The organism is Allochromatium warmingii, assembly GCF_900107145.1.
Lineage (GTDB): Bacteria > Pseudomonadota > Gammaproteobacteria > Chromatiales > Chromatiaceae > Thermochromatium > Thermochromatium warmingii.
On sequence record NZ_FNOW01000024.1, the window covers coordinates 1 to 45,146 of the forward strand.

Here is a 45,146-nt window from a genome sequence, read left to right on the forward strand (position 1 = left end):
GTGAGTCTCAAGTTTACTTAGCGTCTAGTCGATTGTTGCTTCGCCAAATTTGCAATAATCAAGTTCGCTATAAATTAGCCGCTGGCTAGAAAAAAACTGATTTGCCAGTTTCTAGACAGCCTCTTATTCGTTTGGTTCTCGAAATTGGGCGGCCAATTTTCTCTTCTGAGACATTTTCTGAACTGGAAACACGGCTTTTGAGACCTAAATTTGATCGCTATATCAGTTCTGAGCACCGTCAAAAAATTATCTGTGATTTAAGTGCTTTTGCTGAATGGGTTGAAATTCCGTCACACCTTGTAACTAAAACCTATTGCAGGGATCCCGATGACGATAAGTTCATTCAAACAGCTTTAGCAGCTCAGGTGCCGTGGCTTGTTTCCGGTGATCGTGATTTACTTGATGCACCTGCGTTACCCGAATTACGCATTTTGACGGCTATTGACGCCCTAGAATCTTTACGCATATCGACTTAAATGCTTAAGTATTTTGGAAATGAAATACTAATATGAAAATCGGCGATCTGGTTTGCTTTCATCAGGAGCATTTTTTTGAAGGCGCAGTGCAATTGCGCTGGATTCAAGATCGCCCCGAACAGGCGCAACATGCTGCTTGCGCTTATGTTTTTCATGGGCCGCGCTATCATGGCGCAGGTGAAGCCGAACAGGAAGGCATTAGCGTCAGTCATCGTCTTAAAGATAGCGCCAGCTTTGTTGGCGATTTACTCGACTCTATTCTTTCCGGTCTCGCTGGAGCTGAATGCAATCCCTATTTGCTTGCCGTCGCCGGCTATGGCGCGGGTAAATCGCATTTAGCCACTGCTATCGCTTCTCTGCTCAGTGCGCCCGATTCAGCCATTGCTGCGTCAATTATCGACCAGCTCACCCAAGCTGATGCCGCTATCGGGCAAACAGTCAGTAACAATCTCGCACAATTGGGCCGCCCAGTCTTGGTGCTTGCGCTCGATGGAATGGCGGGTTTTCATCTCGGCAATGCGCTCAGTCAAGCCGTATTTGCGCAATTAGAACGCTACGGCGTCGATGCCGAGGCGATTCGTGCGCTCTCACCGCGTTTTCAGACTGCTGAACAATTCGTCGAGCGGAATCTAACTATTCGCGCTGATGCCTTTGCGCGTCAATTACCCGATTGGACGGCTGAAGCAATTGTCACTGCACTGCGCCAGCAAGATGAAGCGGTTTATACGGCAGTCGATGCGATTTATCGTGATGCGAATGGCGCACCGATTCCGGTGATTGGTCAGGAATCAGCACAGGAATTATTAAATACACTGTGCGAGGTTTATTGCGGGCCGGATGGCGCATTTGCTAGTGTGCTGATTATATTTGATGAATTTGGGCGTTATCTTGAATATGCCGCCGAAAAACCGCAACTCGCGGGTGATTCAGCATTGCAGCAAATTTTTCAGGGTGTGCAGGATAATAGCGGCAAGGTGCGTTTTGTCGGTTTTATTCAATATGAATTAAAAACCTATCTCAAACGCTTTAGCAGCGCCGATCTGCGGCAATTACAACGCTATATCACGCGCTTTGATGCGGCGGATAAATCTTATCTTTCGACGAATCTGGAAACTATTGTTGCGCATTTACTCGGCAAGGATGAAGCGGCCTTAGACGCGCTCTGGCAGCGCACCGGCGCGGATGCTGCACAGACGACAAGTTGGCAGCGGTTGGCGGCGGCGGTGCCCGGATTTGCGAACCATCCGGTTTGGTATGAGCCGCACCGCTTTGCGCAGGTGATCGCTCGCGGCAGTTGGCCGCTGCATCCGCTGGCGACTTGGTTTTTGACGCGCCAGAGCGATGTTGTGCAGTCGCGTTCGGCGCTGACGATCATCAAAGATGTACTTGAGCAGTTTGCCAACCGCGCCGCCGAAGATCAGCGCGGATTGCGGCGCATCAGTGCTGCTGAATTGGTTTTGAACGGGCTGTTAGCGCAGATGATCGCTGCCGAGCGCGAAACCGGTGCCAGCGTGGCCGAGACGTTGCAACTGTTGCTGGAAAAGTTGCAAGCGCATCTCACGCCCGAACAACGCTTGGTGTTGGCTGGAGTCGCGGTGCTGGAAAAACTGCGCATTGCCAAACAGCAGCAATCGCGTATGGATGCGCTACTCGGCGAGGCGACGGCGCTCGACAGCGCGACGCTGCACGCGGCACTTGCGCCGCTGATGCAGGAATTTGGGGTGCTGGAATGGAATCCCGATCTCGGTCACTACGAACTGATCGCCGATGCCACGACGCGGGGTCAGTTTCAGCAGTGGTTGCGGCACCGTCAGGCGCAGTTGACGCCCGACGCGATCCGCAATCTGTTTGTACGCACTATCGCCAAAGCGGGTGGGCTGGGCGAAATTCAGACCGATTTCGGACGCTTGCACGAGGTTGCAACGAATGATTGGTTTTACACGCCGCATTATGCCCAGCGGCATACCATCGAACAGGCGATCAAGACCGCAGCGCAGGACTGGGCGCAGTCGCTGCATCCAAACACGGCCAAAGGCCACATTCTGTATCTGTATCTGTATCCCACAGACGATCTACCGACCAGCGAGGCGCAGATTCAGCAGGCGCTGGCTGCCGAATGCAAGCGCCTGAACCAGCCGCTGCTGCCGTTGTGGGTGGCAGGCATTGAGGATCGTGAGGGTGTGATTGCCGAACATCTCGGACGCCTGCATCTGTTTGACGAATCACTGTCTGCTGAAGAACAGGAACGCCTGCGCCGCTTTATTCCCGAAGCACGCACGCGCAGTCAGCAGGCGCTCAAGAATGCGATCACGACGGCGCTCAAAGAACGTCTGTACTGGATCGCCGGTTTTGACGGCATTCCAGATGGACGCATGAAAGCTGTCGGCGCGGCGATCTTTGCCCGCGTGTATCCGCAACTGCTGCCGTTTCCGTTCGACGGCTTTGCGACCGCCAGCGGTGGCGGAGCGGCGGATGCGGCACAACTGATGCGCAGTTTGATTGCGCGTCAGGTTGACGGCCTCTGGGTGCAGGCGCAACCGAAACGCTTACAGAATCGCGTTCAGGAGCTATTAGTCAAAAGTTGGCGCGTGCTGGCCAGCACTGGCAAGCTGATCGCACCGGAACATTCCGGCATTAACGCGGCGCTCGATGCCTTGCAACAGGTGCATCTGACCCAGCCGACGCACACGCTCTGGTCGTCCTATCAGATGTTGATTGCCCCACCCTATGGCTTGAATAGCGCCTCAGCGGGCGTGCTGCTCGCACTGTTGATCGGCGGTCAGCATCCGCCGCGCCGACTTGAACAGAACGGGGCGCTGATCGCTGCTGCTGATTGGCTCGGCTTGGCGTTTCCGACCCAAAAAGGCAAGCATTCTCTGGAACCAGCGGTGCTCGAACGCACCACATTGCGTTTTTTGTCTGAAGATGCCGAGGGACGATGGCGGGCGCTACTGGAGCGCTGGGAACACGAACAGCATTACGAACGCTTGGTCAAGCTTGCTCAGGACGCCGAGCGGATGCAGCGCGTCGATCCGATCCCGGAAGTGCTCGAAGGCACGTACAGCTATTTGCGCGACCGTTCCGAACAAGCGGCGGTCAAGCTACGCCAATTTAAAACGCAACTTGATGACTGGGAACAGCGCATTGAGCGTGCCGAGCGGCAAAATAACGTCGGTGAGCTGCTGCATTTCGCCAGTCAGCTTCACCAGAAACAGCACGATCTAAGCGATGCCGCCTATTGGCCTGAATCTGCCGTCGCCGCCTGTCAGCAACTGCTCAGTCCGGTGCGCGAGATGATCGCGGCGCGACTGGCCGATTGGATTCCGCGCCAAAGCTGCCACAACGCCATTGATGTCGGCAGCTTTCGGCGTCGGATCGAACAGGCCACCGCCAGCTTGACCGAGCTGGGTTTCACCACTGAAGCACAGGCGTTGGAAGAACAAGCGCGGCGGGCGATCTTTCAGGTCGAGACGCGCCAACATTTCGCCCTGACGCTGGCCGAAAGTGACGATTATCCGCGCCAGCCTGAGCCATCGGACTCGACGCTGGTGCGGGCGCTGCTCGATGACATCGAACAGGGCGAGCGGCTGATTGTCGCCGTCGAGCAGGCACGCGGCACCCTAGATGATGCAGAAATTCAGGCCCGCATCCACGCGATTCGCCAACGTCAACAGCGTCTCCGCACCCAGCTCGACCACCAGCGAGCACAACTCAGCGCCCTCTATGATGCGACCCTTGATTCTGAGGACGCCGTGCGCGATGCCCAAGCACGGGCGCTGCGCTTGCAGCCGTTGTTTATTGACACCCGCGATGCCAGCGAAGTCAGCGCCCTGAACGTGCAGTTAGAGCGCATCCTGAGCGATGTCGCCGCTTGGGATGTCGGTGATTGGGCGGTCGAACGGCTGGAAGATTTGCTTGGGCGTCAGGTCGCGCAGCAACTCGCCGAACTAGCCGCCGATCTCGCCGCCCGCGAGCTTGAACCAAGCTGGGATATGGTGGCGATCTATGCACGACTGCTGCAACAGCGCCTGACCCGCGCCCGTCAGCGTTCTATCGACTGGATCGCGCGGCGTTGGCTCGACGCCGCGCAGATTGCCGAACTAGACGCCGAGACCTGCGCCCGCATGATGCAGGAACTCAGCGCCGCGCCGACCTATCTGGCAGCGGCGGAGCGGGCGCGGCTTGAACCCTTATGCCAAGCGGTTGCAGCGCGGCAGGCTGAACTCGACGCACAGGCACGGCAAGCACGGATTCAGGCTTGGCTTCAGCCATTGCTGGCACTCGCTGGAATTAAGCAGTTCGATTTATCCACTACCGAGCACTGGCTAAAAACAGCACGTCAACCGCCGGATACTTTAGATGCCGAAGAATGCACACTGCTTGCGCCAATTATTGCGGCGCTGACAGCCCATCTTGATAGCATGAGCGTTGCTGACATCATGCAGCGCATTGCACAATTACCACTACTGCGACAACAAGAGCTATTCACAAAACTGACTGCACTGATAACAGCAACCGGATCAAATGATTAAAACATCAATCCATCAATTCATAGATTACATCACCGACTCGGCAGCATTCACCACGCCATCAAATCCCAGATACCCACATTTAAATCCAGCTAAACGCACCGCTCGTGCGACTGTTGTTGCTAGATCCAAACCGCGTAATTGACCATCAATCACTGCTGCATTCAAACAATCGCCCGCGCCCAGCGTATCCAATATCTGATCCGGCTGATACGCTGGCACTGCACCACATTCACCGGCTGCCGTCCAATAATAGGCACCTGCTGCTCCCCAACCGAGCACCAGCCAAGCGGCGGAAGTGCGGGCTGCTAAATTGCGCAAAAAGGCTTCCGGTTGTTTAAAACCCAGTGCCTGCGCATAAGCGCGACTGATTAACAATCCATCCGGCCCATCAAATAACAGCTCTAAATCAGGCCGCGGCTTTTCTAATTCGACTGAGATCTGTGCCGTCGGACATGCAGTGCGCACCCGTGCTAACATTTGCGCGGTTTCGCGTGGTTGTCGTCCCTCAAAATGCACCCAATCGAAATCAGCAAGCGCCACGCTATTAAATGCGGCAGCATCCAATTCAGGCAAATCACGATAATGCACAATTGTGCGACTGCCGCTTGCTTGACTCAAAACAATATAAGAAGTCGGTGTCGTCGTATTTGCACAGCGCGTATCCAGCATTATTGTGATTCCTTGACGCGCTAATTCAGCGCGAATCCAATCGCTTGACACATCATCAGCTAACGTCCCGCACCAGTGACAGTGATGCCCATATTGCGCCAGCATCGCCAAACTATTCGCCGCATTACCACCGCGAGCGCGATAATGCGCCACAGCTCGCACCTCAGCATCTTCCGGCGGATATTCTGCAAGCTGATTAATTATATCAAGCGTTGCAATTCCGACGCCTAATATCCGTTTTCGTGCTCTGGTCATACATTTCTCCGCAATTTATTTAATTAAATTTTAATTGAATTTTAATTAAGTTTAATGAAGCTGACATGCACATTCGCGCACACAAAACCGCGTTGACAGCGATCAAATACGCCAACAGGCGCGATCTGCATTGCTATCTGCGCTGATACAGGCCGATTACAACTAGAAAGACGGCCATCACAGTCGCTATACTGTACCGTTTCATCCGGCGGAAACCCCTTATGCTCGACATCAATCCAATTGCCCATCAAATCGCTGACCTCAAGGGACGTGTTGCCTCCCTTAGGGGGTATCTTTGACTACGCCGAACGCCAAGATCGGCTAACCGAAGTCCTGCGCGAGCTAGAAGACCCGACTATTTGGAACGATCCGAGCCGCGCTCAAGCACTCGGACGCGAACGCGCTACGCTAGAAGCCGTCGTGCTCACCATTGATGAGCTGACGGCGGCGCTGACTGATGCTGATGATTTGCTGGTATTAGCGGCGGAAGAATCCGACGCTGATACCCTGGCATCGCTGGCAGCGGATTTAGAAAAACACGAAGCGCGGGTCGCCGAATTAGAATTTCGGCGCATGTTCGCCGGTGAAATGGATAGCTGCAATGCTTTTGTCGATATTCAAGCCGGATCGGGCGGCACTGAAGCACAGGATTGGGCCGAAATGCTGCTGCGGATGTATTTACGCTGGGGCGAGCGACGCGGCTTTAAAACCGAATTGATGGAAGTCTCACCGGGCGAAGTGGCTGGGATTAAATCGGCGACCATCAAATTTGAAGGCGATTATGTTTTTGGCTGGTTGCGCACCGAAATTGGCGTGCATCGTTTAGTGCGTAAATCGCCCTTTGATTCCGGCAATCGGCGGCATACTTCTTTTGCGTCAGTTTTTGTCTCACCGGAAGTTGATGATTCAGTCGAAATTGAAATCAATCCAGCCGATTTACGAATTGATGTCTATCGCGCCAGCGGTGCCGGTGGTCAACACGTCAATCGTACTGAATCAGCAGTGCGGATCACCCATAATCCGACCAACATTGTTGTGCAATGCCAGAACGACCGTTCACAGCACAAAAATAAAGATCAGGCGATGAAGCAACTTAAATCCAAGCTCTATGAGCTGGAAATGCAAAAGCGTCGCGCCAGTCAACAAGCACTCGAAGAGACAAAATCCGACATCGGTTGGGGCAGTCAAATTCGCTCTTATGTGCTCGATCAATCGCGCATCAAAGATTTGCGCACTGGCGTCGAAATCGCCAACACTCAGAACGTGCTTGACGGCAATCTTGACCCCTTTATTGAGGCCAGCTTAAAAAGCGGGCTGTAATAGCTGGCTATACACGCGATTTTCCCAATCGCTCAGGCACAGCATCCGCGCCCACTCACGCAACTCAAGCGGGCGAGCGCAGATCGCATAGAATGATCGCTCGCCGCATGAACGCATTTCACCTAAAAACTTTGCGTTCTTTGCGTCTTAGCGGTTCAAACCCCCTGAGCGATTCCAAACATTTTAGCTTGTTTCAGGACATTTCATGGAAACCACCCCTAATTCAACCGCAACTGAGGCGCTTGACGAAAACAAGCTGATCGCTCAACGGCGCGAAAAGCTAACACGCTTACGCGAAAACGGCCATGCGTTCCCGAATGATTTTCGCCGTAATGCACTCGCAGCCGAATTATTCGCGCACTATGCTGAGTGCGATGCAGCGGAATTAGAAGCGCGTGCGGTGCGCGTCAAACTTGCTGGTCGCCTAATGACGCGGCGCGTGATGGGTAAAGCCAGTTTTGCGCATATTCAAGATATGTCAGCGCGTCTGCAAATCTTTGTACAGCGCGAGCAATTAGGTGAAGCACTCTATGAATTTTTTAAGCGCGAATTAGATCTCGGCGATATTATCGGCGTCGAAGGTCAGCTTTTTAAAACCAAAACTGGCGAATTATCCGTGCGCTGTGATGGGCTACGGTTATTAACTAAAGCATTGCGCCCGCTGCCAGAGAAATTTCACGGCCTAACCGATATGGAAAGTCGCTATCGGCAGCGGTATCTTGATCTCATTATGAACCCAAGCACACGCGAAACTTTTCGCGTGCGTACCACCATCGTGCAATTTATCCGCGATTATCTCAATCAGCGCGGCTATTTAGAAGTCGAAACACCGATGATGCAGGTGATTCCGGGCGGCGCAGTAGCACGACCCTTTATCACCCATCATAATGCGCTCGATATGCAGTTATTTTTACGCATTGCGCCAGAATTATTTCTCAAGCGCCTCGTCGTCGGTGGCTTGGAAAAAGTGTATGAAATCAATCGCAATTTCCGCAATGAAGGATTATCAACGCGACATAATCCAGAATTTACAATGCTGGAGTTTTATGAAGCCTATGCGGATTATCATGATCTGATGGATTTAACTGAAGATCTACTCCGGCGCATGGCAACGGATATTCTCGGCACCACGCAGATTCATTATCAAGGCGCGACCTATGATTTTGGCCAACCTTTTATGCGGCTGAGTGTACGTGACGCCCTGTTGCAATTTAATCCAAACCTGACAGCGACTGAAGTCGATGACGACGAACGCTTGCGCAGCGTATTAGAGCATCATGGTATCGTCGCAAAGCCGAGCTGGGGTTTAGGGAAACTGCAACTCGAATTGTTTGAACAAACAGTCGAAAGCCAATTACTCAATCCGACATTTATTACCCGCTATCCGACGGAAGTGTCGCCATTAGCGCGGCGCAATGACATCGATCCGAGTGTCACGGATCGCTTTGAATTATTTGTCGGCGGACGTGAAATCGCAAATGGTTTTTCTGAGTTAAATGATGCTGAAGATCAAGCTGAACGCTTTCGGGCGCAAGTCGCGGAAAAAGAAGCTGGCGATCATGAAGCAATGTATTATGATGCCGATTATATCCGCGCTTTAGAGCATGGATTGCCGCCAACGGCTGGCGAAGGAATTGGAATTGATCGTTTAGTGATGCTCTTTACTGACTCGCCTTCTATTCGTGATGTGCTGTTATTTCCGCACATGCGGCCTGAATCGTCAGTGTAAGGCCATAGCTTGAAGGGTTATGCTTAAAAAAACTGGGTGAATAATTCGCAAACAATGCCAATTATATCGCGTTTAGCGAATGACAATCACCCAGCATCACTTACACAACGCTGCTTATTACTTACTACTTACCCCACCCGCGTTACCGGCGACTCAATTCCATTGGCGTGATGACAATCCATTGCTGACATCGGGCCAATCAGTGTCGCCGCTAATTGCGTCCAAGCACTGGTTAGCGATACCAATACCGTCGCTAAATACGGAATTGCTTGCACCGCTAATACCGCTACCCAAATACGCACATCCAGCATAAACGCATCATTGCGTTGCAATACTGCAATGGCCGCACATAAAAACGCCACTGCTAATAACGCCTCTTCGCGAGCATCAGCCAGCGCCCGCAGAATTGCTGGTGCTTGCGCCAATTTTGGCGTGCGGAAAAAGCCAAGCTTTCCGGTTATTAACCCACCAAACATAGCCCGCGCAATGGTGTGCGACAGTGCTAATCCGGCTAATCCAGCAGCTAAACTTTGCCGAACCGTCGCAGTGACTCGCAGCCGATATAAAAACAGACTTTTAGATAATTTGAATAAAAACAATACCAATGGCACTAACGCTACCGTCATATAGGGTGGAGTCACTGTATCCGGCGCGACAATCATCGCTATTGACCAGACTAAGGCGGCAAAATTAAACAGCAAATTAAATCCATCAGCAAACCAGGGCAACCAACCCGCAACAAAATGATAGCGTTGCCCTAATGATAATGAGGTTCGATGCAATCCTAATAATTCGTGCCGATGATGTAATAAAATACGTACCGCACCATAGGCCCAGCGATAACGCTGCTTGCGAAAATCGGCAAACGTATCAGGCATCAATCCCTGACCATAGGTACAGGGAATATAGAGCGCCTTATACCCAGCTTCAAATAGCCGCAAACCTAATTCCGCATCCTCAGTAATACACCATTCAGCCCAACCGCCGACAGCATCCAGCGTCTGTCGCCGAATCATTGTCATGGTGCCATGCTGAATAATCGCATTGCGCTCATTGCGCGTGACCATACCGAGATGAAAAAAGCCGCGATATTCAGCCATACACATAGCTTTGAAAGCATTTTGACTAGCATCACGATAATCTTGCGGCGCTTGCACAATTGCAACTTCAGGATCACTAAATGCCGGAACCAAATGACGTAACCACTGTGGACGTACAATATAATCAGCATCAATAACCGCTACCACCTCAGCACGCGGGTCAGTCTGGCGCAAAGCAAAATTTAATGCTCCAGCTTTATATCCAGCTAATGGATCAACATGAAAAAAGCGGAAGCGATTACCTAATATCGCGCAATAATCGCGCACTGGCTCCCATACAGCGGGATCTTTGGTGTTATTGTCGATGACCAATACTTCAAAATACGGATAATCTAGTGCAGCTAAACCATCGAGTGTTTCTTTTAATAATTCAGGCGGTTCGTTATAGGCTGGAACATGCACCGACACAAAGGGCAATTGCGCATCTGGCACTGAGCGGAGCGGAAAGGGTCGCCGCCACCCTCTAAGCCAAACTGATTCCGCCCATTCATGCGCTTCAGCCATTAACAGCACAATAACGCCGACGCCGCCAATTAGTAAGAGCAGGCCGACAATTACCGTCGCTGGTGTCATATATTGCAGCGTATAATCATAAACAATCCACACAGCCGCTGTCGAAATAGCATAGGTAATCAGGGCTAAAAAGCTTTTACCACGTTTAGAAAGTGTCGAGCTATCCCGATAAAGCAGCGTCAGCAGTAATACGCCAATCACTACTGATAATCCAGCTAATTCACGCCAATGCGGAATACGCACAACGGGTTCAGTGAAATTAAACTTTGGTTGTCGGTCGGCATCAAATACCCCCCAATAGGTTCCGGTCGCGCCTTCGGTTTTTAGCTTCCAGGGCTGGTCGAATGCTTCCATGACATAATAAATATAGTGCTCGGATTCAGCGACATCGAGAAAACGGCGTAAAAATCGCGTCTGATTTGCAGGCGACGTTTCAGCACCGCGATTACGTCGTCCACCGCTTGGCCAACCAACCTCACCAATAACAATTGGTTTATCTGGATAAGCTGCTTTAATTTGATTGTAGCGACTGATAACATAGTCAATTGCTTGATCTAATGGCACGCCCTCCCAGTAAGGTAACAAATGAATCGTAATAAAATCGACGTGCTCAACTAATTGCGGATATTTAAGCCACACATGCCAGGGTTCTGCCGTACTGACCGGTAAATAGGTGAGTTGGCGCACGCGATCCAGCGTATCAATTAATTTAGTGACGGTAATATCTTCGCGTAATAAGGCCTCATTGCCGACCATCACCCGCACAACATTACGATAACCGGCAGCGAGAATTTCACGCAGTCGCATCAGTTCTATTTCATTCGCGGCTGCATTTGGGCCAATCCAAGCGCCGAGGGTTACATTTAAACCATGTTCAGCCGCTAGACGCGGAATTTCACTCAGCGTACTTTCAACAGTATAGGTACGCACGGCATGAGCGCGCCCTTCGAGCAAAGCTAAATCTGCTGCAATATCATCAATTGAAGGAAAGCGTTTTTGACTCGGATCATCATCAGCACGCATAGGCGAAAATGAAAAGCCTTGAATTTGCGTTGGCCACGCCGGCTCATCATTCGGGCGATTGAGAATCCACCAAGCAGCAATCGTCAAGGCGGCAATCAAAAACGGAATAATGATATTGACGGAGCGGTTCATAGATGCGCCTGCGAGTCAAAAAGCAATGAGCGAAGCTGGTATAACAGGTGATGAACGCAATTACACCTTATTCGGCGCGATTAGCTCCAGAATAGTTTGTGCAGCGCGATCTGCTGCTGAACAGCGTAAGGTCGAATGAATTCGCGCATATTCTGCCTGAATAGCAGCGACCCGCTCCGGATCATCAAAATAAGCCAGCAACGCAGCAGCCATCTGTTTCGGCTGTGCGGCGTTTTGTAAAAACTCTGGCGCTAATTGTTGCACGGCAAGCAAATTAGCCAATGCAACGGCTGGTGTTTTAACTAATTTCAGCCGTGTAAATAGCCAATACGTCAAGGGATGCAGCCGATAGGCAACAACCATTGGGCGTTTAAGTAGCAATGTTTCGAGTGTTGCTGTGCCGGAAGCAGTTAATACAACATCTGCCGCTGCAATAACAGTATGACTGCGGCCATCAATTAACGTAATCGGCCAATCAATCGCTTGTCGCTGCCATTCAGCTTCAAATAATGCGCGTAATCGCGCATTCACTAGCGGCACGACGAATTGTAACGCTGGTCGCGCCTGCCGACAGTAGTATGCTGTAGCAATAAAAGGTGCAGCGAGACGCTGCATTTCACTGACACGACTGCCGGGCAGTACAGCGATGGTGGGTGCGTTTGGGTCTAGCCCGAGTTCAATTCGTGCTGCCGCTTGATCAATATGCAGCGGAATTGCATCGGCGAGCGGATGGCCGACATAGGTAGCTGGTACTGCGTGCTGGCGTAAAAAGGTTTCTTCAAATGGAAAGAGACAGAGCAGCCGATCAACTGCACGGCGAAGTGTTTTGACGCGACCAGCACGCCACGCCCACACTGTTGGACTGACTACATGCACGGTTTTAATACCGTGCTTGCGTAATTGATGTTCGAGCGGGAGATTAAAATCCGGCGCATCAATACCGATAAAGACGGCTGGCGGGTGCGTAATAAAATAATCACGTAATTGCCGCCGCCGCCGAAATAATTCAGGTAAATGGGGTAAAACTTCAATCAAGCCCATCACGGATAAGCGTTCTTGATCGAACAATGTTTCACAACCAGCAGCCCGCATGTGCGGCCCAGCAACGCCAATAAAACGAACAGTTGGACAATGTGCGCGAATAGCCTGTGCGAGTGCTGCGCCGAGCAGATCGCCGGATGGTTCATTGGCGACTAGGCCAATCAAGAGCGGTTGATGATGCGGGGGGGAAGGAATAATGGTGGGTGCTTGAGTTGACATCTTAAAACATACGCAACTTTGTTAAATTTGCGCCGTTAGCTAAGATGATTTTTGAACGGATTACAAACAGTCAATTGATCTGCAATGCGTTGTTCATGTTGCAAATCCTCTGAATATAAAATTGCGCATCCTGCTTCTAACGCACTACTAATAATTAGCGAATCCCAGAGTGAAAAACAATATTGATTTTTTAGTGTATATGCTTGGCGAATAACAGGCAACGAAACTAAAGCCAACTCACAATTTTGAATCATTTTTTCAAGACTATTTTGAATCCAAGCATCGGTAACTTTATTTTTGAGCATAGCTGCATAATATTCGTTTAAGACTTGCGTGCTAATAACAAAACGCTGATCTGACTCAACAAGCTTACGTGCAATATCACCTTTTAAGTCACTTGGTGTTTTCAGATGCGCATAAATCCAGATATTCGTATCAATAAACGGATCAGTGCTCATATAAATCTTCTCGTTGAGACAGCAAACGTTCGCTCACTTCAAGCGTTTGATAGCGTGGATGAATTGAATTTGATGATTTTATGGTTTCTTCATCGAGCGGTAGCACAATGACCTCTAAACGACGATGCTGAAGCTCAGGCGGTAAGTCGATGTGTAATTGCGTTGTCGCTGTATCGAAAACTTGGCGAATTGCGTTCATTGTTTTTACCTAATTGCCATTTAACTGTCATTCAAAAAATTCAACGCACCAACCCACGTCCGTCAGCCTGAATAAATTCCAGCAATGGTTGTAATTCTGGCGTTTCCGCTGTCATGCTGGTAATTCGCGCCCGCGCTTCATCAAGTTTAAGTTGTCCGAGATAGAGCGTGCGGTAGGCGCGTTTAATGGCGCGAATCGCTTCCGGGGAAAAGCCCCGCCGCCGCAAGCCTTCGCTATTGATGCCATGCGGTTCGGCAGGATGACCACCAACTGTGACATAAGGCGGGACATCGCGTGTTAGCACTGATCCCATTGCACAAAAGGCATGGGCACCAATCCGACAAAACTGATGGACAATGGTAAAGCCGCCAAGAATTGCCCAATCCTGAATGACAACATGGCCGCCGAGTGATGCGGCATTGGCTAAAATCACCTGATTTCCAATCACGCAATCATGCGCAACATGGGTATAAGCCATGAATAAATTATCATGACCAATGCGCGTTATACCTTCCGCTTGTGCGGTACCGCGATGCAGGGTGACACTTTCGCGGATGTGATTGCGGTCGCCGATGTCTAATCGCGTTGGTTCGCCGCGATATTTTTTATCTTGCGGATCTTCGCCAACCGACGCGAATTGAAAGATGCGATTATCGCACCCGATGCGTAATGGCCCGCGCAAGACAGCGTGTGGGCCAATGCGCGTGCCAGCGTCAATTTGCACCTGTGCGCCGATTACAGCAAATGGGCCGACCTCGACCCGCGAGTCAAGTTCGGCACTCGGATCAATGATCGCGCTCGGATGAATCAAGCGTCGTAATCTCGCGCTGTACACATGATTTCAGCGGTCGCGACGACTTTATCATCGACTCGCGCTTCGCCATCAAATTTCCAAATACCGCGCCGCACTGGGCCAAGTCGCACTTCCATAATCAATTGATCGCCTGGCTCAACGGGGCGCTTAAAACGTGCTTTATCAATGCCGACGAAATAATAAAGCGATTTTTCACCGACCAAATCGGGACGCGAGGCCATCGCTAATAATCCCGTTGCCTGCGCCATGGCTTCGACAATTAATACGCCTGGCATGACTGGACGAACTGGAAAATGACCGGTGAAAAATGGCTCATTAAAGGTCACGTTCTTGAGCGCGATCAGAGACTCATTAACCGTGTAGTCGATGACTTTATCGACTAATAAAAAGGGATAGCGGTGCGGTAATAACCGCAACACCTGATGTATATCCATCGTGCTCACAACGTCCTCCGAACGCGCAGCACGCATCACGGTTCCATCCATTCGGATTCCTCCCGCTCGGGTGTGGCATTCATATTGGCAAGAAGAGTTTCGAGTTGTTTGACGCGGCGCGTCAGCGTATCGAGCTGTTTTAATCGCGCCACATTACGTCGCCAATCCGCGCTTGGCATGGCGGGGATGCCACTGCTGTAGACCCCAGGTTCCTTAAATGAACGGGTGACCATCGTCATACCGGTAAAGTGGACGTTATCACCGATCTCCAGATGCCCGACTACGCCGACGGCACCGGCTAGTGTACAGTAACGCCCGATCTGTGTTGAGCCGGAGATGCCAGTTTTCGCCGCCATCGCCGTATGCTCGCCGACAACCACGTTATGTCCAATCTGAATCAGATTATCGAGCTTGACGCCATGCCCAAGCACTGTGTCGCGCATGGCCCCGCGATCAACGGTCGTGTTCGCGCCGACCTCAACATCATCCCCAAGCACCGCCCGCCCCAACTGCGGAATGCGCACCCAGCGTTCGCCATCTTTGGCAAAGCCAAAACCCGCGCGCCCGATGACCGCGCCGGGATGAATCAGCGCCCGCTCACCGATCTGTGTTCCAGCACAGAGCGTGACGCGGGCCACCAACCGACTGTCGGCCCCAATGCTGACGCCTGCGCCCAGAATGCAGCTCGGCCCGACGAACACCCGTGGCCCGACGCTGGCACCCGCTTCCAGTACACTTAACGGGCCAATCCACGCACTTGGATCAACCTGCGCACTCGGATCGACGACGGCAGATGGATGAATGCCACCGACAACTTCCGGCTCGGGATGCAGTAACTGCGCCGCCTGCGCAAAGGTCAGATACGGGTTCTCGCTGAGAAGCAGCGGCACCGGTGCGCCCGCGGCATCGGACGGCTTGACGATGACGGCTGCCGCACGCGTTGTGGCCAAATAGGGACGATAGGCCGGATCGCCGAGAAAACTCAGGCTGCCGGATTCGGCTTGGTCAAGCTGCGCGACATGGGTCAGCGCAACCTCAGCAGCACCGCGCCAGGGCACCCCCAAGCGGGTGGCGAGTTCAGCAAGACTTATAGACACAACGAAAAATCTCCAAGCCGAATAGTGCGCGGCTATACCTAGCGGGAAGAGGTCGCATCCAAGCGCGGCGCAGTATTCGCAGCAAATTCCCGTTTAAGCCGCTCAATAACTTGCTCGGAAATATCAATGCGGGGATGCGCATAGACTAAACCCTCGCTGAGAATTAGGTCGATCTGTTGTTCTTTAGCTAATTCGACCACGACTTCTTGTACCTGACGGCTGAGGCGGGTGCGTAATTCATTTTGGCGCAAGGCAAAATCATCTTGAAATTCATCTCGCGCATATTTGACTTTGCGCGTGCGACTGCGAATATCATTCTGGAGCCGCTGTAATTCACTTTCGCTCATCAATGAGCCATCGCGTTCGAGTTGACGTTGCAATGCGGCAATTTGTTCCTGCTGTTCGCGTAAATTGCGCTCCCGTTCTTCAATTTCACGCTGGAGCGCATCCCGTGCTGCTTCATATTGCGGTGATTGCTCGACAACGCGATTCGGATCAACAACCGCAATGCGATAAGCTGGGGTTTCGGTTTCAGCCGCTGCAAGCGGCGTGACTGTGATTAGACCAACCAAACCACTGCAACCGCCAAGCAACAGCATCAGAGGTATAAAGCGAGCGTGTGTTTTCATGCTATGACGCAACGCTCCCGAATTTAAAACGTCTGACCGAAGCCGAATTGAAAGACTTGGGTATCATCGCCTTCTTCTTCATTCAGCGGTACCGCAAAACTCAATGACAGCGCACCGACCGGCGACAGCCATGTTAATGATAGACCTGTTGAATAGCGCAGATCGGCAAAGTCAACACCATCTAAATCTAAGCCTGTGACATCATCACTCGACCAGACGCTCCCGAAATCAAAAAAGGCACCGAGACGCAGCGTTTTTTCAAATTCGCCGCCGACTGGAGCTGGAGCAAATAATTCAATACTGCCAGCGAGCTTGAGATTGCCGCCGATGGGATCATCATTGCTGACATCACGCGGCCCTAAACTATTAGCACGCCAGCCGCGCACTGAATGCGGGCCACCGGCATAAAAATTCTCAAAAAATGGCAGATTTTGCGTGTCGCCATAGCCATCGCCATAGCCAAGATTAGCACTCAGCGAAAAGATAAAACGCGAGGTGAGCGGAATATAGAGTTGCTCGTTATAACTGAGCTTATAATATTCCAGATCGCTGCCCGGCAGAGCTAATTCCGCTTGAATGGTACGCAATGCGCCGCGTGTCGGAAACAGCGCCTTGTCGCGGGTATCGCTGGTATAGTTTGCGGTGAGCAGGAAATCATCGAAGGTGGTGCCGTTGTTTTCGATAAACCGCTTTGAAATATCGGATTCGCCCGCCGTAAACTCAGTATATTGATAGCTTAAACCTAATCCAGCGCGGCTGGTATCGGTCATCGGCAAGCCAAAATTCATACTGGCTAGACCAACATTAGTCGAATAATCTGCGCCGACTAGCTCATCGTAATCGGTTTCACGATAGGATAGATTGAAGCCGCGACTGATGCCGTCAACCGTATAATAGGGATTGGTATAGCCGAATTGATAGAGGGTGGTTGAGGAGCTGTTATTAAATGCTGCCGCGACGCGCTTACCACTGCCGAGAAAGTTATTTTGAGTGATGCTGGCATTAAATAAAATGCCGTCCGATTGTGAAAAGCCGATACCCGCAGCAAGATTGCCAGCAGGTTTTTCTTTCACTGTGACATCGACATCAACTTGATCGGCTGACCCGGGCACGGCAGGGGTTTCAATGGTGACATCTTCAAAATAACCCAGCCGCTGCAAGCGTTCACGCGATTTGCGCACTAAATCCGAGGAAAACCACGCAGTTTCAAGCTGCCGCATTTCACGCCGTAAGACTTCATCGCGGGTGCGAGTGTTGCCGTTCATTTCGACGCGCCGCACATAGACGCGCTTGCCGGCATCAACGAAAAAGGTCACTGCGACCTCGTGTTTGTCTTCGTTGATTTCAGGAATGGTATTGACATTGGCGAAGGCATAGCCTTCATCGCCTAATAAATTTGAGATGCGCTCGGCGCTCTCAGTGGTGAGTTTGCGCGAGAATAATTCACCACGTTTGAGATGAATCAGCGGAAAAATTTGCTCGGCGGGCACCGAGGGCGCACCGGCAAGTTTAATATCACTGATTTTGAATGGCTCACCTTCGTCAATCGTGACGGTGACATAAATATCTTTTTTATCGGGGCTAATCGATACTTGCGTCGATTTAATATCAAATTTGATATAGCCGCGATCCAGATAAAATGAGCGCAGGGTTTCTAAATCACCGGCAAGCTTTTGTTTAGAATATTGATCGTTTTTGCTATAAAACGAATTCCACTGTGTCGGGCCAAGCTCGAATAGCTCGCGCAATTCATCAGTGGTAAAATCTTGATTGCCGATGAGATTGATTTGCTTGATGCGTGCCGTCAAGCCTTCGATGACTTCGATATTGATAGCTACGCGATTGCGTTCCAGCGGCGAGACCACCGATTGCACCAAAACGCCATATTTGCCGCGTGCAAAATATTGCTGTTCTAATTCTTGTTCGATGCGGTCGAGCACCGAGCGATTAAATACCCGCCCTTCTTTTAATCCGATGTCAGCTAACGCCGATTCCAACGCTTTGGTTTCAATATCGCGGTTCCCGCTGATTTTGATTTCAGCAATCGCCGGACGCTCACGCACGGCAATGACTAATACACTGCCGTCGCGTTTAATCTGCACATCATCAAAAAATCCGGTTTGATAGAGCGCACGAATTAAACCGCCGGTGGCTTCATCAGCTACGGTATCGCCAACCTGAATGGGGAGATAATTAAAGACGGTGCCCGGAGCGATGCGGCGCAGGCCTTCGACCCGAATATCTGAGACCTGAAAGACCTCAGCGCGGGCGGCTGTCGGCACGCTGAGCATGAGCGTGCCCAACAGGAGCGCGCGCCAAGCGCCGTGGCAGAGTAACTGAGTGTTCACGCGCAAGACGTTTCCCCTGATTGCGGCCAGAACTGCCGGGCGTTCGGCAGGCTTAAGGCGCGGTAGTATAAGGGATGCGCCGCGCTTAACCCAAGAGCCGTGACAGGTCAACGTAAAAGGCAAGCGTCATCAGCGCCGCAAGCAGCAAAAAACCGACCTTTTGCCCCTGAAGCATGGCATTTTCTGATACCGGACTGCCTTTGATCCACTCGATGAGATAAAACATCAGGTGTCCGCCGTCGAGTACCGGAATCGGCAGCAAATTGAGTACGCCGAGGCTGATGCTGACGACGGCGAGAAACTGCATAAAGGCTTCCAGACCATAGCTTGCCGAGCGTCCGGCGGTTTCGGCAATGCTGATTGGGCCGCTCAGATTGTGGATAGACGCCTCGCCAATCAGCATCCGTCCCATCATGCGCAGCATCAGGGCGCTCATCTCATAGGTTTTAGTGAACGCGAGTCCGAGCGACTCGAGCGGGCCATGCTCGATGCGCACCAGATAAGCGGCCATCAGATCATCCCGCGCTTGCACGCCAGCGCCGATGCGCCCCTGCATCTGACCCTCGACTTCAACAGCACGCGGCCTGATCGTCACCTGCTGCACGCCCACGCCCGGGCGCTCGATCTCCAGTAACAGCGGCTGTCCGGCCTGTTGACGCACGCGCTCGACCAGTTCGCGCCACGCGGTAATCGGCTCACCAGCGACCGTGCGCACACGATCCCCGACCTGCAAGCCAGCTTCTGCCGCTGGTTCGCCGGGGAGCACTTCGCCGATCACTGCCGGAATCACCGGACGCTGGGGCGTGACGCCGAGCCGTTCGAGCAATTTGGGTTCTTCGGTCAGTCCGCTCAGGGCTTCGCGTGGGATCAGCCGATCACGCAGGTGTTGATTCGCGTCGCGCACCTGAATGCTGAGATCCTGACCATCCATCGCCGCGACGGTCAGCGCCAGCAACGCCTGTTCCCAACTCGGAGTTAACCGCTCGCCGACAGTCAGTAATTGATCGCCGGGCTGAAAACCCGCTTCAGCGGCGATGGAGGTCGGTTCCACGGTGCCGATCACCGGCTTGAGTCCGGTATCGCCTGCCATGAACACCCCCCAGTAGGCGATGATCGCAAACAGTAGGTTAAACAGCGGGCCAGCGACCACAATCGCCGCCCGCTTCCAGAGCACTTGGCGATTGAAAGCGCGGTCGCGTTCAGCGGCGGGAATCGGCTCGTCGCTTTCGCGCTCATCAAGCATCTTGACGTAACCGCCAAGTGGAATTGCCGCGATCACATATTCGGTTTGATCGGCACCGCGTCGCCAACTCAGCAACGGACGCCCGAAACCAATTGAAAAGCGCAGCACTTTGACGCCGAGCCGTTGTGCGATCCAGAAATGCCCGAACTCGTGTATGGCAATCAGGATCGCAAGGGCGATGAGGAACGAAACAAGAGTAAAAAACATGAGAATAATCAGATCAGCGCACGCTGTTTAAGATGGATGGCTAAGAGATGCGGGACAGTTTGCCGATTCAAAGGATCAGCCGTGAGTGCGGAATTATAAGTGTTCAGCGCAATTGCGGGCGGCTGAAAGCTGAAAACCGGAAGCAACAGTTGACAAGTATCTCAGTAAATAAGAAACTGATGATGTACTGAAGTTTTCAGCTCCAGTACACTCCTCCATCCTCCTTTGGTGGTAATTTTTTGAGCGCGACCCATGAGTCGCGCTTTTTTTATGCACCCGTGCTGGATACCCTGGACACCGCACCCAGTTCTCCGCACAGGCTCCGTACCCGTGCTAACAGCGCCTCGCGTCCTGCCGCCCCATAACGCGGGGCTAAATCAGTCAGCGGCTGCTGCTGCACAATCACCGCCACCAATAGCGCCGCTGCGTCCAATTCGATCCGACCCGCCCGCCAAGCTGCGCCCAACTGCTGCCGCGTGACGGCCGCTAACAGCGGCAAACTGGCGGCTAATGTCCGATAACCGGCGACAAAGGCAGCAAATTCATCGCGCCAATCGTGCGGTAGATCGACCGGCGCATCCGGCGGCACGGCGGCGATCAACAGCGCCGCAAGCTGTGGATCCAGTGTCCGCAATGGCCCAGCCAACCACACCGGCAAAGCGAAGGCTAATCGCTGCTGGGCGTGTCGCAAGAGCTGCGCTCCGGCATCAGACAGCGCCCGTAATACAACTACCGCTTGTTCACCGCTTGCGGCATTGCGGCGCGTACCCATCTGCGCTGGCGCAAAACCGCACGCTTGCCAAATCTGCAACAGCTCGACTGTGGCCCCAAAGCTCGCGCCCAGCAGATCAATGCCGTCAGCGCGGGCGGTGCGCTCCAGTTCGACCAACAAGCGCCGCGCCAATCCGCGCCGTGTCAGCGCCGGATGCACCACCAGCCGCACCACTCGCGCATAACGTAAGCTAGGCGCATCGCGCAATCCAGCATGAGCCGACAGCGTTTGCGGCAGCAGATGGCCACGCGGTCGGCGTTCGCCGCGAAAGATCGCCGCCCGCAACGCCGGATCGTGCATATCCCCTTCGGTAGCAACTAGCAGTGTCGCCACCACCCGTCCAGCACAGCGCATGACCAGTACGCGCACCTCGGGGCCGTCGAGCAGCATCCGCAGATCGAGCGGGCGCGTTTGATAATGCGCCAGCACCAGCAAGCCGAATAGCTCGCGCAAGGTTGCTTCATCGGCGAGCAGCGCATCGCGGTCGAGCCACGCCAGTTCAGGCGCGATCTCGGCAACGGCCAGCCAGCACTGTCGCACTGGATGCCGGTGCCGCATCAAGCAATAGGGCACGATTGACCAACTGTTCGAGCGGATCATCTGCCGCCCAGCGGATCGGCGTTGTCAGGGTCAAGGCCCGCCAATGCGGGGTCAGGCGCTCCAGCGCGGCGCGAAAGCGGATTTCAAACCCGCGTCCGGTGCCCTCGTAACCATGCACGGTGCTGGCAAAAATCAGGCGCGGATAGTGTTCGAGCCAAGCGGTGAGCAATGGGGTCGGAATGCCTGCCGCTTCGTCGATGAATACGAGATCCGCCGCCGTTGCCTGTTCGAGCAGATCCGCCGGTGCGCAGAAGCGCAGGGCGTGTAGTGCCGCTTTCGCCACCGTTGCGCTCAACTGCGCCCGCACAACCGCCTCGGCATGACGATAGAGCGTGGCAACCGCTGCACGACGCGGCGCGGTCACGACCAACTGTCGCGCCCCATTGATAAGCAATTGACCGGCGGCCAGCCCCAGCGCCGCGCTCTTGCCGCGTCCACGATGCGCAGTCAGCACCAGCGGACGACGGGCGCGACCGCGTGCGGTGCTGAGGATCGCGGCGACAGCGGCAGCTTGATCAGCGGTTACAGTCTGAGTGAGATCAGCGACGAGCGGCGCGGGGCGCGGTGTTGGCGTGAGTGCGAGGCTCGCGGGCAGCGGGTCGGCCTGTGCTTGATCACAGCGCCATACAGCGGGGTCAGAGTCGAGCACCTGAATCAGGCGCATCAGAAAGCGTTGGCGCATCTGCGCGGGCGTGAATGGCCAAACGGCGATGCGGTCGGCATGCGGATCGGGGCGCTGGAGCCAATCGACAGGCGGCGGGGTCAGCAGAATCAGCACGCCACCGCCGCGCAGTGCGCCGGTCGCGGCCCCAAAACCATCGGGGTCAAAGCCGCTCCAGCTATCGACGATCAACAGTTCCAAATCCCGCCCCAGCAAACTGAGCGCCCGCTGGAGCGGTTGGCTGGGAATGGTGCTCAAAATTGGGCGGTCAGCGAGACAAACCGGCTCCAGTTGCGGCAGCGCGACGACACAGTGCCGAGCAGCGGCGGCTGTCCAATCCGGCGAGCCACGTAGCCAGAGCGTCAGCCGCTGCTGGCGCAGCGCGGCGGCGGCCTGTGCGTGGCGGAGCCAATGAACAGTCAGTAAATCAGCCAAGCACGCAACTCGCCGTTGATGCGCGAATTGATGACAAATCAGGTCGTTTTAGTGGGACGCCCGATACCGTGCTCACGGGCAAAATCGAGCATCCGTTGAATCGACAGCACAGCGCGATCACGGATCGCCGCATCAATCTGAATCTCTTGATCGCCGCTTATCAGCACCTGTTCGAGATTCTGTAGCGCATTCATCGCCATCCACGGGCAATGGGCGCAACTCTCACAGGTCGCGCCCTCGCCGGCCGTCGGTGCCGGAAGCAACTGTTTTTCGGGAGCAAGCTGACGCATCTTCCAAAAAATCCCGGCATCCGTCGCGACGATAAACGCACGATTCGGTAACTCGGTCACGGCGCGGATCAACTGCGTCGTCGAGCCGACCACATCGGCTTGCGCGACAATCGCATCTGGTGCTTCGGGATGCACCAGCACCGCCGCCTCGGGATGCAGCGCCCGCATCCGTTCGAGCGCGAACGATTTAAACTCTTCATGCACCACACACGCACCGTTCCAAAGCAGCATCTCCGCGCCGGTCACGCGCTGCACATAGCGCCCAAGATGCTTATCCGGTGCCCAGAGGATTTTTTGACCCTGCGCGGCCAGATGCTCAACAACCGGTAGCGCGATGCTTGAAGTCACCACCCAATCGGCCCGCGCCTTGACCGCCGCGCTGGTATTGGCATACACGACAACCGTGTGCTCGGGATGGGCGTCACAAAACGCAGTTAATGCTTCCGCCGGGCAGCCCTCATCGAGCGAACAGGTGGCGCGTAAATCGGGCATCAGCACGCGCTTTTCGGGATTGAGGATTTTGGCCGTCTCGCCCATAAAGCGCACACCGCACACGACTAGCATCTCGGCATCGGTTTCGGTGCCAAATCGCGCCATCTCCAGCGAATCAGCCACTAACCCGCCGGTTTCTTCAGCAAGCGATTGCAGTTCGGGATCCGTGTAATAATGTGCGACCAACACAGCGCGGCGCTCAGTGAGCAACTGCGCGATGCGGGCACGCTGGGCGGCGATCTCGGCGGCACTCTGCGTCGGCCACTGCGGTGGCGCGGGCACGGCAATCGAGCGCGGTGCGAGTTCGGGAGCAGTTAGTTCAATCATGGAATGTGTACCCGTTGTCAGGTCTTGCGTCAGCCACGCGGATTGGTAAACCGCTCGTTGAGCGTCTGAATCGCGCTTTCACAACTCTGCAACACCTCATCGAGCGCCTGGCGCGTCTGGCGTCCCCAACCAAACGGCCGCCCGAGGAAAACCGGACGCCAAAACCGTGTATTGGCTTTGAACGCAGCGATGACCTGGCCGGGCGGGTTGCTTGCCTGAATCTGTTTACGCAGCCACGGAATAACGCTCAATGCGGCTACCTGCCGCACGCTGAAATGCACCAGCAGCGCCAGCGTTAATAGCAGCCCTTCAAAACTTTCCAATCCCCAGGGCAGGCTTTTAATTAACTCTAGCCACTCAGCGTGATAGGTAAAACCCTGCCACTGATGTGCTTGCAGACTCAAAATCATAAAAGCAGTTATTGCACTCAGCGCCAATAAAGCATCTGTGGTCAGTGTCCGCCGCCGCCAACGGCGCATAGCTTCCTGCAATAACGGTACCGAATCACGGCTAAAATCGGTCGCACTTTTGCGCAGTGCGGCAATAATGCGATAAGCGCGTTCAATTTCGACCTGTTCCATACGCCGATAAATATCATTCAGATCTTCGTCGCGCTTCTTTTCAAATCGCTTGCGCTTATGCTCATCGGCAATATGAATTGCCACTTCGGGACAATAAATCGTATAAAACCGTCCGGCAGTTAATCCCGCTTCACCAATCGCCCGCAACCACGCGGCAACCACATCTTCGGGATTATCTTCGCCGGCTGCTGAATCGAGTTGATTGAGAATATAGAGGAATTTACCAGCATCGGGGCGCTTGATCGTATCGGCCACCAAATGCTTGAGCGTATCGCGCATTGCGCCCGGCTCAGGGTGACGCGCATCAAATAACACTAGCACCAAATCCGATAAATCAATCATGTGATCGGCAATGCGCAAGACGCCAGTGCGTTGCGCATCCGCATCAAAGCCGGGCGAATCAATAATAATTTTGCCGCGCAAGCGTTCGCTATTACAGGTTTTTAATTGCAGATAGGTATCAATGCGGCTGCCCTCACCGCCAGCGACTTCATCAATCGCATGTGACATGCGAAAAAAAGGAAAACGCGGATCAGAGTCTAGCGCCACACCGGGCAGGGTATGGCTGATATCTGCCGGACTGTAAACAATAACGGTAAAACGATCATCGACCGCTTGATTTCCAGAACGCTGGAGTTTTTGTCCCAAATAATAATTGATAAAAGTCGATTTACCGGCAGAAAAGGTACCGAGAATTGAAATCAGCGGCCACCAGGGAATTTGCGTCGCAAAAGACTGATTTGGCTGCATCAAGCCCATACGATACGCCACGCGGTCGAGCGCCCGAAAACTCTGCACCGCATTCAGGAGCACCGGATTTTCTTGCTCTAAATGAGATTCAAGCTCGGAGAGACGTTGCTGAAGGGCGTCGGCCGTAGACGTCATCGGGGGTTCCTCGGGGTGGCTTAGGGCTGAGGTTAGGGGGCGCAGGGTCGGGTTTAGCGCGGAAATAGTATACCGGACAGGCGGTGGTGCGGAATGTGCGCGTTTGGTGGCGTCCAGTCGCTAAGCTATCAGAGCGCGTTAATGGCTTCGCGATCACGTTCGCCTTGACGCCAATTCAATCCATCTTGACCACTCCCGCCGATCCCTGTAACGTCAACCTCTTTTTCAATTTCTAGTCTTCGTGCGCTCCCGTGTTCCCGCTGCCGTCGGCGTTTAGCCACCGACGCGCTGGCGGCATTCCAGCGAGCAGACCGAAGCGGAGGTCGCTCAAGGTGTCACTGACTGCTGCACAACCGGACGGAGCCGCGCCGGAACTGAGCGGGGCGGAGATCGTCATTCAGGCGCTGGTTGACGAGGGCGTCGAGCTGGTTTTCGGCTACCCGGGCGGCTCGGTGCTACACATCTATGACGCCCTGTTTCAGCAGGGATCGCTCAAACACATTCTGGTGCGTCACGAACAGGCCGCCGCACACGCTGCCGATGGCTATGCGCGGGCGACTGGTAAATGCGGCGTGTGTCTAGTCACTTCGGGGCCGGGCGCGACCAATGCGGTAACCGGTATCGCCACCGCGTATATGGATTCAATTCCGCTGGTGGTGCTGACTGGACAGGTGCCCACGCCCTTTATTGGCAGCGATGCGTTCCAAGAAGTTGATACCGTCGGTATTACGCGCCCCTGCGTCAAACATAATTTTCTCGTCAAAGATGTGCGCGATTTGGCGCTGACCATTCGCAAAGCATTTCATATTGCCACAACCGGACGACCCGGGCCGGTGGTCATTGATATTCCTAAAGATGTTACTGATCCGAATAACAAAATTCCTTATATTTACCCGCGTGAAATTAAACTGCGCTCTTATAATCCAGTCGAAAAGGGGCATTTAGGACAAATTCGCAAAGCCGTTGATTTAATGCTTGCGGCCAAACGCCCAGTGTTTTATACCGGCGGTGGCGTGGTGCTCGGTGATGGCGCGGCGCAATTAACTGAATTAGTCAAAGCAACGGGCTTTCCGATTACTAGCACCCTAATGGGGCTAGGCGCATTTCCGATGACCGATCCGCAATTTCTCGGTATGTTGGGAATGCACGGCACCTATGAAGCGAATATGGCCATGCACGAAACTGACGTGCTCATTGCGATTGGCGCACGTTTTGATGATCGCGTCACCGGTAAAATTGAGCATTTCTGTCCACATGCGCAGATTATTCATATCGATGTTGATCCATCTTCGATTGCCAAAAATGTCAAAGTCGATGTACCGATAGTTGGGCAGGTCGCGAATGTGCTCGCGGATATGTTGCGGCTCTACCGCGAGCAACAGCCGAAAGCGTCCGCGCCAGCAATTCAAGACTGGTGGGCAAAAATCCGCGATTGGCGGGCGCTGGATTGTCTCAAATATCCGACCAATACCAACGCCATTAAGCCACAGTTTGCCGTTGAAACCCTATATAAAGTCACAGATGGCGAGCTGTATTTAACCTCTGATGTCGGACAGCATCAAATGTTTGCCGCACAGTTTTATCCATTTGATAAACCGCGTCGCTGGATCAATTCGGGTGGACTCGGTACCATGGGTTATGGTTTACCGGCGGCAATTGGCGCACAGTTAGCGCATCCCGAAGCGCAGGTCGCTTGTATTTCGGGCGATGCCAGTATTTTGATGTGTATTCAAGAATTGGCGACCTGTCAACAATATCGATTGCCAATTAAAGTCATCCTGCTTAATAATGGTTATATGGGCATGGTACGCCAATGGCAGGAATTATTTTATGAGAGTCGCTATTCGCATTCTTATGTCGATGCGTTGCCCGATTTCGTAAAATTATCTGAGAGCTTCGGTCATGTCGGAATGCGCGTGGAGCGACCCGAACAATTAGAAGACGCAATGCGCGAAGCCTTTGCCATGCGCGACCGCTTCGTGTTTATGGATGTGATCGTTGATCCAACCGAAAACGTTTATCCAATGATTGCTGCTGGCAAAGGTCATCACGAAATGCAGCTTTCGCCGAGCCATGCTGCCCGCGAACTGGCTTGATTTGTTGAGGAATTTTCGCCCATGAGACACATCATCGCCGTGTTGCTAGAGAATGAAGCGGGCGCACTGTCGCGTGTCGCTGGATTGTTTTCAGCTCGTGGCTATAATATCGAATCATTGACAGTCGCTCCGACTGATGATCCCACGCTCTCGCGAATGACGCTGGTGACTACCGGCAATGATGAAATCGTCGAGCAAATCAAAAAGCAGTTAAATAAGCTTATTGATACCGTTAAGCTCGTCGATTTATCAGAAGGCGATCATATCGAGCGTGAAATGATGATGGTCAAGGTGCGTGCCGAGCGTCCCGACCGCGAAGAACTCAAGCGGTTAGTGGATATTTTTCGCGCCAAGATCATTGACGTGACCGACGTGAGCTATGTCATCGAATTGACTGGCGCGTCGCGTAAACTCGATGCCTTTATTGATGCGCTGCCAGACGGTTTGATTATTGAAGTCGTGCGCTCTGGCCCGACGGGAATTGCCCGTGGCGCTAAAGGGCTGACGCTTTAGTTGATTTCGCCTGTTCTGCGCAGAATAACATAACAGAATGAACAGAATGTTTTATAGAGTGACAGGATAAACTGATTCCTGAATCATCTTGTTCGTCCTGTTTTAATTCTAGCGCCCAACCCTCTGTTAATAACCCGCTCCATCTCATAGTTAGGATTTCACGCATGACCATCAATGTGTATTATGACAAAGACGCCAACCTTTCGCTGATTCAAGGGAAAAAGGTGACCATCGTTGGCTATGGCTCGCAGGGTCACGCTCACGCCAATAATCTCAAAGATTCCGGCGTGTCTGTCACGGTAGCACTGCGTCCAGGTTCGGCATCAGCAGCAAAGGCGACTAATGCCGGTCTGACCGTTGAACCGACTGCTGAAGCTGTTGCTGATGCAGATGTGGTGATGATTCTTGCTCCGGATGAGCATCAGGCTGCTATTTACCGTGATGATATCGCGCCGAATATTAAATCCGGCGCAGCATTGGCATTTGCGCATGGCTTTAATGTGCATTTTGGCCAAATCATGCCGCGTGAAGATCTTGATGTCATTATGATTGCCCCCAAAGGGCCGGGGCATTTGGTGCGCTCGACCTATACCCAGGGTGGCGGTGTGCCGTCATTGATTGCAGTGCATCAGGATGCGACCGGTCAGGCGCGTGACATTGCATTGGCGTATGCATCAGCGAATGGCGGTGGTCGCGCTGGAATTATTGAAACTAATTTCCGCGAAGAATGCGAAACCGATTTATTTGGTGAACAAGCAGTTTTGTGCGGCGGTTTGACTTCGCTGATTCAGGCTGGTTTTGAAACCTTAGTTGAAGCTGGTTATGCGCCAGAAATGGCCTATTTCGAGTGCTTGCACGAAGTTAAGCTGATTGTTGATCTGATTTACGAGGGCGGCATTGCTAATATGCGCTACTCGATTTCCAATACCGCTGAATACGGTGATTTAACCCGTGGCCCGCGTGTCATTACGGCAGAAACCAAAGCTGAGATGAAGCGCATTTTGACCGAAATTCAAACTGGTCAGTTTGCAAAAGAATTCATTTTGGAAAATCAGGCCGGTGCTGCGTCGATGAAAGCAATGCGACGCTTGGGTGCAGAACATCAGATCGAAGACGTCGGCGAGCGGCTGCGCGAAATGATGCCGTGGATTCGTGAAAAGAAGCTGGTTGATAAGACCCGCAACTAATCCCTTCCACAGCAGTATTGCTTGATTTCAGTGACGAAGCTTCAGTTTCGTCACTGAAATGTTATTTGAAACATCCTCTTTCTTTATCAGCCAGTTGCGTAAAGTTAGCAAATACGCTAACATTTTAATATGAAATGGACTGTCAATTATTTCAATGAGCGTGTGCGGCGTGAGATCACGGAATGGCCAGTTGGTATTTATGCTGATTTTCTTCGCATTGTCTTGTTAATGGAAGAACATGGTGCTGATTTACGGTTACCCCATTCTCGTGCTTTGGGCCACGGACTCTTTGAGCTACGCTGTAAAGGTCAAGAAGGAATTGGTCGGGTATTTTATTGCACGATGATCGGGCGTCAGATTATTATTTTACACAGCTTTATTAAGAAAACGCAGGAAATTCCAGCCAGTGAATTACAAACTGCCCGCAAACGACTAAAAGAAGTGATGTATGAACACTGAACACTTCAAGCCGATCCGTCTTGATACTCAAGCCGAGCTAACCCGCGCTATGCAGCAGCCTGCATTTAAAGCAGCGTGGGATGAATTAGAAGAAAGCTATTCAGCACTCAATGAACTACTACGAGCACGAAAACAAGCTGGTTTAACACAGGAAGAAGTTGCTGCCCGCATGGGAACGACTAAAAGTGCAGTATCACGTTTAGAAGCCTCTATTCGTAACGAAAAGGGCTCTCCCTCATTCGCAACGCTGCGCAAATATGCTCATGCGTGCGGCAAGCAACTGATTATTAAGCTAATTTAAGAATCAATGGAAGCCTCAAATACCCGATCTTGGTTTGATTGGCCGGTGCGGATTTATTACGAAGACACCGACGCCGCTGGGATTGTTTTTTACGCAAATTATCTCCGCTATATGGAGCGCGGTCGTACTGAATGGTTGCGTACTCTCGGATTGGAGCAAGATCAGTTACGCGCTGAACAGGGCGTAGTTTTTGCAGTGACGACAGTGAATTTAAATTATCTCACTCCGGCGCGCTTTAATGATCTGCTTACAGTGCGTTCAAGTTTGACGCAACTTGGCGGTGCCAGTCTCGAATTTGAACAGCATATTCTGCGCGTCAGCAATCAAGCAGTATGTTGTCGCGGTATGGTGAAAGTCGCCTGTCTTGATGCGATGACTTTGCGCCCGCGTCGATTACCACTTATTTTAGCGGCAACGATTGGAGGCCCAGATTACTGATGACCACCGATCTGTCTTTATTTGCGCTGATTCTTGATGCCAGTCTGGTCGTGCAATTGGTGCTATTAGTGCTGGCTGCTGCGTCGCTGATTTCTTGGTCAATGATTTTGGATCGTGCTTATATCATTGGACGGGCGCGTAAGCGTGCAAATCGATTTGAGGAGCAGTTTTGGTCGGGCGATGATTTAGCGGCGCTGTATAAAGAATTGAGTCAAGATGAACCAAGCGGGCAGGGATTAGCGGCAATCTTTCGCGCTGGTTTTAAGGAATTTGTGCGCTTGCGCAAAATTGAGGACAGTGATACGCAATTTGTTTTGCAAGGGGCCGAGCGTTCAATGCGGGTTGCATTAAGTCGGGAAATGGATCGACTCGAAACACATTTAGCGTTTTTAGCAACGGTTGGTTCGACCAGTCCTTATATCGGGTTATTTGGTACGGTGTGGGGCATTATGCAATCATTTCATGCGTTGGGAAATGTTGAGCAGGCAACATTGGCGCTGGTTGCACCGGGGATTTCAGAAGCATTGATTGCAACCGCAGTGGGGCTATTTGCCGCGATTCCCGCTGTTGTCGCCTATAATCGTTATGCGAATCAAGTCGAGCGACTGAATAATCGCTACGAAGAATTTATCGAAGAATTTGCCACACTGCTCCAACGTCAGGGGCGCGGTTAAATTGAGCGGAGGCGGTTATTTATGCTAAAACACAGCCGCCGCACGCACCGTCGGTTAATGGCCGAGATTAACGTTGTGCCCTATATTGACGTAATGTTGGTGCTGTTAGTTATTTTTATGGTGACGGCACCCTTGATTACCAGTGGCGTCAAAGTGAATTTACCGCAAGTCAAAGCAGGTGGGATTACTGGGCCAGCAACTGAATCCGTAGTGATTACCGTCGATCAAGCTGGTGCATATTATTTAGATATTGGTGCAGAAAAAGAGCAGCCGGTTACTGATAAAGTGCTATTTGATCGGTTGCGTGTGGTGCTTGATTATCAATCCGATACGCCGATTTTAGTGCGTGCGGATAATTATGTTGATTATGGTCGCGTGGTGCGAGCAATGGCGATTGCCCAAAAAGCCGGTGCGCCCGAGGTCGGATTGATTACTGTGCCGCCGGAGCGCCGCGAGCGTTAATAATGGCTGAGAGCCTGCGTGTTCATCGCGGCGCTTGGTATGGGTCGCTTGCGCTGCATGTGCTGTTTGCGCTGGTGTTTTTGGTTGGCGTTGAGGCGCTTAAACCAATGCCAGAGACTGGATCGCCAGCGCGGGTCATTCAGGCAAATTTAATCACGGATCGTGCAATAGGAACGTTGGTTGCGGATTTAGAAACGGACACGGCAATTGCGCCGGAAGTATTTGAACCGGCTAAACCTGAATTTGAATCTGAACCTGAATTAGAGCCGGCGTTAATCCCCGAACCGGAACCGTTTACGCCCGATTTAGCTGAAGCGCAGCGTTTGGCGGCGGAATTGATCACGCAGGAAGCGGCGCAACGCGAATTTCAAGAGCAGAAGCGTGCAGCCCAGCGGCTCGCTGCCGAGCAGGAAGCCGAGCGTCAGCGTCGTGCCGAGGCGGAAGCTCGCGCACAGGCTGAGGAGCAGGCGCGGCGTCAAGTGGAACGTGAACGTCAACATGCTGAGGCCGAGCGGTTGGCGCAGGAGCGAGCGGAGGCCGAACGTCAACGCGCTGCACAGGAAGCGCGACGCTTGGCGGCTGAACGCGAGCGTCAGCGCCGTCAGGAGGCGGAGCGACGGGCAGCGGAAGCGGCACAGCTTGCAGCAGAATTAGAACGTGCGCATCAGCAACAGCTTGCTGAAGAGGCGGCGCAGTTAGTTAAAGACGAGGAGCAGCGGTTAGCTGAGGATTTATTACAGGAACAATTACTTGCAGAAGCGGCGCAGCTTCGCACAGAAGAACGAATAAAAAAACCGAAAGTGCGTGGTAATCAAGGAGCTATCACCGAAACGACTAGAGAATATCAAAATATGATCGGTGAGTATGTTGAGCAATATTGGATTAGACCGGCTGAATTAAATCAAGAGATACAGTATGAAGTGATTGTGCTGGTGCGGTTGACGCAAAGCGGCGATCTGATTGACGCAAAAATTATTCAAAGTAATGGAACCCATCTTTTTGAGCAGTCGGTGCTGGCAGCGATCAATAAAGCAGGGCGTTTTCCGGTTCCAGATGGCCCAGAGTTTGAGAATTTTCGACAATTCAAATTTAAATTCAAACCCCGGAGATAATGCGCCATGACTTTAAGCAAGTTTCGATGGGTTAGAATGATTGCTTGTATCATTGTTTTTCTGCCAATTTATCCCGCTTCAGCACAATTAACAATTGAAGTGACCGGCGGCATCGAAGCCGCGCAGCCGATTGCTATTGTCCCCTTTGGTCTAACCGAAGGGCTGATTCCGCCGGTCGATGTGGCCGCCATTATCAGCGCCGATCTGGCCCGCACCGGCCGATTTAAGCCGATGCCCACCCGCGACATGCTCGACCTGCCGACCACCCGCGAAGCGGTCGATTTCCGCGATTGGAGCTTGCTAGGCATGAACAATCTGGTGATCGGGCAGATCGAACCCGATCCCAGCGGCTACCGCATCAGTTTGACGCTGTTTGATGTCTTTCGCGGCACTGAACTGGTCAGCTCAAGCCGCGTGAGCACCAAAGAAGCACTGCGCCTGAACGCGCATTATCTCGCTGACGAAATCCACGAAAAGCTAACGGGACAACCCGGCGTGGCCGCGACCCGCATCGCCTATATCACGTCCAGCGGCAGCGGAGCCAAGCAAACCGTTACGCTGCGTGTGGCGGATGCTGATGGGCATAATCCACAAACCATTGTTGCGGCAGCCGAGCCGTTGATGTCGCCGGCTTGGTCGCCGGACGGCCAGCGGCTCGCCTATGTTTCGTTGGAGAACAAACGCGCCGCGATTTATATTCAAGAACTGACCTCAGGGCGGCGCGAGCTGGTCGCCAGTCATCCGGGCATCAACGGCTCACCGGCCTTCTCACCCGACGGGACACAGTTGGCGCTGACGCTCTCAAAAGACGGCAATCCTGAGATTTACCGCCTCAACTTGCTCACCCGCGAACTCGTCCGCCTCACCGATCACTACGCGATTGACACCGAACCGGCGTGGTCGCCGGATGGACAAGCACTGATTTTCACCTCCGACCGCGGTGGTAGTCCGCAGATTTATCGCATGGCGGCAAGCGGCGGGCCAGCCGAGCGCCTGACCAGCGACGGCGATTACAATGGTCGTGCGTCCTACGCGCCGGATGGCCGCTCAATCATTCATGTTACGCGCATCAACGGTGCATTTCGCATCGCGTTGCTGGATTTAGAGCGCCGCGTCACGCGCTTGCTCAGTCGCGGCGATCTCGATGAATCGCCTAGCTTTGCCCCAAATGGCACGATGGTGATTTATGCGACGATTCACGAGGGACGCGGCGTGTTAGCGACCGCCGCACTCGCGGGCGGTGGCACCCAGCGATTTAGTCAAGATTCTGGCCAAGTACGCGAACCAGCTTGGTCGCCGTTAAAACGGTGATCGCCAATCGCTGGAAGCTGAATCGCTGACCGCTTTTTCATTCAGGAGACCGATTTGCTATGTTTAGCCCCCGCACCGCCTTACTCCTGATTCTGCTCGGCGCTGGACTCAGCGGCTGCGCGACCCCACCCAAGCCTGTCGCTGCCAAACCTGTGCCCACCCCACCACCCCAGACCCGCGAAGCCCCGCCGCCGCCGGTCGAAGTCACCCGCCCGACCTATGCCGGCCCCTGGGAAGACCCGACCAATCCGCTCTATCAGCGCACAATTTATTTCGATTACAACACCGCCGAACTCAAACCCGAATCTGTCGCCTTGATGCGCACCCATGCCCGCTATCTCGGGGCGCAAAGCAAGCGGCGCGTGACACTCGAAGGTCACACCGACGAACGCGGCACCCGCGAATACAATCTTGCCCTCGGCGATCAACGTGCCGAAGCCGTGCGCCGCTTCATGCTGGCCGAAGGTGTGCCGACCGAACAACTGACAACCCTCAGTTATGGCGAAGAGCGCCCCGCCGATGCCGGACATCGTGACGCAGCGTGGCGATTGAATCGCCGCGTGATGATTCAGTATTAACCGCTTAAAAAAATCAGGTAATGACCATGCTGTCGTCTGTTCTGATTCGCGCACTGCCGACCCTATTGATTGTGAGCAATGTGTTTGCGCCGAGTCTTGCAAGCGCAGACTCTGACCTCGCCGGGCGCGTCGGGCGTCTGGAACGCATGTTAGAGAATCAAAGCGGCTCAGATTTGCTACTGCAAATGCAGCGCTTGCAAAGCGAAATGCAGGAATTGCGCGGCATGGTCGAGCAACAGCGGTTTGATGTCGAACGCTTGCAGCGCCAACAACGCGACCAATTTCTCGATCTGGATTCACGCCTGAGCGGAAGCGGATCAGCGCCAACCGCGCCAGCAGCTACCGCGCTGCCGACGATTTTGGATGAATCGACGGAGATTACCGCGCCCTCAACGCCGGTTACGCCTAGCGTACCGGCAGCGGGTGGAAATGGCATTCCCGCGCTGCCGACGCCGGAAATCGTTGGGGCCAGTGAGCGCGATTTATATGCGCAAGCCTTTGAGCAGCTTAAAGCGCGGAATTATCCCGAAGCGAAAACAGCATTGAATGCGCTATTAACACGTTATCCGCAAGGTGATTATACGGATAATGCGCGTTATTGGCTCGGCGAAACCTATTATGTACTGCGCGATTATCCGGCGGCGCTCGATGAATATGAGCGGTTAATTCAATTGCATCCGACCAGCGCCAAAGTGCCCGGAGCTTTGCTGAAAATCGGTTTTATTCAATACGAGCAACAGGCATTAGAACAAGCCCGCGCTACACTTCAGCGCGTTATTCAAGACTATCCGAATAGCACCGAGGCGCGGTTAGCGCAAGGGCGATTAGAGCGCGGGACAACTGGGGCGGCAACGCCATGATTGCTCGGCATGCCCGGTTGCGGATAGCGCGGAATTGGCGATTTGGATTCAGTAGCAGTCTGGTACTGTTGGTGCTGCTGGGCTGTAATCCGGTCAAACAGGATCATTTAACGGATACGCTGCAAAAAGCAACCAGCGGTTATCAAAATGCGTTGCGCTGGGGCTATTTTGAAAATGCCTATGGCTATTTGCATCCCAAACAGCGCACGCAGGCATTAACCGCTGAAACCTTTAAGGGTTTACGTCTGACCAGTTATGATGTGATTCAGCCGCCAGTGATGGATGCGACAGCGGAAATGGCGCTGCAAGTGGTGGTAATTGACTATTTGTACGATGATCGTCAGGTTGTTAAATCGCTGAAAGATCAACAACGCTGGCGCTATGATGCGGCACAAAAAACTTGGTGGCTTGAATCTGGCTTGCCAGCGTTTAAACGCTGAATGCGCTGCAATCAGACCTCAAGCGATTCATTCAACGCCCAACCACCGATCTAAAATCCCCTGTACTGCCACGACCCCTTGACGCTCGGGCGCTGAAAATAATTCCACAGTCATTTCAGTTGGCCCGCCGCGCACCGCTCGCTCAACCGCTAATCGCGCCGCCTGTGCCGCACCGCGTTTGAGTTTATCGGCCTTCGTCAATAATAACAGCATTGCTAATCCTGCTTGCTGTCCCCAGGCTAACATTTGACGATCATAATCGGTCAGCGGATGGCGAATATCCATCACAATTACCAAGCCGACTAATGATTGCCGCGCTTCCAAATACTGCGATAAATGATACTGCCAATCGCGTTTAATCCGCTCTGGAACTTTTGCGTAACCATAGCCGGGTAAATCAACTAAGCGGCGTGTTTCATCTAGTTCAAAGAAAATTAATTGCTGCGTGCGGCCCGGCGTTTTACTGGTTTTGGCTAAAGATTTTTGATGACAGAGCGCATTGATCGCGCTGGATTTCCCGGCATTCGAGCGCCCAGCAAAGGCGACTTCGCGCCCGCTATCCTCAGGCGTGTGCTGCAAGGTGACGGCAGCGGTGAGAAAGTGCGCACCCTGATAGAGCCGATGAAAGCGCGTGGCGTGAGCGGAGTCAGAAGCGGGGTTAGACATGGCGGGCAGATTTAATCCGATGAAGGAGTGGAAGCGGTGCGCGTCCAATGCCCGGAGCGGCCGCCGGACTTTTCGACGAGTTGCACATCGGTGATACACATGCCGCGATCAACGGCTTTGCACATATCATAGATCGTCAACAAACTGATCTGCACCGCGCACAGGGCTTCCATTTCAACGCCGGTGCGTCCCAGCGTCTCGACTGTGGCGCGACACCAGACCGCCGACTCAGCAGCATTGGGCGTGAGCGCAATTTCGACATGGGTGAGGGGCAAGGGATGACAGAGCGGGATGAGATCGGCGGTGCGTTTGGCGGCTAGGATGCCGGCGAGCCGCGCAATGCCGAGGACATCGCCTTTGGCGTGTGCGCCCTGTTCGATGCGCGTCAAGGTCGTCGGCTGCATGAGGATGCGCCCCTCAGCGTGTGCGCGTCGCGCCGTTTCCGGCTTGGCGCTGACATCGACCATGACGGCCTCACCGCTGGCCGTAAAATGCGTCAGCATGGGCGTGCGCCTCGTGAATGCAGGTAGAATCAGGTGGGTTTAGGTGAGAGAAAAGCCGGTCACGTAGCCGGAGCAACGTGACCGGATTCAAACGGAATAACAGCCAGATTAGAACGCCGGTTTTTCCGGTGCATCCTCGAACATCTTGACGCTGGCGAGAATTTCCTGACACGCCTCTTCGCGGTCGCCCCAGCCGCCGACGCGCACCCACTTGCCTTCGTCGAGATCTTTGTAATGCTCAAAGAAGTGCGCGATCTGATCGAGCAGATGTTGCGGCATGTCGCGGAAGCTCTCGACGCTGCGATAACCCTTGTAGAGCGTGTCGAGTGGCAGCGCCAAAATTTTGGCGTCATCACCGGACTCATCGGTCATCTTCAGCACCCCAATTGGACGGCATTTAATCACCGAGCCGGGAATCAGCGGATAGGGCGTAATCACCAGCACATCGACCGGATCGCCGTCTGCCGATAACGTATGCGGGACATAGCCGTAATTGCACGGGTAGTGCATGGCGGTGGACATAAACCGATCAACGAACATCGCGCCGGTGGCTTTGTCCATCTCGTATTTCACCGGCTCAGAATGGGCCGGAATTTCGATGATGACGTTGAGCGCGTAGGGGACATTATCGCCACGCGAAACTTTGGACAGATCCATGCAAAAAAGCCTTATTGGGTGGGTCAGATGATGAAAACAGTCAAGTATAGTGCAACTGAGCGTGATAAATCCCAATGCTTAGAGTGCGAAATCACCCAGCTTGCGGGCCACTGGCGCATTCTTGAGCGTGACATAGCTGGGCAAGCCGTGTTCAAACGGCGGGTAATCTTCACCCTGAATCAGCGGTAATAAATACTGCTTACAGGCTGCGGTGATGCCAAAACCGTCTTCGGTGATGAAATCACGCGGCATGAATTTTTCGACATTGGCGACAGCCGACAGCGGCGCTTCGCCGATCTCCCAGGCATAGGGCGCATCGCTCAGGCGCTTAATCGTCGGCATCACGGCGTTATGACCGGCCAGCGCGAACTCAACGGCAGCGCGTCCGGTCGCATAGGCCTGTTCGACATCGGCTTTGGAGGCCAGATGCCGCGCTGCGCGTTGCAGATAATCGGCAACTGCCCAGTGGAATTTATAGCCAGTCGCGTCTTTAATCATATTGGCCACAACTGGCGCGGCACCGCCGAGTTGCGCATGACCGAAGGCATCGCGGGTGCCCTGTTCGGCCAAAAAGCGCCCGTCGGGATATTTCGCCCCTTCGGAGACGACTACGGTGCAATAGCCGTGCTGTTCGACTTTGGCCTTGACTGCCGCGAGGAAACGTTCGGTATCAAATTCGATTTCGGGGAAAAGAATTAACACGGGGATGGCGTGATCTTCGATCAGTCCACCAGCGGCGGCGATCCAGCCAGCATGACGGCCCATGACTTCGAGCACAAAGACTTTAGTCGAAGTCTTAGCCATTGAGCGCACATCGTAGGAGGCTTCAAGCGCCGAGGTCGCAATATATTTGGCGACCGAACCGAAGCCTGGGCAGTTGTCGGTGATCGGCAGATCGTTATCGACGGTTTTCGGTACATGAATCGCCTGCACCGGATAGCCGAGGCTTTCGGACAGTTGCGAGACTTTGTAACAGGTGTCGGCGGAATCGCCGCCGCCGTTATAAAAGAAATAGCCGATGTTGTGCGCCTTAAATACCTCAATCAGTCGCTCATATTCGCGCCGATTGGCTTCTAGGCTCTTGAGTTTGTAGCGGCAAGAACCGAACGCGCCCGATGGGGTGTAGCGCAGGGCGGCGATGGCTTCAGCAGATTCTTGACTGGTATCGATCAAATCTTCGATCAGTGCGCCGATGATGCCGTGACGACCGGCGTAGACATTGGCAATCTGCTCGGGATGCTGCCGCGCCGTTTCGATCACGCCGCACGCCGACGCATTGATAACAGCGGTCACGCCGCCGGATTGAGCATAGAACGCATTTTTGGCTGACATAAGCACAGAGCCTCGCGGTTGGTTGTCGGATGGTGTCTGGATTTTATGAATCGAAATGATCGGAAAACAGGCGCTGTTGGCTGGCTGATCGCTGGCGGCTGGTGGCTGAGAACTGGCCGCTGAATGCTGACTGCATCATCAGCCGTTTGACGGGTTCCAGATGATCGACCAGATTCAGCCCCAGCCCACGCGCCCGCACAATGAGCGGCTCAGTGTTGCCAAATAGCCGCTTAAACCCATCCATCATCTGCAACATCTGTGCGTTGACGTGACGGCGGGCGCGTTCATAGCGGCGCAGTGTCCAGCGTCCACCGAGTGCGCGTCCGTGCCTGTGAGCCAGCAGGATCGCGGCGGCCAGTTCAGCGGCATCCATGAAACCGAGATTAACGCCCTGTCCGGCCAGCGGGTGAATGGCATGAGCCGCATCGCCAATCAGCGCCAGCGCGGGGCGGATATAGGTTGTCGCGTGTTGTCGCCGCAGGGCAATCGCGGTGCGTGGACTGTCCAGCGTCAGGGTGCCGAGTCGCAGTTCAGAGGCTTCGGTCAGCGCCGCCGAAAAGGCTGCATCATCGAGCGCCAGCAGTTCGCGGGCGCGGTCATCATCGGCTGACCAGACCAGCGAGCAGCGCCCATCGGCCAACGGCAACAGCGCCAGCGGCCCAGTTGGTAAAAATCGCTGCCAAGCCGTGTCACGATGCCAGTCCGTCGGGCGCACCTGCGCGACAATGGCGCGTTGCGCGTACTCAACGGTTTCGGTCTCAATATCGGCCAGTGTGCGCACCAGCGAATCACGCCCATCGGCACCGATCACCAGCCGTGTGGTAAGGGTGCGCCCGTCGGTGAGCATCAACTGCGCTCCGCTGCTATCGGTTTCCAGACCGACAATGCCCGCTGGACAGAGCAGCGTGACCGCTTCGGCATTCTCAAGCTGTTCCCAGAGCACGCGCTGCACGACGCGATTTTCGACGATATAGCCCAAATCCGGTTCGCCGAGGGCTTGACTGTCAAAATGAATCTGTCCGCCGCTCAACGCATCCCAGACGTGCATGGCCTGATAGGGATTGACGCCGAGTTCGCGGATCGATTCCCAGAGTTCCAGCCGCTCAAACAGCCGTTGACTAGCGCGATTGAGCGCCGACACGCGCCCATCAATCGCGCCCTGCGACCAACTGCGCGGCGGTTCTTGCGCTTCGATGACCGCGAGATTCAAGCCGCGACCAGCCAGCGCCAGCGCACAGGTTGCGCCGACCATGCCGCCGCCGATGACGATGACATCAAAATCTGGGCGGGTATTAGGCATGATGCACGTCCAGCGGTAAGCCGCGTGCCAGACGCGGCAACGCGCCATCGAGTCCCATGAAGCGCCGTGCCAGCCGCTGCCGCGCTGTCGGGATGAAATCGACTCCCAGCAAGCCGAGGTTGCGGGCAATCCGCACCGGTCGCCAGGGCACGACAAACAGCCGCGCCAGTGTGTCGGTTAGATAGGCCGTCGTCAGTTGATCGCGGCCCCGCCACTGCGCATAGCTGGCGAGCGTGTTGGGCGCACCAGGATCGCTGCCATGTTGCGCAGCATCGGCCAGCGCATCCGCCAGCGCCGCCACATCGCGCAGTCCGAGATTAAAGCCCTGTCCGGCGACTGGGTGCAGCGTATGCGCCGCGTTGCCGATGAGCACGACACGCTGATGCACGGTCTCGCGCACCAGCTTGAGCCGGAGCGGATAGGCTTGGCGCGGGGATGGCTCGCGTAATTGTCCCAGTCGCCAGCCGAAGCGCGTTTGCAGGCGAGCGATAAATTCCGCATCACTGAGTGCTAGTAATGCCGTCGTCTCGCTCGGCTGACACGTCCACACCACCGAATAACGACCGCCGGGCATCGGCAACATGGCCAGCGGGCCGCTGTCGGTGAAGCGCTCAAAAGCATGACCGACACGCGGGTGCGCTGCCTGCACCGTCGTAATCACCGCATCCTGATTATATTCATGCTCCGTGACCGCCAATCCGAGCCGCTCGCGCACGCCCGAATCTCCGCCATCAGCCGCCACCAGCAGGCGCGTACTGAGCTGTTGGCGCGTATCGCCGTGCTGGAGCGTGCATTCAACGCGATCAGCAAAGACGCGATGATCGAGCAACTGCGCCGGACGCAGTGCCTGAAACTGTGGTGCCTGTTCCAGCGCATCTTGCAGCGCCAACTCCAGCGCCCGCGCTGGGGTGACATAGCCCAGGGCTTCGGCATCGGCTTCGTGACGATCTAAGCGCGTAAATCCGCAGTGCCCGCGCTCAGAGACATGCACCCGCACAATCGGCTCGGCGACCGGCGCAATTGTCGGCCACACGCCGAGACCGCCGAAAATCCGCCGACTGCCCAGCGACAGCGCAATCACGCGCTCATCTAAGCCGGGCAGATTCGGTGCGCGTGCTGGGGTGGACTCAATCAACGCCACGCGCAGTGGCAACTGGCGCAGCGCACAGGCCAGACTGCTCCCGACCAAACCGCCGCCGACGATTACTACATCGAATTGGGTCATCGCGTATCAACCTCGCTGCATCAGTCGTTCAATAGCATCGGGATCTTTGGGCACCGCAGCGGACAGAATCTCGGGGCCGTGTTCAGTGATCAGCACATCATCCTCAATGCGCACGCCAATACCGCGATAGGGTTCCGGGATCGCGGCATCTGGTTTCAGATATAGTCCGGGTTCCACCGTCAGCACCATCCCCGCTTCCAGCCGCCGCCACTCCCCGTCCTGTTTATAGCGTCCGACATCATGCACATCTAGGCCGAGCCAATGGCCGGTACGGTGCATGTAATAGGGTTTGTACGCCTCGTCCTTGATGAGATCTTTGACCTTGCCGCTGAGAATGCCCAGCTCAACCAGCCCTTTCGTCAAGACTTTGACGGCGGCTTCATGCGGTTCATTCCAGTGACGTCCGACCTGCGCCCGTTCAAGCGCCGCCTGTTGCGCCCTGAGCACGAGCGTGTAAATCGTCCGCTGGGCAGCGGTAAAACGCCCATTGACCGGAAAGGTGCGGGTGATGTCCGAGGCATAGCCGTCGAGTTCGCAACCAGCGTCGATCAAGACTAAATCGCCGTCACGCAACGGCGCGGCATTGTCAACATAATGCAGCACGCAGGCCCGTTCGCCACCGGCGACAATGCTCGGATAGGCCAGATGGCGTGCGCCGACTCGGGCACAGTGATGCTGAAATTCCGCTTCTAACTGTGCTTCGCCCATCCACGGACGACAGTGACGCATCAGATGCCCATGCGCCCGCGCTGAAATCTGCGCCGCCCGGCGCATCAGCGCGATTTCTGCCGGACTTTTTATCAGCCGCTGCTCATGCAGCACGGATTCAAGCGTGATAAAGGTCTCGGGTGCGGTCGCGCCGCTACGGGCCTGTGCCCGCACCTGCCGCACCCAGCCCAGTACCCGTGCATCCAGCGCAGCGTCCACGCCAATCGGATAATACAGCTGCTGCCGCCCATCAAGCAGCGTCGGCATCAGGGTATCAAGTTCGCTCAACGGGTGCGCTTGATCGGCCCCGAACTGCGCCAGCGCCCCTTCGACGCCGAGCCGTGCGCCGTCCCATTGCTCGCGCTCAGGATCACGCGGGCGACAAAACAGCACATATTCGCCCTCAGCGCGTTTTGGCGCGATCACCAGCCACGCATCCGGTTCAGGAAAGCCAGTCAGATAACTAAAATCGCTGCTCTGACGAAACGGATAGGTCACATCGCGATTGCGCACGACTTCTGAAGCAGCGGGGAGCATCGCCACTGCCTGCGGGCCAATGGCTTTGGCTAAGGTGCGGCGGCGGCGTTTGTAGTCAGCAGCGGTCATACGGCGGGCGTCTCGGGCGCAACGCGGCGGGCAGGCTGTTCGTGATAAATCAGCATCGCGGCCACGCGGACAAATTCAATCAATTCGGCCAATGCTTGTTCGTTCTCTTCGCTGTCTTCTAAAGCGTCGAGATCCATCTGCGTCAGCGCCACCAGATCGCGCAAAATCTCACGTCCCTGCGCCGACAGCTGCGCATCTGATACGCCAATCAGACCGAGTGCATACAAAAAACCACGTAGCCAATCGTAAAGCCAGAGCGCCCGTTCAGCGAGCGCAGCGCGATCATCCGGTATCGGCAGTTGCACCAGCGCATCAGCGGTTTGAAAATTGCTTAAAATGCTCGTTCCATACTTATGGAGCGCCGATTGCGCCTCAGCACGCAACGCCGCCTCCGCATCCGCTGCTGGCGCAACCTGTGCTAACCAGATTGCGAGCGGTTCCGGTGCGCCGCCGCACAATAGACCGCATAACAGCCCATGCGCTTCGCTCGGTGATGGATGCAGCGGGCCGGCATCAAGATAAGTACACAGATCAGGAGACATCAGGGCGGTTGCAAGCGACATCGCGGGTTGGCAGACAGGATTCAGCGGTCAATGATAGGTTAGATCATAGCACGCTGCCCGAAACACTCGTCCGATTGACCGCCCGCGATGCCCCTTCTATAGTGCGCGGAACTTCAATGGAGTCGCGGATTTTGGCTAATCTTGACCTCGATCAATTTGAGCTTCAATTAAATGCCTTGATCTGCCTAAACGAACAGCTCAAGGAGGAAAACGCCGCGTTGCGTGCCCGCCAAGAGTTGCTCACTGCCGAACGCCACGAGTTGATCGAAAAGACCGAACACGCCCGCCGGCGCATCGAAGCGATGCTGTCGCGGTTGCGTGCGATGGAGGAATATCTGTGATCGAAGAGCCGTTGCAACTGAGTATCAAAATTCTCGACAAGGAGTATCGCATCGCCTGTGAGTTTCACGAGCAAGACGATTTGAAAGCCTCAGCGCGTCTGCTCGATAACCGGATGCGCGATATTCGCCAGACCGGGCGCGTGATCGGCACCGACCGCATCGCGGTGATGGCGGCACTCAATATCGCCTATGACCTCATCCAGCTCCAGCGTGCCCGCTCCAGTCCAGAAGGGGATCTGACGCGCCGTTTGCAGCAGTTACAAAATCGCGTTCAGTCAGCCTTAGCTGGCGATGCGGATGACGAACCAACTGCGCAACAGCCAGCGCACAATCCACCACCGAGTAACACCGAACCGTCCGTCACGTCAAGTCTGGACGCCCCACGCGAAAGGGTATAGCCTGTATCCCAAGACACCCCCTGTAGTGTTCGACAGCGGCCTGGGTATTTTCTTGAGCCTATCGACGACCCCGGGGATATGACCGCAACGCGGTTGTGCATGTCCGCCAGCGAGCGGAAAGCCTGAAGCAGCGCCGAGTGTCCCCACTTGAACCCTACTGGTTCAAGAACGATGGGTTGCACCGGCACCAACGGGGGGTGTCTATCCTACCAAGCGTGTTTTCTCTTCCGTCACTGCGCCAACACGTGCGTGCCACCCGTCGGGCGCTGAGTGCGCGGCTGCAACGGCGTCACGCTGCTGCCCTGATGCGACAGTTACTGCGCAATCTGCGTGTGCGTCGTTCTCGAAATATCGCGCTCTATTGGCCCACCGATGGCGAAATTGACCCGCGCCCGCTGATGCAAGCGGCTGCTGCGCGTGCCAAGCGGTTTTATCTGCCTGTGCTGCATCCACTCAAGCGCCGCCCGTCGGCTGGCGGGGCGCTGTGGTTTGCGCGTTATCGTCCGGGGGAGCGATTGCGACCCAATCGGTTCGGGATTCCTGAGCCGACGCGCCGCGGTGCGCAGTTAATTCGCGTGCGTCAGCTTGATCTGATGCTGATGCCGTTAGTCGGATTTACGACCTCGGGTCAGCGGCTCGGCATGGGCGGGGGGTTTTATGATCGGACGTTAGCCATGCGGCAGCGTTGTCCGCGCTGGCGACGACCCTGGCTGATCGGTGTGGCGCATGACTGCCAGCGGCTCGACCGGCTGGACGCACGTCCCTGGGATGTGCGGCTTGATGCGGTGCTGACTGAATCTGACAGTTACACACGGCTACCATAACCATAATCTATAACGCGGAGCTAAACTCTAGTCTTGCAACTAATGCGTGATCGTGTATTTATAACTCATGGAACGCACTATTTTTACCAGCAAAGCGGCTAGATGTTTCAA

Annotated in this window: 43 protein-coding genes and 1 other RNA gene; 21 read left to right on the forward strand and 23 right to left on the reverse strand. The window is 54.3% G+C overall.

The window, feature by feature from the left end; genetic code table 11:
• Window positions 1-131 precede the first annotated feature (131 nt).
• Window positions 132-476: a putative toxin-antitoxin system toxin component, PIN family gene (locus tag BLW10_RS08420; RefSeq protein WP_177169027.1), complete on the forward strand. Its 345-nt coding sequence runs from the start codon at window positions 132-134 to the stop codon at window positions 474-476.
• Window positions 477-508: 32 nt separating this feature from the next.
• The gene (locus tag BLW10_RS08425) at window positions 509-5,008 is read left to right on the forward strand and encodes a hypothetical protein (protein WP_091333871.1); all 4,500 of its coding nucleotides are present in this window, start codon (window positions 509-511) and stop codon (window positions 5,006-5,008) included.
• A 24-nt stretch (window positions 5,009-5,032) separates the two neighbouring features.
• Here BLW10_RS08425 and BLW10_RS08430 read toward each other — a convergent pair whose 3' ends face one another.
• Window positions 5,033-5,932, reverse strand: coding sequence for a PfkB family carbohydrate kinase (locus BLW10_RS08430; RefSeq protein ID WP_177169028.1), 900 nt, complete (start codon window positions 5,930-5,932; stop codon window positions 5,033-5,035).
• Window positions 5,933-6,153: 221 nt separating this feature from the next.
• Between BLW10_RS08430 and prfB the strand changes: the two genes are divergently transcribed.
• Together prfB and lysS are read left to right on the forward strand one after the other, a co-directional pair.
• A protein-coding gene (gene prfB / locus BLW10_RS08440) for a peptide chain release factor 2 (RefSeq protein WP_143117042.1) occupies window positions 6,154-7,252 on the forward strand; the annotation gives its coding sequence in 2 pieces (ribosomal slippage) (window positions 6,154-6,228 and window positions 6,230-7,252; 1,098 coding nt in all).
• Between the two features lie 205 nt (window positions 7,253-7,457).
• Window positions 7,458-8,981, forward strand: coding sequence for a lysine--tRNA ligase (gene lysS, locus BLW10_RS08445; protein ID WP_091333874.1), 1,524 nt, complete (start codon window positions 7,458-7,460; stop codon window positions 8,979-8,981).
• 128 nt (window positions 8,982-9,109) lie between these two features.
• Here lysS and BLW10_RS08450 read toward each other — a convergent pair whose 3' ends face one another.
• From BLW10_RS08450 to BLW10_RS08510, 14 genes are all read right to left on the reverse strand, one after another.
• Window positions 9,110-11,749 (reverse strand): glycosyltransferase, encoded by a 2,640-nt coding sequence (locus tag BLW10_RS08450; protein ID WP_091333875.1) that lies wholly within the window; start codon window positions 11,747-11,749, stop codon window positions 9,110-9,112.
• A gap of 60 nt (window positions 11,750-11,809) precedes the next feature.
• Window positions 11,810-13,009: a lipid-A-disaccharide synthase gene (lpxB, locus tag BLW10_RS08455; protein WP_091333877.1), complete on the reverse strand. Its 1,200-nt coding sequence runs from the start codon at window positions 13,007-13,009 to the stop codon at window positions 11,810-11,812.
• A gap of 35 nt (window positions 13,010-13,044) precedes the next feature.
• A complete protein-coding gene (locus BLW10_RS08460; RefSeq protein ID WP_091333879.1) occupies window positions 13,045-13,467 on the reverse strand; it encodes a PIN domain-containing protein in 423 nt (140 codons plus the stop codon).
• On the reverse strand, window positions 13,457-13,666 hold the full coding sequence (locus tag BLW10_RS08465; protein WP_091333880.1) for a hypothetical protein: 210 nt from the start codon (window positions 13,664-13,666) through the stop codon (window positions 13,457-13,459). The genes BLW10_RS08460 and BLW10_RS08465 overlap by 11 nt, the downstream gene beginning before the upstream one ends.
• 40 nt (window positions 13,667-13,706) lie before the next feature.
• Entirely contained in the window at window positions 13,707-14,477 is a 771-nt protein-coding gene (gene lpxA / locus BLW10_RS08470; protein WP_091333882.1) for an acyl-ACP--UDP-N-acetylglucosamine O-acyltransferase, read from the reverse strand.
• Window positions 14,474-14,914 (reverse strand): 3-hydroxyacyl-ACP dehydratase FabZ, encoded by a 441-nt coding sequence (fabZ, locus tag BLW10_RS08475; protein ID WP_245709250.1) that lies wholly within the window; start codon window positions 14,912-14,914, stop codon window positions 14,474-14,476. The genes lpxA and fabZ overlap by 4 nt, the downstream gene beginning before the upstream one ends.
• A 35-nt stretch (window positions 14,915-14,949) precedes the next feature.
• Complete coding sequence (gene lpxD, locus BLW10_RS08480) at window positions 14,950-16,011, reverse strand: UDP-3-O-(3-hydroxymyristoyl)glucosamine N-acyltransferase (protein WP_091333885.1); 1,062 nt, start codon at window positions 16,009-16,011, stop codon at window positions 14,950-14,952.
• Between the two features lie 38 nt (window positions 16,012-16,049).
• Window positions 16,050-16,640, reverse strand: a complete 591-nt coding sequence (locus BLW10_RS08485; RefSeq protein ID WP_091333887.1) for an OmpH/Skp family outer membrane protein — start codon at window positions 16,638-16,640, stop codon at window positions 16,050-16,052.
• Between the two features lie 23 nt (window positions 16,641-16,663).
• Window positions 16,664-18,931 carry an outer membrane protein assembly factor BamA gene (gene bamA, locus BLW10_RS08490; RefSeq protein ID WP_091333936.1) on the reverse strand — a complete coding sequence of 756 codons (2,268 nt, stop codon included), beginning with the start codon at window positions 18,929-18,931 and terminating at the stop codon, window positions 16,664-16,666.
• Window positions 18,932-19,073: 142 nt separating this feature from the next.
• Entirely contained in the window at window positions 19,074-20,444 is a 1,371-nt protein-coding gene (gene rseP / locus BLW10_RS08495) for an RIP metalloprotease RseP (protein ID WP_177169030.1), read from the reverse strand.
• A 262-nt stretch (window positions 20,445-20,706) separates the two neighbouring features.
• The gene (locus tag BLW10_RS14270; RefSeq protein ID WP_245709252.1) at window positions 20,707-21,750 is read right to left on the reverse strand and encodes a GNAT family N-acetyltransferase; all 1,044 of its coding nucleotides are present in this window, start codon (window positions 21,748-21,750) and stop codon (window positions 20,707-20,709) included.
• Window positions 21,710-22,906 carry a tRNA(Met) cytidine acetyltransferase TmcA domain-containing protein gene (locus BLW10_RS14275; RefSeq protein WP_245709254.1) on the reverse strand — a complete coding sequence of 399 codons (1,197 nt, stop codon included), beginning with the start codon at window positions 22,904-22,906 and terminating at the stop codon, window positions 21,710-21,712. The genes BLW10_RS14270 and BLW10_RS14275 overlap by 41 nt, the downstream gene beginning before the upstream one ends.
• A 38-nt stretch (window positions 22,907-22,944) precedes the next feature.
• Window positions 22,945-24,015: a quinolinate synthase NadA gene (nadA, locus tag BLW10_RS08505; RefSeq protein ID WP_091333891.1), complete on the reverse strand. Its 1,071-nt coding sequence runs from the start codon at window positions 24,013-24,015 to the stop codon at window positions 22,945-22,947.
• Window positions 24,016-24,044: 29 nt separating this feature from the next.
• Window positions 24,045-25,481, reverse strand: a complete 1,437-nt coding sequence (locus BLW10_RS08510; protein ID WP_091333892.1) for a dynamin family protein — start codon at window positions 25,479-25,481, stop codon at window positions 24,045-24,047.
• A gap of 332 nt (window positions 25,482-25,813) precedes the next feature.
• On the opposite strand from BLW10_RS08510, the gene ilvB reads away from it, so the two are divergent.
• From ilvB to BLW10_RS08575, 13 genes are all read left to right on the forward strand, one after another.
• Entirely contained in the window at window positions 25,814-27,577 is a 1,764-nt protein-coding gene (ilvB, locus tag BLW10_RS08515; RefSeq protein ID WP_091333894.1) for a biosynthetic-type acetolactate synthase large subunit, read from the forward strand.
• Between the two features lie 21 nt (window positions 27,578-27,598).
• Complete coding sequence (gene ilvN, locus BLW10_RS08520) at window positions 27,599-28,090, forward strand: acetolactate synthase small subunit (RefSeq protein WP_091333895.1); 492 nt, start codon at window positions 27,599-27,601, stop codon at window positions 28,088-28,090.
• Between the two features lie 170 nt (window positions 28,091-28,260).
• On the forward strand, window positions 28,261-29,277 hold the full coding sequence (gene ilvC / locus BLW10_RS08525) for a ketol-acid reductoisomerase (RefSeq protein ID WP_177169031.1): 1,017 nt from the start codon (window positions 28,261-28,263) through the stop codon (window positions 29,275-29,277).
• 129 nt (window positions 29,278-29,406) lie between these two features.
• On the forward strand, window positions 29,407-29,736 hold the full coding sequence (locus tag BLW10_RS08530; RefSeq protein WP_091333899.1) for a type II toxin-antitoxin system RelE/ParE family toxin: 330 nt from the start codon (window positions 29,407-29,409) through the stop codon (window positions 29,734-29,736).
• On the forward strand, window positions 29,726-30,037 hold the full coding sequence (locus BLW10_RS08535; protein ID WP_091333900.1) for a helix-turn-helix domain-containing protein: 312 nt from the start codon (window positions 29,726-29,728) through the stop codon (window positions 30,035-30,037). Before BLW10_RS08530 ends, BLW10_RS08535 begins: the two co-directional genes overlap by 11 nt.
• 6 nt (window positions 30,038-30,043) lie before the next feature.
• The gene (gene ybgC, locus BLW10_RS08540) at window positions 30,044-30,475 is read left to right on the forward strand and encodes a tol-pal system-associated acyl-CoA thioesterase (RefSeq protein ID WP_091333902.1); all 432 of its coding nucleotides are present in this window, start codon (window positions 30,044-30,046) and stop codon (window positions 30,473-30,475) included.
• Window positions 30,475-31,149, forward strand: a complete 675-nt coding sequence (gene tolQ, locus BLW10_RS08545) for a protein TolQ (RefSeq protein WP_091333904.1) — start codon at window positions 30,475-30,477, stop codon at window positions 31,147-31,149. The genes ybgC and tolQ overlap by 1 nt, the downstream gene beginning before the upstream one ends.
• Before the next feature lie 21 nt (window positions 31,150-31,170).
• Window positions 31,171-31,611 carry a protein TolR gene (gene tolR, locus BLW10_RS08550; protein ID WP_091333906.1) on the forward strand — a complete coding sequence of 147 codons (441 nt, stop codon included), beginning with the start codon at window positions 31,171-31,173 and terminating at the stop codon, window positions 31,609-31,611.
• A gap of 2 nt (window positions 31,612-31,613) precedes the next feature.
• Window positions 31,614-32,723, forward strand: coding sequence for a cell envelope integrity protein TolA (gene tolA, locus BLW10_RS08555; protein WP_091333908.1), 1,110 nt, complete (start codon window positions 31,614-31,616; stop codon window positions 32,721-32,723).
• A 36-nt stretch (window positions 32,724-32,759) separates the two neighbouring features.
• The gene (gene tolB / locus BLW10_RS08560) at window positions 32,760-34,034 is read left to right on the forward strand and encodes a Tol-Pal system beta propeller repeat protein TolB (protein WP_245709255.1); all 1,275 of its coding nucleotides are present in this window, start codon (window positions 32,760-32,762) and stop codon (window positions 34,032-34,034) included.
• 59 nt (window positions 34,035-34,093) lie between these two features.
• Entirely contained in the window at window positions 34,094-34,612 is a 519-nt protein-coding gene (gene pal / locus BLW10_RS08565; RefSeq protein ID WP_091333913.1) for a peptidoglycan-associated lipoprotein Pal, read from the forward strand.
• A 26-nt stretch (window positions 34,613-34,638) separates the two neighbouring features.
• A complete protein-coding gene (gene ybgF, locus BLW10_RS08570) occupies window positions 34,639-35,472 on the forward strand; it encodes a tol-pal system protein YbgF (protein WP_091333937.1) in 834 nt (277 codons plus the stop codon).
• The gene (locus BLW10_RS08575) at window positions 35,469-35,912 is read left to right on the forward strand and encodes a hypothetical protein (protein WP_091333914.1); all 444 of its coding nucleotides are present in this window, start codon (window positions 35,469-35,471) and stop codon (window positions 35,910-35,912) included. Before ybgF ends, BLW10_RS08575 begins: the two co-directional genes overlap by 4 nt.
• Before the next feature lie 27 nt (window positions 35,913-35,939).
• On the opposite strand, the gene yihA is transcribed toward BLW10_RS08575, so the two are convergent.
• The 8 genes from yihA to BLW10_RS08615 form a co-directional block, all read right to left on the reverse strand.
• Complete coding sequence (gene yihA / locus BLW10_RS08580) at window positions 35,940-36,578, reverse strand: ribosome biogenesis GTP-binding protein YihA/YsxC (protein WP_091333916.1); 639 nt, start codon at window positions 36,576-36,578, stop codon at window positions 35,940-35,942.
• 11 nt (window positions 36,579-36,589) lie between these two features.
• Entirely contained in the window at window positions 36,590-37,081 is a 492-nt protein-coding gene (moaC, locus tag BLW10_RS08585; protein WP_091333918.1) for a cyclic pyranopterin monophosphate synthase MoaC, read from the reverse strand.
• Window positions 37,082-37,189: 108 nt separating this feature from the next.
• Window positions 37,190-37,738 carry an inorganic diphosphatase gene (ppa, locus tag BLW10_RS08590; protein WP_091333920.1) on the reverse strand — a complete coding sequence of 183 codons (549 nt, stop codon included), beginning with the start codon at window positions 37,736-37,738 and terminating at the stop codon, window positions 37,190-37,192.
• A 78-nt stretch (window positions 37,739-37,816) separates the two neighbouring features.
• Entirely contained in the window at window positions 37,817-39,070 is a 1,254-nt protein-coding gene (locus tag BLW10_RS08595) for a 6-phosphofructokinase (RefSeq protein WP_091333922.1), read from the reverse strand.
• Window positions 39,071-39,113: 43 nt separating this feature from the next.
• Entirely contained in the window at window positions 39,114-40,370 is a 1,257-nt protein-coding gene (locus BLW10_RS08600) for a UbiH/UbiF/VisC/COQ6 family ubiquinone biosynthesis hydroxylase (protein WP_091333923.1), read from the reverse strand.
• Window positions 40,363-41,595: a 2-octaprenyl-6-methoxyphenyl hydroxylase gene (gene ubiH / locus BLW10_RS08605; protein WP_091333925.1), complete on the reverse strand. Its 1,233-nt coding sequence runs from the start codon at window positions 41,593-41,595 to the stop codon at window positions 40,363-40,365. The genes BLW10_RS08600 and ubiH overlap by 8 nt, the downstream gene beginning before the upstream one ends.
• A 6-nt stretch (window positions 41,596-41,601) precedes the next feature.
• Window positions 41,602-42,909 carry a Xaa-Pro aminopeptidase gene (gene pepP / locus BLW10_RS08610; protein ID WP_091333927.1) on the reverse strand — a complete coding sequence of 436 codons (1,308 nt, stop codon included), beginning with the start codon at window positions 42,907-42,909 and terminating at the stop codon, window positions 41,602-41,604.
• A complete protein-coding gene (locus BLW10_RS08615) occupies window positions 42,906-43,451 on the reverse strand; it encodes a UPF0149 family protein (protein WP_245709257.1) in 546 nt (181 codons plus the stop codon). Before BLW10_RS08615 ends, pepP begins: the two co-directional genes overlap by 4 nt.
• A 152-nt stretch (window positions 43,452-43,603) precedes the next feature.
• Between BLW10_RS08615 and BLW10_RS08620 the strand changes: the two genes are divergently transcribed.
• The 4 genes from BLW10_RS08620 (at window position 43,604) to BLW10_RS08635 (ending at window position 45,035) form a co-directional block, all read left to right on the forward strand.
• Window positions 43,604-43,813, forward strand: coding sequence for a TIGR02449 family protein (locus tag BLW10_RS08620; protein ID WP_177169029.1), 210 nt, complete (start codon window positions 43,604-43,606; stop codon window positions 43,811-43,813).
• A complete protein-coding gene (locus BLW10_RS08625) occupies window positions 43,810-44,211 on the forward strand; it encodes a cell division protein ZapA (protein ID WP_091333930.1) in 402 nt (133 codons plus the stop codon). Before BLW10_RS08620 ends, BLW10_RS08625 begins: the two co-directional genes overlap by 4 nt.
• Window positions 44,212-44,225: 14 nt before the next feature.
• Window positions 44,226-44,412: non-coding RNA, 6S RNA (gene ssrS / locus BLW10_RS08630), on the forward strand.
• Window positions 44,413-44,426: 14 nt separating this feature from the next.
• The gene (locus BLW10_RS08635; protein ID WP_091333932.1) at window positions 44,427-45,035 is read left to right on the forward strand and encodes a 5-formyltetrahydrofolate cyclo-ligase; all 609 of its coding nucleotides are present in this window, start codon (window positions 44,427-44,429) and stop codon (window positions 45,033-45,035) included.
• Window positions 45,036-45,146 lie beyond the last annotated feature (111 nt).

Excerpts from the sequence above, each read along its gene's own strand:
- fabZ (WP_245709250.1), bottom strand. The coding sequence starts at position 14,914 with ATGGATATACATCAGGTGTTGCGGTTATTACCGCACCGCTATCCCTTT.
- moaC (WP_091333918.1), bottom strand. The coding sequence starts at position 37,081 with ATGCTGACGCATTTTACGGCCAGCGGTGAGGCCGTCATGGTCGATGTC.
- lysS (WP_091333874.1), top strand. The coding sequence starts at position 7,458 with ATGGAAACCACCCCTAATTCAACCGCAACTGAGGCGCTTGACGAAAAC.
- ubiH (WP_091333925.1), bottom strand. The coding sequence starts at position 41,595 with ATGACCCAATTCGATGTAGTAATCGTCGGCGGCGGTTTGGTCGGGAGC.
- BLW10_RS08450 (WP_091333875.1), bottom strand. The coding sequence starts at position 11,749 with ATGAACCGCTCCGTCAATATCATTATTCCGTTTTTGATTGCCGCCTTG.
- yihA (WP_091333916.1), bottom strand. The coding sequence starts at position 36,578 with ATGTCTAACCCCGCTTCTGACTCCGCTCACGCCACGCGCTTTCATCGG.
- ilvN (WP_091333895.1), top strand. The coding sequence starts at position 27,599 with ATGAGACACATCATCGCCGTGTTGCTAGAGAATGAAGCGGGCGCACTG.
- BLW10_RS08530 (WP_091333899.1), top strand. The coding sequence starts at position 29,407 with ATGAAATGGACTGTCAATTATTTCAATGAGCGTGTGCGGCGTGAGATC.
- BLW10_RS08600 (WP_091333923.1), bottom strand. The coding sequence starts at position 40,370 with ATGCCTAATACCCGCCCAGATTTTGATGTCATCGTCATCGGCGGCGGC.
- pal (WP_091333913.1), top strand. The coding sequence starts at position 34,094 with ATGTTTAGCCCCCGCACCGCCTTACTCCTGATTCTGCTCGGCGCTGGA.
- lpxB (WP_091333877.1), bottom strand. The coding sequence starts at position 13,009 with ATGTCAACTCAAGCACCCACCATTATTCCTTCCCCCCCGCATCATCAA.
- tolR (WP_091333906.1), top strand. The coding sequence starts at position 31,171 with ATGCTAAAACACAGCCGCCGCACGCACCGTCGGTTAATGGCCGAGATT.
- BLW10_RS08460 (WP_091333879.1), bottom strand. The coding sequence starts at position 13,467 with ATGAGCACTGATCCGTTTATTGATACGAATATCTGGATTTATGCGCAT.
- tolQ (WP_091333904.1), top strand. The coding sequence starts at position 30,475 with ATGACCACCGATCTGTCTTTATTTGCGCTGATTCTTGATGCCAGTCTG.
- BLW10_RS08425 (WP_091333871.1), top strand. The coding sequence starts at position 509 with ATGAAAATCGGCGATCTGGTTTGCTTTCATCAGGAGCATTTTTTTGAA.
- tolA (WP_091333908.1), top strand. The coding sequence starts at position 31,614 with ATGGCTGAGAGCCTGCGTGTTCATCGCGGCGCTTGGTATGGGTCGCTT.
- nadA (WP_091333891.1), bottom strand. The coding sequence starts at position 24,015 with ATGATTGAACTAACTGCTCCCGAACTCGCACCGCGCTCGATTGCCGTG.
- BLW10_RS08485 (WP_091333887.1), bottom strand. The coding sequence starts at position 16,640 with ATGAAAACACACGCTCGCTTTATACCTCTGATGCTGTTGCTTGGCGGT.
- BLW10_RS08615 (WP_245709257.1), bottom strand. The coding sequence starts at position 43,451 with ATGTCTCCTGATCTGTGTACTTATCTTGATGCCGGCCCGCTGCATCCA.
- ybgC (WP_091333902.1), top strand. The coding sequence starts at position 30,044 with ATGGAAGCCTCAAATACCCGATCTTGGTTTGATTGGCCGGTGCGGATT.
- bamA (WP_091333936.1), bottom strand. The coding sequence starts at position 18,931 with ATGCTCAGCGTGCCGACAGCCGCCCGCGCTGAGGTCTTTCAGGTCTCA.
- BLW10_RS08575 (WP_091333914.1), top strand. The coding sequence starts at position 35,469 with ATGATTGCTCGGCATGCCCGGTTGCGGATAGCGCGGAATTGGCGATTT.
- BLW10_RS08465 (WP_091333880.1), bottom strand. The coding sequence starts at position 13,666 with ATGAACGCAATTCGCCAAGTTTTCGATACAGCGACAACGCAATTACAC.
- BLW10_RS08430 (WP_177169028.1), bottom strand. The coding sequence starts at position 5,932 with ATGACCAGAGCACGAAAACGGATATTAGGCGTCGGAATTGCAACGCTT.
- ppa (WP_091333920.1), bottom strand. The coding sequence starts at position 37,738 with ATGGATCTGTCCAAAGTTTCGCGTGGCGATAATGTCCCCTACGCGCTC.
- BLW10_RS08535 (WP_091333900.1), top strand. The coding sequence starts at position 29,726 with ATGAACACTGAACACTTCAAGCCGATCCGTCTTGATACTCAAGCCGAG.
- BLW10_RS08510 (WP_091333892.1), bottom strand. The coding sequence starts at position 25,481 with ATGACGTCTACGGCCGACGCCCTTCAGCAACGTCTCTCCGAGCTTGAA.
- BLW10_RS08595 (WP_091333922.1), bottom strand. The coding sequence starts at position 39,070 with ATGTCAGCCAAAAATGCGTTCTATGCTCAATCCGGCGGCGTGACCGCT.
- tolB (WP_245709255.1), top strand. The coding sequence starts at position 32,760 with ATGATTGCTTGTATCATTGTTTTTCTGCCAATTTATCCCGCTTCAGCA.
- pepP (WP_091333927.1), bottom strand. The coding sequence starts at position 42,909 with ATGACCGCTGCTGACTACAAACGCCGCCGCCGCACCTTAGCCAAAGCC.
- ybgF (WP_091333937.1), top strand. The coding sequence starts at position 34,639 with ATGCTGTCGTCTGTTCTGATTCGCGCACTGCCGACCCTATTGATTGTG.